We start from the raw sequence: 57,671 nt of genomic DNA, 5'->3' as shown, positions 1-57,671 counted from the left end.
AGTCGAACTAATTATAGGCTCTGACATTTCCGAAATAGGCGAGACTGACTTGGGACGTATTGGAGTAGTATTACTCAATACGGCGATAAGTTGCAATAAAAATGTAATAAAGGCTGCTTGTATAAGTTTTTCTAGCATAATACCCCTCTCTTTATTTATATGGATGGGACTTCCATAGGAACTTGTTATTCTAAATACACTTTGCGTTATTGGTTTATCGGATTCGGTGAATATAATTTGAGAATATCCCAGAAATCTGTTAAAGAATGTGATCTAGCTCTCTCTTTATATGTACCTAATAACTGAGACGGTTGTTTTTCTAAAAAGTGTCCTGGTAATACAAATTTATTTTTAAATTTACGGAAATAGATAATTCTATCCCACATTCCGCACCCACAACTGTCACACCCCAAGGAAAGGGATGTATTTAGTACATAAGAACTAATTGCCGAGAGAATTTTTTGAAGCCAAATAGAAATTATTCTTATTAAGGTACAAGTACAGTTAAATATTCACGACTAAGTATAAAATTATTGGTTCTAAGGTTATTTTGATAGAAAACGTAGTTCAAAATCATTGAAAGGTTTGTACTCAATTACGATGAAAAACCTCAAAAGATGTCCTGATTCACTCCAAAAATGAGAAAATACAAAACAGATGCTTTCGTGGAGTTTCTGTTGTTATGTTTAATGTAAAAGACATTGAATTGAAGAAGATTGACCATTTGGGGATAGTAGCAGGAATAGTAGATTCAATTGGGATAGTAGAAATAATTAATAATTTACTAGGGTCAGAACCAGAAGAAAAAGTCAGTGCGGGTCAGGTAGTAAAGGCGATGATTTTAAATGGCTTAAGCATGATGTCACAGCCTTTATATATGTTCCCAACATTCTTTGAATTAATCGCTTGTGAACACTTAATTGGTGTAGGAGTAAAACCAGAATATCTGAATGATGATAAGCTGGGGAGAGTATTAGATAAATTATTTATAAAAGGACTAGATACAGTATTTTTAGCAGTCAGTTTAAATACGGTTGAAATATATCAAATATCACTGTCATCATCACACTTGGATTCAACATCATTTCATGTAGATGGAGAATATGAAAATAGTTTACCATCTGTGATATTTAAAAATAAAAAAGAATCAGGTTCATTAGAAAAAGAAAATGAAGAGAGTCAATCACCCCAAGCGATAAAACTAACTTACGGTTATTCGCGTGACCATCGTCCAGATCTAAAACAATTTATTACACAATTAATATGTTCAGGAGATGGAGATATACCAATATATATAAAAGCAGTGTCAGGAAATGAAGTTGATTCTAAAAAGTTTGGAGAAATTGCAGTCGAATATCAAAAAAGAATACAAGTTGATAGTTTAATAGTAGCAGATAGCGCATTATACACAGAATCAAATATTCAGCTAATGAGGAATATCAAATGGTTGACTAGAGTACCACTGAGGATAAAATCAGCAAAAAACTTAGTGGTGAGTTTAACAGAATCAGAATTTGTGAAAAGTGAAAAACCAGGATATTCATATGCACAAAAGAAAATAAATTATGGAGACATAGAACAAAGATGGTTAATTGTACAAAGTCAAGATAGAAAAAAATCTGACTTGAAGAAATTATCAAAGAAAATAGAAAAAGCTTTGATAAATACTCAAACTAAGTTAAAAAAAATAGCACAAGAAAAATTTGCTTGCGCTGCTGATGCTAGAAAAGAATTAATCAGAAAAAGTAAAGAATTTAAATATCATCAGATAGCAAATATCGAAATTACGGAAAAAACTCCCAACATCAAAGAAGAAAATAAATCAAAATACTATCAATTTTAATTGAACTATTTGGCTCATTAATCAAATAAATTAATGTTCTGAAATTTTCATGGCGTTTTTAACTTTATTTTTAGATAAGCATAAGTTACAATGATGTATTGAGAACATCAACATAAAATTATATTATTAAAAATCTCTACCAAACCACTCTTATATTTATTGCTCCTTATTGAGAAGATAGCTAATAAATTTTCCTATCCAAAATCTATTTTTTTTTGAGCCAAAGGTAATTTTTTACTCCTTTCTCATGAAGTAAATTCCGTAATAACCGATTGTGACAGTTAAGGGTGCGGAATGTGGGTTCTATTACTCCAGTTACTCAATTATTAAAAACCGTATAAATACTGATATTTACGTAAAATATATTTCTTCACTAAAAATTCTATCTGTTCTCTTTACCCAGTCTCTTTGAATGTTAATTGGCAATTTCAACACAATAAGCCTTTGTCACCGATAGAATAAATGAAAAATAGCTAAAAACACGCTAAATGATTCCTATCGTTATTGAACAATCGGGTCGAGGCGAACGTGCCTTTGATATCTATTCACGGCTGTTGCGTGAGCGGATTATTTTTTTGGGAGAACAGGTTGATAGCAATCTGGCTAACTTGATTGTTGCCCAACTGCTGTTTTTAGATTCTGAGGATGCGGAGAAGGACATATATATGTACATTAATTCTCCTGGTGGTTCAGTAACAGCGGGCATGGGCATTTTTGATACAATGAAGCATATCCGCCCTGATATTTGTACAATTTGTACTGGATTAGCCGCAAGTATGGGAGCTTTTCTCCTCAGCGCGGGTACAAAGGGTAAGCGGATGAGTTTACCTCATTCACGGATTATGATTCACCAACCTCTCGGTGGCGCACAAGGACAGGCGACTGATATTGCGATTCAAGCCCGCGAAATTTTGTATCACAAGCAGCGGCTGAATGAATATCTTGCTGAACATACTGGACAACCTTTTGAGCGGATTTCTGAAGATACAGAACGTGATTTCTTTATGTCTCCAGCCGAAGCTAGGGACTATGGTTTGATTGACCAAGTAATTGACCGTCATGCTGCAGGTAGTCGTCCTGTGGCTTTAGTTTAGTTATTGGTCATTAGTTATTGGTCATTGGTCATTGGTCTTTGGTCTTTGGTCTTTGGTCTTTGGTCATTGGTCTTTGGTCATTGGTCATTGGTCTTTGGTCTTTGGTCTTTGGTCTTTGGTCTTTGGTCATTGGTCATTGGTCATTGGTCTTTGGTCTTTGGTCTTTGATCCTTGGATAACTTCCTCCTAACTCCTGACTCCTAACTCCTGACTCCTGACTCCTGACTCCTAACTCCTGACTCCTGACTCCTGACTCCTGACTCTAAAATCCCGCAATGGGGTCTGGTTGGGATTTGAGGTAAGTGAGAAAATTTCGTAGTTCTTCTTCACTCAGCAGAGAACGTCCTCGTTTACTGTAGGTTTTGACTAGATAATCTTTTCCTTGTTCTGGTGTCCAGCCTAATCGCTCGATTTCTACGTCTGTTTGGGCAATAACATCAGATAAGTTGACTGGTTCGTTGCGTCTTTTGTTTTTACCAATAGCTGACTGGACACCAGCTTCTTCGGAAGGTGTGTAACTCCGAGGGGTGAACGGTGTAACATTACTCGGAGGGACTTCTGCTAAGGGTGGATATTCCGGTTCTTGATGCAGGAATATTTCTGGTTTTGTAATTTGAGTATCAATTTGCTCTTCTAAAAAGGGTGGTGTATATGTTGGTGTGTTGGTGTGGCTGACTGGAGGGAGAGGTTTTGATTCCTGTAAAGTAGGTTTGATTGGTGGTGGAGTCACTGATGGTGAAGCTGATTTTGTGGCTTCTACTGGGAGGTTTTTGATGCCTAGAACTGTGAATGCTCTATCTCTGGCTTGGTCTTCTGCTGCTTCTACTGTTTCTGCTCCTGCCATACCCGTTGCCTTGGTGATGCCTTCGAGTTGTATACTGACACGGACGATATATTTCCCTTGAAAAATTTCTATTAGTTCTGAGATAATACTGCCGTTGGGGTACAAGTTCTGGAATTGTTCCAACATAATACTTTCAACCATTTTGATCTAAATTTTCCTAATAAAGTCAGTTCTTAATTAGGGAACAGGGAACAGGGAATGAGTCAATAATTTTTCTCCATTACCAATTACCAATTACCAATTACCAATTACCAATCCCCTAGACAAAACCATATATTTCAATATAAAGTTTTACTGAGAACTAAGCACTCACGATTTTAAATATGTTCTGATACTAGCAGTTGTTCAGCACAAATTGTTGTCTATCTTTAAATGCTATACTAATTACCCAATTAGATATCTAGAAGTATTTTTAAAGAAGTGCGCTCTAAATCTACAATGATAAAGATAAGGTTTGCCCTCGTTGCCTGTGTTTTACTGCTTACCTGATTGTTACCGATTCTACATAAGGGGGAATTGGGTTTTTCAGCGGTTTCTGCTGGTGAAGAAATGGCTAACGCTACGCTATGTTATCAGATGCTGATGGCGTGAGATTACCTTATATCTAAACTATCGAACACCTGTGGTTAAGCCAGTTTATAGCTTGTGGGTGGTATAGAGAGTTCTCCAAATCAAGTCTCTCGCTTATCCATTATCTAATTACTGAGTGTTTAATTATTGAGTATCAGGAGTGCATGGTTAAGATTGTTTAGATCAAATGATATTTTGACCAAAGGTCGGTTCACTGCATGGAATTTTCAATCGCTACACTTCTTGCCAATTTTACAGATGATAAATTGGTGGCTCGTAAAGTCCTAGAAAAGAAATTGGGTTGTGAGGATGAAGAAAGTCTAGAAAAACTCCAAATTACTTTGGATGTGTTGGAAAAAATTGGGCTTTTGGTGAAGGAACGAGGGAAATATCGCCGCGTTACGGAAGAGGGCTTGATTGAGGCGAAACTACGTTGCTCTAGTAAGGGCTTTTGTTTTGCGATTCAAGATAGCGAAGGCTCGGAGGATATTTACATCCGCGAAAGTCATTTGAGTAATGCCTGGAATGGCGATCGCGTTTTAGTGAGAGTCCTCAAGGAAGGTAGCCGGCGGCGATCGCCTGAAGGTGAGGTGAAGTTGATTATGGAGCGGTCTAATCATACTTTACTCGCCAGAATTAAGCAGGTGGAGGAAGGGTTTCGGGCTGTTCCTTTGGATGACAGATTGCTGTTTGAACTGAAACTACAACTCAACAACATGAAGTTGGAAGAAGCTATTGACCATTTGGCTCATGTAGAAATCCTCCGCTATCCGTTGGCACAATATCCCCCCTTGGGTCGAGTGGTGCAAATTCTGGGTAGTGATGCTGAAGCTGCAGCAGATATAGATTTGGTCACTTGTAAACATGATTTATCCCGAACTTTTCCCGATTCTATCCTCGATGCGGCGGCGAAGTTACCCAAGAGACTCCTGAAGGCTGACCTGAAAAATCGTCTAGATTTACGTGATGTTTTTACCTTCACGATTAAGAGTGTCAACGGTGATGAGTCTGTGGTGGAAAATGCCTTTAGTGTGGAAAAAATTAGTGCTGACAATTGGCGATTAATTTTTCATATTACGGATGTTTCCCACTATATTCAAGCGGATGAAGCTTTGGACAGGGAAGCGCTCAAACGTGGTAAGTCAGTTTATCTGGGAGAATTGTTATTGCCGATGTTACCAGCATCGGTAACAGAACGGTGTTCTTTAGTGCCTGGAAGCGATCGCTTGGCTCTTTCCTTGATCATCACCATTAACCCTCAATCAGGAGAAGTGGAGGAGTGGGAAATTCAACCTAGTGTGATTAATGTAGATGTAGCCGTTAGTCAAGGGGAGACAGAAAGCATTCTCGCTGGTGAAAGCACCAAAGTGGCAGCCGCAGTCCAGGAGAAATTGCCAGATTTGCAGACTTTAGCTAATGCTATTAAACAGGTACGTCTACAGCGCGGTAGTTTACAGTTGAATCTCCCACCTAGTCATAACCCCTATTATGATGAGGGATCAATGGGATCTGTCGTCTTGAATGACTTACCTGGGCGATCGCTCATCACCGAGTTGGTAATATTAGTGAATCAACTCATGGCTGATCACCTCAGCGCCTTGGGGATTCCTAGTTTATGGCGAGTTCAAGGCACACCTGATCCCGAAGATGTTCAGGAAATGCTCAAACTAGCTGTTAATTTAGGTGTGGAATTGGGACTAGATCCAGAATTGGAAATCCAACCCCTAGATTATCAACACTTGACCGGCGCTTTTGCCGATTCCCCATCGGAACAAGTTCTCACCTATTTATTACAAGACACCCTCAAGCCTTCCGTCTACAGCACCACCAAAGGTTCTCATTTTGGACTGGCTTTATCCCAATATGTCCACATCACCGCCCCCTTACGTCGTTATCCAGACATTCTCTTACAACGGGTATATCATAACTTAATAGAACATGGGCGCGATCGCCGGAATACCCGCGTCAAAGATCGGATTAACCTGCGCCATTCCAATTGTCACGAAGAAATTAATTGGAACGTTCTTCCCCCAGAACTCCACCAAGAAATCCAAAGTGACTTAACCAGAGTCATTGTGCAAATTAATGACCGGGAAAAAGAAGTCCAAGAGGCTGAAGCCGATTTAGCCGGACTCCAAAAAGCTTCCTTAATGAAACAACGCATTGGCGAAGTCTTTCCTGGCGTAATTACCGGAGTTCAATCCTACGGTTTCTTTGTTGAAATTGAAGTCCCAGTAGAATCGCCCACAGAAACCAATCTCGCTAATACCTTACGTGTAGAAGGACTGGTTCACGTCAGTTCCCTCAAAGACGATTGGTACGAATATCGAGCCAGACAACAAGCTTTATTTGGGCGGAAAAATCGAGCTTCCTACCGATTAGGCGATAGCTGTATGGTACAAGTCAAAAGTGTTGATTACTACCGTCAACAAATTGATCTTGTCACCGTTGGCGCTGATGGTTTACCCAAAAGTATGGGCGCAAATATTAACAATGAAGATACAGGAGACATTTATTCACCCAATAAAACCGACTCTTTTGATCAAGAACCCTATGATGAGGAATAGTCAGTTGTTCTTTGTCAGTTGTCAGTTGTCCATTGCTCTTAAATACTAACTACTAACTACTGACCACTGACCACTGACCACTGACCACTGACCACTGACCACTGACCACTAACTAATGACCAATAACACAAAACCTTTAATCCTGGGCATAACAGGTGCATCCGGTCTGATTTACGCTGTTCGCGCCCTTAAATTTCTCTTAGCAGCAGAATATCAGATTGAACTGGTAGCCTCTAAATCAACTTACATGGTTTGGCAAGCAGAACAGGAAATCCGAATGCCAGCAGAACCAGATAAACAAGAGCAATTTTGGCGACAACAAGCCGGAGTTCCCGAACAAGGTAAACTCCGTTGTCATCCTTGGAGTGATGTTGGTGCTGGTATTGCCAGTGGTTCTTTCCGAACTTTAGGGATGATCATTATGCCTTGTAGTATGAGTACAGTTGCCAAACTGGCTGGGGGACTCAGTTCGGATTTACTAGAACGAGCCGCAGATGTCCAAATTAAAGAAGGACGTAAACTGGTAATTGTCCCCAGAGAAACCCCTTTCAGCTTAATTCACCTGCGAAACTTAACGACCTTAGCGGAAACAGGCGTGAGGATTGTCCCCGCTATTCCTGCTTGGTATCACAACCCTCAAACCATTGAGGATCTAGTTGATTTTGTTGTTGCTCGCGCCCTAGATCAACTAGATATTGACTGTATACCAATTCAGCGTTGGCAAGGTCATTTATAGCAGGAGTCAGGAGTCAGGAGGTAAGAATCTCTTACCGTATGGCTTTTACTGTAGATTCTGTATCTCATTCAAGTGCATACCGCTATATAGCAATTAAAAATTGACAATTAAAAATTAAAAACGGAATCACTAAATTTTTAATTTTTAATTCTATTTAAGTAGATGAACCGAAAAATTTAAAGGTATGTGAAGAAAAGTAAAATCGCCCAAAACTCTCTTCCTGTTCCCAGTTAAGAGTTCCCTGTTCTCTTGCCCCAACGACAATTTTTAACGCCAACCTACTTAACTCGTATGTGGCAATAGCTATTTTCATCTGTTTTTCCCTGGTGTATTCTCAAATTTTGCTGTAATTTTAAATTCGTTATGGCTGCAATTCGCTTAATTATCTTGGTGACAGCAATGCTAGGACTAATAATAATATTAGTCCAAAATTTGTCGCCCTCACTTCCACTAGTATTTTTGGGAATGCGAAGTCAGGCATTACCATTAGCATTGTGGATTTTATTGAGCATAACTGCTGGTATTTTAACATCTTTAATAATTACTAAATTATTAAAAGTTGCAACTGATTTAAATTTACAAGCACAACAACCTATCCCCAAATCAATTCCGACTTCACCCCGTGTCAGACAAAATACACCTCCTCCTACAAGTCCGTCACCCCCAGTTAGTCAAGCTGATGATGAATTTGACGATTGGGACACAAATCGGAATCAAGATGATTGGGATGATGGAGAAGATTCACCACCAGAACAAAAAACTTCTGCTAGTCCACAAAGTTCTAATTCCCGTCCTAGTTCTGTTTATTCCTATAGTTCTCAATCACCGAAAAATACTGCTGTAGGTAAAACTGAATCAGTTTATGATGCTGATTATCGGGTGATTATTCCTCCTTATCAAGAATCAGGGAAAAATCAGGTAACGGATGATGATGACTGGGATTTTTTTGAAGATGATGATTTTGAAGATGATGAAGAAAATAAACCACAAAAACGCTAACAGAACTTACGCAACCGGCACATTGGGAAGGTGCGTCAGAGGGCATAGATCCTGCAAATAAACAGATTATTTATATCTGACGCACCCTACAAAAGATTTTTAGTGTGAAACTTGCCTAAGTCATAGCTAATTTAAGCTTAAATAATAAATAATAATTTGACAGGAGAAAAATAATTGTGATTGATATCTTAAAAGGAGTTAACCTCTACTTAATTGGGATGATGGGAGTTGGTAAAACAACGGTGGGAAAATTAATAGCAGAGGAAATTGGTTATAGATTTGTAGATACAGACGAAGTTATAGTTAAAGCCGCAGGTAAATCTATTAACGAAATATTTGCCGAGAATGGTGAAGCAGAGTTTCGTAAGTTGGAAGGTGATGTCTTAGCTCAAGTTTGTGCCTATACTAAATTGGTTGTGGCTACTGGTGGGGGTATTGTCATGCAGCAACAGAATTGGAGTTACCTCCATCATGGTTTGATAATTTGGTTAGATTCACCAATACAAATCATCTTACAGCGATTGGCGGCAGATGATACAAGACCACTTTTACAAGATGCTGATATGGAAAGTAAATTGCGATCGCTTTTGGAACAACGTCAACCCATGTACTCCCAAGCTGATTTACATCTTATTATTAGCGCGACCGAAACACCAGAAGACATTGCCACACGCATCCTAGCCACAATTCCCAGTATTCTCAAACAGCAATAATTCTTTTTTGGCGTTGGTGAATTGGGGTATGAAAGGTGAAAATTCCATCTCTCAAACTCTTACTCTCTGTGCCTGGAGCGTCTCTGCGTGAAATAAAATCATACTTTCACTCAGCAACACCTCTTTTTTTTAGGGAAAGGGAAATTAAAAATTCTGATAACGTCCAAATTTATCTGCGTTTATCTGCGCCCATTTTCTTCCATCTGCAAGTTTGGGGATGACAGATAGCTGAAACTGTCACCGGTCACCTCCCTTCATTAGAAGACTTATTCAGCAAGCCCTATATATCTATAAAAAGGAGTAGAAAGCGGGTAATTTTTTGTCACAAGAAAGATGCACAATTCTCACATCAGGAGTTGAATTGAATCTAGATTCTATCATTATCCTCAACGGGGATGAAATCTATGGCTATATTTTCTCTTGATGAACTCAAAAATCTAGTCCAAAATCCTCAGTATCCATGCGTTTCTCTATATTTACCTATGGAAAAACTAGGCGGAGAGACGCGACAAAATCCAATTCGGTTTAAAAATTTAATTCGAGAAGCTGAAAATCGCTTAGATGACATAGGGTTACGCCATGCTGAGACTGTAAATTTGCTCAAACCAGCAATGGAATTAGACAATACTGATTTTTGGGAAATTCAAAATCAGGGATTAGTAATTTTTATTTCCCCAAATCTATTTCGTTACTATTGTTTACCTATTTCCTTTCCCAAATTAGTGGTTGTGGGCAAAAATTTCCACATTAAATCCTTGCTAAATTTGATTAATAATGATGGACAATTCTACATTTTGGCTTTAAGCCAAAAGAATGTTCAGTTTTACTCAGGAACGCGCTACCAAGTCCATGAGGTAGAAGTAGAAAATATGCCTCGTAATTTGGCTGAAACTCTTCTAGAAGATGAATTTCAAAAAGGTGTACAGCATAGAGTTGGTATAGCTAGAGGTGCAACTTCTGCCGCTCAACAGCCTGGTTCTGTACATGGACAAGGTAGTCCAGATCGGGAGAAACATGAAGAAGATATTTTACAATTTTGTTATGCTGTTGATAGTGCATTGCATGAAAAATTACGAGGTGAAAAAGCACCTTTAATATTGGCGGGTGTGGAGTATTTATTACCAATTTACCGACAGGCTAATACTTATCAATATTTAGTAGAAACAGGTATTACTGGCAATGTAGAACTTCTCAAAACTCCAGAATTAAATCAGGCAGCTTGGGAAATTGTTGCCCCTTTATTTCAACAGGAATATGAAGATATAATGGCTGTTTATCTGCAACTAGCTGGGGAAGAAAGTAACAAAATTGCCAATGATATCAAAGCAATTGTTCCGGCTGCATATTATCAAAGAGTTGATACTTTATTTGTGCCTGAAAAAGAATATATATGGGGTAAATTTGATTTACCAACTGCTACAGTTGAGTTACATCCAGAACCGGCACCAGATGATGAAGATATGTTAGATTTTGCCGTGATTCACACCATGTTAAATGGTGGTAGAGTATATAGTCTAGAGCCAGAAGCAATGCCTCGTGGAGTCAAAGTGGCGGCTATTTGCCGATATTAATTTTTTGAGTCGTTAAGTTGTCGCCGTGCTGCTGCTAAAATTAATCTTTGTTCAGCACGTGCGATCGCTTGATAAGTCCTTTCCACTGCTTCCGGTTCTACAGAAATAGAACTAATCCCCCATTCTATTAATTTATCAATCATTTCTGGATAAAGTACCGGCGCTTGACCACAAATAGAACAAGGAATACCCCCAGCTTGAGACATTTTAATTAATTGAGATATTGCACCCATCACCGCTGGATTACTGCCATCAAGATATTTTAAACCTATTCCGGGTTTGGCCTGTTCTCGATCTATTCCTAACAATAATTGCGTTAAATCATTTGTGCCAATGGAAATACCCATCACACCAGCTTTAATATATTCAGGTAAGAGAAATAATACACTAGGAACTTCTGCCATCATCCATAATTGAAACTGGGATATTTGTGTTAACCCAGCTTGTTCAACCTTATGACGACAAAATACAAATTCTTCAACACTGCGGACAAAAGGTAATAGCAAATTAATATTTCTATAGCCAGATGCTTGAACTATCGCTAAAGCTTGCAATTCTAATTCAAAAACAGCCGGATTTTGTATATAGCTGAAAATACCCCTATCACTGATAATTGATGACTTTGATAATGGGGGATCTGTACTCAAGGATCGCAAATCATGAGGTAGCCAATCTAAAGACCGATAAAAAATCGGTCTGGGTGAAAAAGCACGAGCAAACTGCATAATTTGCTTAGATAATAACTCTAATAGTTCAGCTTTTTTTCCTGCATTCAACCATTCTTGAGGATGTTTTTTCTCCAGAATATTTAACATCATTAATTCTGAACGCAATAATCCCACCCCATCCACAGGTAAACTTTTTACTTGTTTAATTAATCGTTCTTGACTCAGATTTATGAGTAACTTAGTCGCAATTATGGGTAAATTTATTGGCTGGTAACTGACAATTTTTTCCTCTTTAATTAATCCTTCTATCTCCTCACTAGGAAAATTTTCCTCATCTCCGGTGAGCCGATATACTTCTCCCTTATCACCATCTATTAATAATTTTTCACCTGCTTGTAAAATAGTTGTTGCACCAGTGGCACTCACCACCGCAGGAATACCCAACTCTCTGGCTAAAATCGCCCCATGACTAGTTAATCCCCCTTGTTCTGTAATAATCCCCGCAACGCCTTGTAGTAAGGGCAAACAATCAGGAGTAATCATTGGGGCGATGAGAATTACGCCTTTAGGAATTGGTATGGCTTTTTGTGATGAACTAAAAATATGGGCATTAGCAATAATTTTACCTCTGGCTGCCCCAACGCCTTGAATAAATTGCACACTCTTATGTACAGGTTGGGGAACGGTGACTTCTGTAATATAGAGTTTAGTAGCTAAAGATTCTTTGGCAACTGTCCATTTCATAGTTAAAGTTGCACCTAATTCACTAACTATTTGATTGCCTACAGTAATTAATTCTTGCAAAAATTCTTCTGGTAAAGCATATTCTTGCTGTTGAGATTCTTCTAAAATATAAGCTAATAAAAAATCAGTATCTAATGTTGGTTGCAGTTGTTCATCTGTAAAAGCATTGCCATGATTAAGACGGTAAGCCAACATTTTATTACCCAATTGTCGTTCTATGACTGCGCCAGTTTTTGGTTCTATGTAATAAACATCTGGTAATACTTCACCGTTGGTAATTGCTAGTCCTAAACCCCAAGTAGCTTCAATATCCCATCCCGATGATTTAGTATTTATAACACCAGAGGCGATCGCATTGTCAACTGGTTGCACCAACACCCCTAAATTAATGCTGGGCAAACTAATCCCCGCACTATGCCAATATAGTAAACTTCTCGCCCGGAATAACTGACTCCAAAGCAGCTTTAAAGCTTCACCTATTTCCTCTTCTTCACAAGGACAAAATACTGGTTCTAATAACCCAGATACATTTTTCATTTCTTGGTTATTTGATATTGCCAAACTGGGACGCAAAATTAAACTACTTCTTTGCCATTGTCTGGCTGCTTGAAAAATTGTCCTCACCCAATGAGGTGGCACAGTCGCTGAGATAATTTCCTGACGTAAGCGCCCGGCTACCTGTTGTAGTTGTCGCCAATTATGTACATCTAAATGTAGGGAAGAATAGGGTAAATCAGCAATTAACGACTCTGAACTGTTGAGAGTTTCTAGAAATTGCCGTAAAACATCCGCTTCTACCACAAAACCCGGCAAAACAGGATAGCCCTGTTGTTTAATTTTGCTTAAATAAAACGCCTGAACGCCAACATTGGCGCGGTCTTGTAGTTTAATTTGGTCAAGCCAATAGAGTTTATCCACACAATTTATGAGATTTCAGAGGGAATAGGGAACGGGAGACGGGGAACGGGGAACAGTAAAAACTCATGTTTAGAAACATGAGATTTAAATAATGACACTGTTTTTTTTCGGGCTATACATCTTTTAAAAACATCTTTCTTTTGATTGAGATTTAAACTCAGTAACTTTTGTTTTGGAGAACAGGACACTTTCTGTTCCCTGTTCCCTGTTCCCTGTTCCCTTTTTTTCGTGAAATTGGATTACTTCCAGTATTTATTCTGACCTAATTATTAAATAATATTTATTACATAGTTTTTGTTACTATATTACCAATTAGTATGGACAATACACCCAACTTTATAACTAATTTCATAAATTTCCCTATCAAACTACTTAGCACGAACAGAACGTGATAAATCCTTACTATATTGCCAGCAGTGATTGGTTAAACACCGGGCTGCGTCTGTGTTTCGCTTTGTTTATTGGAGCTATAATTGGCTTAGAACGACAATTAAAAAACAAGCCGGCTGGTTTGAGAACCCATATGTTAGTAAGTTTGGGTTCAGCCGTGTTTACTCTCATCACTATCCAAACAGGTGGTACACAACTTAGTGCCGATTCTCTCAGTCGCGTAGTTCAAGGTATTGCTGCTGGAGTCGGGTTTTTGGGGGCTGGGGAAATTTTACGTGAATCTTCCCAAACATCAAAATCACCGGAAATTCATGGTTTGACTTCTGCCGCCGCAATTTGGGTAGCTGCTGCTTTGGGAATTGCTGCTGGGTGTGGTTTATGGCAATTAGGATTAATGGGTGCGGTTTTAACTGTAATTATTCTACACATCTTTAAAAGATTAGAAAAATGTTATTAGTCATTAGTTATTAGTCAGTGGTCAGTGGTCAGTGGTCATTAGTTATTAGTTATTAGTCAGTGGTCTTATGAATAAACTTTAAAATAAAGTTAGGGCTTTGACAAAAATTTCTTCTTCTGGTCTGGTTTGGAGAATTGATTTTACTAAATTAATGAATTCTTCATCTGAGTCATGATCATTTTTAAGAGTTTTACTAGCTGCATAAAAACTAACATCATCAATACTTAATTCATTGGTAATGCCAGTTTTAAAGAGAGGTTTATTGCTAGACCAGGATAATGATTTTCCTCGTAATGTAAATTGAAACCAAGTTATTTCATGATTATTTAATTCAAAGAAGATATCAAAATAAGGTTCTCCTCCTTGAAACCAGATTCTAATTGTACCTTTTTGTGGGTTTTGTTTCAGTATTTTTGGTTCTATAGCTCTTAATGATGCACCTAAAGATATAATTTCATTTTCGGTGAGAATGTAATTCATAGTTGAGGATTTAGGAGTCAGAAGTCAGGATAAATAAGAAATAAGAAAGAATGAAGAAGGAAGAACAAAAATTACCAATTACCAATTACCATTTTCTGATATTTTCCCAGCATTTACATATAAAATCTGGGAGGATTTCAACCATTGAGAGTCAAAAACGCTCAAATGAGTGGTAGTAATCAAGGTTTGAAATCGGTCTTGAATAGCATCAAGTAATTGATTTTGGCGAGATGGATCTAATTCAGCTAAGACATCATCTAATAATAGTAAAGGTGGTTCATTAATAACTTCTTCAATTAATTGTAATTCTGCTAACTTTAAAGCTAAAACTAATGTTCTTTGTTGACCTTGAGAACCATATTGACGGGCAGGAGTTTGATTAATAATTAGTTCTATTTCATCACGGTGTGGTCCGACTAACGTTATCCCTCGATGTGATTCTGCAACTGCTCTTTGTTGAAGTTTAGCAAAAAAGGCTGCTTGTAATTCTTGAGGAGAGTTTTTTTCTAGGGGAATATTGGCAGCATAATTGATTTGCAGAATTTCGGATGCTCCACTAATACTAGCGTGCCATGCAGAAGCTATAGGAGCTAGTCGTTGAATAGCTCTATTTCTTCTCATAATTACCCTTGTACCAGCAGTTACTAATTGTGCATCCCAGATAGCTAATTCTGATTGTAGAGATTTTTCTGATGTATTTACATAAAGTTTTAAAAAAGCATTGCGTTGGCGTAAAACTTGGTGATATTGGTGCAAAATGTGAGCATAAACTGGTTCTAATTGAATCAAGAGTGTATCTAACCAGTTACGACGACCTTCTGGACTACCACGCACCAATTCTAAATCTAAACTAGAAAACTCTACTGCATTGAGAACACCGAGAAAGTCCATTTGTCTGGGGACTATTTGCCCGTTTATGGCGACGGTGCGACGGGCTTGACGACGGAAGGTGAGAGTTAAATCGCTATGGCTATGAATCCGGTCTAGGGTGGCATGAATTTGGGCGGTAGATTCACCTTCCTTAATTAAATCACGATCGCGTGTCATCCGGTGCGATCGCAATGTTGCCAATAACTCTACAGCCTCTAACAAGTTCGATTTTCCTTGAGCATTATTACCTACTAAAATTGTTTTAGCTGCATTAAACTCAACTTTTTGGTTTTGGTAATTCCGAAATTGTTTGAGGTGTAAAGTTTTTAAGTACATAATGGCTAAGGATTCAAAATCCCCGATTTCTATAATAAGTTATTCTTAAGATGAGAAAATTATTTTCAGAAGTCGGGGATTTTTTGGGGATTTTTTGGGAGATGAGAAAATTATTTTAAGATCCTGTTACCAAACTTACTTGGTACTTTTCAGAATCGCTTTTAAGACATATAAAGTCATTTAATGGGTTATATGTATCAAAATTTCTGAGATTTTCCTCTTTATTCATATCATTCTCCAAATAAGCTAAGGCTAATGTTGAAGTAACATAAATATTTCCATGTTGTTTGAAAGCTTGGACTAATTCAGATTCAGGAGGATAGTCTTTTAATAAATGTTCAGCGAGATATCCTTTGACAATTATTCCTTTCAAACCCGTTTCTTTGTACCCCTGTTTAGCTATCATCAACGATATACTGTCAGCATCGAGATGAGATAAATTATCGTAATCTTCAAAGAATGGGCAAAAAACTTTCATGAGATTTTTGACAGGATTTTTAACTTTCCCGTAGTTGGGATCTTGATGTTTTCTCCGTTTGGATTCACCCATGATAGCTATCTCCTAATTAATGCTAGAATTGTACCCACACCCAAAGGGTTTTCTGATCTCGTCTAAGTTGATTTTTAGATACATAATGTCAGAATCAGGATATTTAAGATTAAGGGATAAACAGGATGAAAAATACAAAGATCATGAAATTAAATCCTGTTAATATTCAAATCCTGTAAATCCTGATTCTGACAATTTACCAATTAAACGCTTTTTTTACCCATAAAGCGGAAGAATATCTTTTCCCCTTCAATCCAGACAAACATTAAAGCACTGAAACCAATACAAATTGCTAATTCTTGTAAACTGAGTGCATGAGTACCAAAGAAACTTTGCAGGGGTGGAACATAAATTAACATCAATTGCAAAATCGTGGTGACAATGACTGACCCCAAGACAAAGGGATTAGAAAAAGGATTCATTTCGATGGTAAGTCTATTATTAGAGCGAATGGCGATCGCATGACCCATTTGCGCTAGACATAATGAAGTAAATACCATTGTCTTCCAAGTATCTTCATGTCCTTGATACCCGGCTGCATGAGAATGATGGTAGGCCCATTCCATGAGGATAATTGTAATCACAGCGAAAACAATCCCAATGCGAATCATGTAAGAACCCAAACCCCTAGCAAAAATACTTTCACGAGGACTAAAGGGGGGACGCTGCATTACATCAGGTTCTGGTGGTTCTACAGCTAATGCTAAAGCCGGTAAACCGTCTGTCACCAAATTCATCCAGAGAATTTGCAAAGGACTCAAGGGAACGCCACCCAATCCTAATAATGGCGCAGCCGCAATGGTGAGAACTTCCCCAATATTACTACCCAAAATGTATTTAATAAAGCGGCGAATATTGGTATAAACAACTCTACCTTCCTTCGTGGCAGCAACTATGGTGGCGAAGTTATCATCAAGGAGGATCATGTCGCTGGCTTCTTTGCTCACATCTGTACCTGTGATGCCCATGGCAATGCCTATATCAGCTTGTTTGAGGGCAGGAGCATCATTCACACCATCGCCTGTCATAGCCACAAATCGCCCGCGACGTTGCAAAGCTTGGACAATTCTTAATTTATGTTCAGGGGAGACTCTAGCGTAAATACTCACTAAGTCAACCTGTGTTTCTAATTCTTGGTCACTGAGGAGTTGTAATTCCTTACCAGTGAGGACTCTATCACCTTCTTGGGCAATTCCTAAATCAATAGCGATCGCTTGAGCAGTTAATTGATGGTCGCCAGTAATCATAATGGGACGGATTCCCGCGTGGCGACATTCTTGCACAGCCGCCCTCACCTCTGGACGAGGCGCGTCTAGCATTCCCACCAACCCCAACCAAACCAAATCTACTTCAGATGTATCCTCTGAACCATCTGGGGGAACTTCAGCCAAAGGTTTATAAGCAAAACCTAAGACCCGTAAACCTTTACCCGCCATTTGGTCATTAGCTACCAAAATTTGGCTGCGGTGTTCGTCACTGATAGGAATCGAGTGATTACCTAAATGGATTTTTGTACACCTTTCCAAAGTTAATTCTGGTGAACCCTTGGTGAACATCAGGTATTGTTCCGATTCCACAAAACCAGCAATGGCTGGGTCAATGGCGGTTAAAGAAGTATCACCAGTCGCTACAGCTTCTAGTTGACAAATCACACTCATGCGCTTCCGTTCTGAAGAAAAGGGAAATTCTGCGACACGAGGTAATTTACTACTCCATTGGTCTTGTTCAATTCCGGCTTTTCCTGCCAAGGTAACTAAAGCCCCTTCTGTGGGGTCGCCTAAAATCGCCCATACTCCTTGTTGTTGTTGCAAAACAGCATCATTACAAACCGCACAGGAAACAAGCAAAGCAGAAATTTCTGGACACTCATCTAAACTGGCTTTTTCACCATTTAACTGAAAATCGCCAATGGGAGTATAACCCTCTCCAGTGACGCGAAAGGTAGAATTATTGGTGTACACCGACTGTACCACCATTTTATTTTGAGTTAGAGTTCCGGTTTTATCAGAACAAATAGTAGTTACAGAACCAAGAGTTTCTACGGCTGGGAGTTTGCGAATTAAAGCGTGATGCTTGACCATACGCTGAGTTCCCAAAGCCAGAGTCACGGTGATTACCGCAGGTAAACCTTCAGGAACTACCGCCACCGCCATACTTAAAGAAACTTCTACCAGTTCTTGTAAATTCTTCCAACCTATTCCTTTAGTTAGATCATGAATTAGTCCACCACCAACTACTATGGCTACAAGAATTAAAGAACCACTGACTAGAACATTACCCAATTGGGTCATGCGTTGCTGTAAAGGCGTAGGTTCACCGTCCACAGATTGCAACATGGCGGCAATTTTGCCTAGTTCTGTTCGCATTCCGGTGTCAGTTACCAGTACCTTCGCCCGACCTTGGAGGACTTCCGTACCTTGAAAAACTGAATTGAGGCGATCGCCTAATGGTGCATCTTCTGGTAGTGTAAGTATGGCTTGCTTATTGACAGCTTCGGCTTCACCGGTGAGAGCCGACTCTCGTACTTGTAAATTAGACTGTTCTATTAAGCGACCATCAGCAGCTATTTGTACACCCGCTTCCAGCAGCATCACATCCCCCGGTACTAGCTCCTTAGCCGCCACATCCCCCAGTTTACCGTCACGAAGGACTCGCACTGAGGGAGAAGACAGTTTTTTCAAGGCTGCTAGAGCTTTTTCGGCCCGGCTTTCTTGCACATAGCCCAAAATACCATTGAGGATAACTATAGCCATAATGGCAATTGTGTCTTTAAATGGCACTTCACCGGGTTTTAATGTCCCCCCAGTCAAAGCCAGTAAATCCAAAAAGCCAGAAATAAGGGCAACGGCAATCAGCATCAATAACATGATATTGGTAAACTGATCTAGCAGAATTTGCCAAGGGCTACGACCGCCATTTTCTTCGAGTTCATTGAGTCCATACTTCTGACGACGCTGTTCAACTTCTTGGGAGGTTAAGCCGCTGTTTGCGTCACTATCAAGCATTTCTAAAGCTTTTTCAACTTCCAAACCATGCCAGAGGTGGGTAGATTCAGGTAAAGAATGAGCAGACATCGTGTAGGTTACAGGAAATGGTTACAAAATTCGATCATAATTTAGTGATGTCCGAAAATGTGGAATTAGTCAGTTGTCAGTTGTCAGTTGTCATTTTCTTCTTCCTGACTCTTGGACTCCTGATAGCGCAGCGTGGCGTTAACCATACTCCTGACTCCTTTCTCTATAGCAACTGTTGTTAATAAATAATAATTTATGAGTGTTCCACTACCTAGTTTGACGGTGAGCCAGATGTTTGGGCAAAAAATAATCAGACCAGTTACTGCTGCTACCCTCTACGGTATTGCTTCCATTAAAGATAGACTTATTGCTATTGATACGGTTAAAGGTCATTTATTAGAAATTGACCCCCTTACCGATAACAGCAAAATTATCAATCCCCACCAAGTCCGCGAATTTCAAGAAGTTACCGGTTTAGCCCTGTGGGAAGATGATCTTTGGGTGACTCGTGGGAACAGTGTCTATTTATGTAAATTGGCATCTTTAGGGTTAGAGCATTTTGTGACTTTACCCTATCCTGCTGATGGTGTGGCCGTTTGGGAATCTGCCGTTTATGTTAGTTGCCAAAGACTTGGCTATATTTTGATTTTTAATCGAGACACCCGCAAGGAAATCACCAGATTTTATGCCCCTGGTGTCGGTATACAAAATTTAGCAGTTAGTAAAGAAACTTTGTGGGTATGCGATCGCACGGAACAAACAGTTTACTCTATGGATAGGGCAACTGGAGAAGTCCGTTTTAGTGTTCTCACGCCTTTTGATTCTCCTACAGGTATCGCGGTTTACGGACAGGATGATACAGGCAAAGATCGTATTTATGTGGCATACTCCAGCGAAGAACCTTATATTCGGGATAATCCCAACGCTGACCCTTGTTTTGAATTAACCTACCGCGATCGCACATTCATTCATTCCCTACAATATCATTACCAGGAGGATAAACGCTACGCCCTTTCCAATGGCTATCTCATAGAAATGTCATATCTTGAGGAGATTTCCCCCCTTGATGAAGTTTACTTAGCCGATATAGAATGGCGCATTGCCCTCCCCTCAGAAACAGAAAGGCAAAAAGTCCAACAAGTTGAACATATTGGTTTACCTTTCACTGAAGAAATCATTGACGGACAAAGAGTAGCCGTATTTCAATTTGATAGCCTTGCCCCCGGTGAACGTCATATATTTGGCTGGAAGGCATTAGTAGAAGTACGTGGCATTAAACATCGCATCACTCCTAAAGATGTCGAAGATGTTCCAGAACTGTCACCAGAATTAAAAACCCGCTATCTGGTAGATGATGACGATTTAGCAATGGATACCGATATTGTCATCCGTGCAGCCCGGACAGCAGTTGGTTCGGAAACTAACATATTACGGAAAATGTACAGTATCCGTAACTATGTCTATGATCAATTGTCCTATGCCATTAAACCCCATATTGACTCACCTGATATTGCTCTAGATCGGGGTACAGGTTCTTGTGGAGAATATGTAGGTGTACTACTAGCACTTTGTCGTCTCAATGGTATTCCTTGTCGCACCGTTGGTAGATATAAATGTCCCGTCTATGCTGAACATCAAGGCGTTCCTCTCCAACCGGATTTTAATCATGTTTGGTTAGAGTTTTATATTCCCGGAATTGGTTGGTTGCCAATGGAATCTAATCCTGATGATCTTGAAGAAGGTGGTCCATACCCGACACGGTTCTTCATGGGCTTATGTTGGTATCACATCGAAATTGGTAAAGGTATCACCTTTGAAACCTTAAGCAGAAATGGTATCCGCTTAACAAAAGAAGAGATTTCACTAGGTGACTTAGCTATTAACCATATTCGGTTTACGATTCTGAAGGAATTACCACCTTTTTAATTTTTGATTGAGGAACAAAACCCAACGGAAAATGTATGTATAAATGTTGGGTTTCCTTGCGTCCGAGTCCGCCTCAGAATGAATTCTGATAGCCTTTGACAATGCTATATAAACGTTTACCTGAATCAGGATTTACAGGATTTAATGATTTACAGGATGTTTATTTTTAATCTTAGAAATGGGAATTTATTTAATCACGTCGAATAACCAGTTTGAGTTATGATAAAAAGAAAGGAGGTATATTATGATTTATTTATCTGCCACAGAAGCAAAACAAAATTTTACAGAATTTTTAGATAAAGCTCAAAAAGAACCAATAACCATTCAGCGTCAGGAACAAGATTTAGTTGTAGTGCTATCTGTCTTAGAGTATCAAAGATTAACTAAATTGCTAAAAAATGAGTTTCATGGATTTTGTGATCAAGTTGGTAAAAATGCCGAAGTAAAAGGTATGACAGAAGAAAAGCTCAAGGAAATGCTTGAAAGTGATGATTGAGCAAAGAATTGTTATTGACACTAATTGTTTTGTGAGTCGGTTACTAACTCCCAAATCTATCAATTCTCAAGCAGTTCGTTATGCTTTTGATTTCCATCACATTCTTGTTTCTGCGGAAACACTTACAGAATTAGAAATGGTTCTTTCCAGGAAAAAATTTAATAATTATGTCAGTTTTGAAGAGCGGCAAAAATTTATTGTATATCTAAAAAATCTGGCTGAGATAGTTGATATTGTCAATCATGTGCAAGTTTGTCGAGATCCCAAAGACGATAAATTTCTCTCACTTGCTATTGCTGGTAATGCTAATATGATTATTACCGGAGATGAAGATTTATTGGCTCTTAAATGCTATCAAAACATTCCTATTTTATCACCAAAGGATTTTTTAGTACAAGCGGATCAAAGTTAAAAATAACGGTTCTATCGCTCCTATTATGGAAGAGAATATTAATTTAATTTTTGTAGGTTTGGTTGACGCAAGGAAACCCAACATTGTTCAAAATCGTTAAGAGAACTCCACAGAATATTTGATCCTGTTTAGACATCTCCAAAAAAGATGTAGGGACAATTCATGAATTGTCCCTACAAAGGTTTCGGGCTACGCATATTGAATTTCTGGAGATGTCTAAAATTGTTTTTGGGTTGCGCTGTTGCTTAACCCAACCTACGATTTTCTATTCTACATTTACCCAAAAATCTGCGGTTTTGATTTGTCCGTTGCGATTAAATTGCATCCACATTTTATATGTTCCTGGTTTGGGAAACTGAGTATGAAATTCAACTTTTCCGTCAGCAGAATCTTTCATTGCGTGTGCATGAATATAATCAGATGTAGTTAAAGGAGACGAACTTTTAATAATTACTAAATGTCCCTTTTCCCCCAAATATGGTTGTAAATCTTTAATAGATTGATTTTTTTGATCCTTTAAATCGAAACTTAAAGTTACTGCTTGACCAGCTTTAATATTTTTTTCAGAAATATTCAGATTGACTTTAGTATCTGAGATAGTTTTAGTTTTACTGAACTTTTCTAAATTTTTTGGTAAAGGAACTGTCCCAGGAATTGTCATATTCATTAACGAGATATTTTCCTTATCTCCAGCAGGTTTATAATCACTGAAAAATGTATAATTACCTGATTCTGGTAAATTTGCAGTCACTTCAAAGCGACCATTTTCTTTATATTCGGGATGAATATGAGCAAAAGATCGTAAATCATCACTAACAACAATTAAGTGCATGATTTTTTCTTGGAAAATGTCAAACTTATTCACAGGTTTTCCAGTAGTATCTTGAATATCAATAACTAAATTAATCGGTTGATTTGGTGATAAACTTTTCGGAGCAGTTAATTTAACCTTAGTAGTTATTTGTGAATTATCTCCATGATTCATATTTCCCATAGAATGTCCATCATGATGCGTCATCATACTAGGTGAAACCTGTGTTTCAGTAGACTTAGTATTTGATGAACAACCAGGACTTAGCAATAAGGTTGTCACTACAAAAATACCTGAAAAAAGTCGCTTCATTTTAGGAGGGTTGTAATTTTAAATTTATTATTTGCGGAACATTTCTGAAAGTCAGAATTAACTCCTAACTCTATTTCTGACCACATCTTTTTTTTCTGGATTAGGTAATAAAGCAAGATCAATCAAAGGTAATTTGATAATTACTGTTGTTCCTTGATTTAACCCTAAGCTCTCTAAGGTGATTTTACCACCCATGAGTTCAATTAAATTCCGAGAAATTGCTAAACCCAATCCAGTTCCCTCAAACTTGCGCGTAGTTGTACCGTCAACCATGACAAAAGGACGAAATAGTTTACCTTGTTCTCCTGGGTCAATACCAATTCCTGTATCTTTGATGGAAACTAAAACATGATGCCGATGCTGATTAATATTTGTGGTAATTTGAATACTACCTTCATCAGTGAATTTAGTGGCATTACCAATAATATTAATTAACACTTGTTTAAGTTTAATGGCATCAGATTTTATGGGAATAGGTTTATCACCTATATCACAAATTAATTGCAGTCCTTTATATTGGACATTAACTGATTGTAAGTTAATTACCTCTAATAATAATTGTCGTAAATCCAGCGGTACTGTAGTTACGGAAAGTTTACCAGCTTCTATTTTAGAAATATCTAGCAAATCATTAATTATCTTTAATAAATGAATTGCTGTATCATCAGCTTTTTTGAGAAATTCTAATTCTTCTTCTCTACTGTCGCATAAATCATCACGGACTAACCGTACACAGTTAATAATAATATTCAAGGGATTTCTTAACTCATGGGAAGTTGTAGCGAGAAATTGGCTTTTGATTTGGTTAGCTGATTTAGCTTCTTTCCAAGCAATTTCTAATTCTTCTGCCCAATCTTTGAGTCTTTCTACCATTTGATCTAATGCTTGTGCTAATTGGTTAAATTCCCGAATCTTGAAGTTGCGCGGAATGGGTTGTGCTGCATGATGACTATGAAGATTAACAGCATAGTCGCGGAGTTCTTCCACAGGACCTGCTAAATAAGGAACTAAATAAAATGATGCTAATAAACTTGCACCAATTAAACCAACTGTTAAAACAATCAGAATTAGTTTAATTTCTTCTAAACCAAATAGGGCATTTTCTACACTGGTAACTGCTAGAACAATCCATCTTTGTGAGGGTTTTGTGGTGATAGGTTTAGTAGTAGCTGTAAAACCTGTAACTAATTCCTGTCCTTCAACAAAGGATAAATTACTAGAATTATTACTGCCACCTAACGCATTTTTAACTATGGCTTGTATTCTTTCCACATCGGCATAATTTTTAATATTAGTACCGATTCTTTCTGGGAATGGATGGGCTAAAACTCTACCATCTTCAGCAATGACTACTAAAAAACCTGTCAATGAGCCTGGATGATTGGGATTTTGTTGATACAATGTAGTTTTAATGCTTAATCGGTAAGCTAAATTACCACGTTGATTAGCGATAGGAATTGATAAAAATAATTGTAGTTGATTTTGTTTGTCTCTTTTACCAGTTTTTCCAGATTGAGATGGTAATATGAATTGAATATCAACATCATCACCAGTGGGAGATAAACCGGATGGGGTAATTTCTTGAATGCCACAACTACTGGCAATTATTTCACCTTTTTTAATGTGGGTGAATTGCAGACAATCTATTTGAGTTGGTAGTTGTTTTTGTAGCTGTTTAAGAAATTGTTCAATTTGGAAAGGTGAACCGGATTTAATTACTTTTGTCTGACTGGCTGTAATTAAATTGGAGCGCAAGGCGGCAATATCATCACTAATTTTTTCTCCTTTGTTAACCGCACTTTCTGTTAGATTTTGTCGAGCAGTATTTAATAGACTAGAACGGGCTTTATTGAGGGCAACCATTTCTCCTACTAATAAAACTGGGACAAATACCAGCAGTATTCTTGTTACTAAAATTTGTCGAAATGACGATTGCCGAGATTTAGCCATTGTTTGTCTCACTTCGCATCTTTAAACGACAATTACAAAGATATAAAATTACACTAACCAAAGGAGACATTTTATTAGTTGATGATAAGTTTACGATCAATTTCAATTTCTCAGTAAAACAAGAGATAACAGGTAAGAATTAAAAATTTCAAAAAATCAAACTAATTAGGGTTTGCTTAATAAACCGAAGATCTTGATGAATCAATAAATTAAGAGCGATAAAATGTAAATAATGTGCAAGGAATAAGCTTTGAAACTATTCATTTAGCTATCACTTTCCTAAATTGGAGACTATTCTTATCTCCTTCTAATTCTTCTTCCTTCTTCTTCCTTCTTCTTCCTCCTGACTCCTGATAATGGTATAAAAGTTCTCAACTTTGTCTGATTGTGATAGATTGTGAGAAAATATATCCACAACGAAGAAATATCAGAGCAATGCAATGATGCAACATCGTCCTCATACCACAGTAGTTTTAGCCATGAGTGCTGATGGCAAAATAGCAGATTTTAGGCGATCGCCTGCTCGATTTGGCTCAGTGGCTGATAAAATACACATGGGGAAACAAATTGCTGCATCTGATGCCGTTTTATTTGGTGCTGGTACTCTTCGTGCCTACGGTACAACAATGACCATCACAGATACAATACTCTTGCAACAAAGAAAAATAGCAAATCAGCACCCCCAGCCAGTTCATATAGTGATTTCCCGTTCAGGCAACCTGAATCCGGATATTAAATTTTTTCAACAACCAGTAAGACGATGGTTACTCACAACCTCTCTGGGAGCTTATTTTTGGCAAGAAAGATCAGAGTTTGAAGAAGTTTTAGTCTTTGAAACTCCTAGCCAAGAAATTGACATTTTGGCTGCTTTAAAATATTTAACCAGGTTACAAATTAGCCGGTTAGCTATTTTGGGAGGAGGACAATTAGTAGCATCTTTTCTAGAATCTAATTTAATTGATGAAATCTGGTTAACTATTTGTCCACTGATTTTAGGTGGTAGTATTGCGCCTTCACCTGTCGAGGGAACAGGATTTTTAGCTGATCTTGCTCCTAAGTTACAATTATTAGAAGTATCCACAATAGAGCAAGAAGTATTTTTATACTATAGAATAATCCAGTAGGGGCGCAGGGCCTGCGCCCAGAAATGTAGTGCGCCCAAGCATGAGTAAGAAGTAAATCTTAAATTACTGGACAAATACACAATGATCAAAGAACACAAACCCCATTATTCTCTTGTGTGGACGCACACAATCGCTGATGTTCCCCAAGCTGAATGGGATGCTTTAGCGATGCCGTTAAAAACCCCTTTTTTAGAATGGGATTGGTTGCACAATTTGGAAATATCTCAAAGTGTTACAGCCAATACTGGTTGGTTGCCAAATCACTTGATTTTGTGGCGAGACAGAACTTTAATTGCGGCTGCTCCTTTATATTTAAAAGGACATAGCCAAGGGGAGTTTGTTTTTGATCATCAATGGGCAGAATTAGCTTCTCGGTTAGGAATAGAGTATTATCCAAAGTTGCTCGGCATGACTCCATTTACCCCGGCTGAAGGCTATCGCTTTTTAATTACTCCCGGAGAAGATGAGGAAGAAATTACAGCTTTAATGCTTCATGAAATTGATAGTTTTTGTGTGAAAAATCGGATTTCCGGTTGTCATTTTCTCTATGTTGATCCACAATGGCGACCGATTTTAGAAAGTCAGGGTTTTACAACTTGGCTACATCATAGTTATATTTGGGAAAATGCTAATTTTCAAACTTTTGATGATTATTTAACTGGATTTAATGCTAATCAAAGACGGAATATTAAACGGGAACGTAAAGCTGTAGAAAAGGCCGGTTTAAGATTGCAAGCGTTAACCGGTGAGGAAATTCCTAACTCTATGTTTCCGTTAATGTATGACTTTTATGCTGACACCTGTGATAAATTTGGTTGGTGGGGAAGCAAGTATTTGACAAAGCAGTTTTTTCAACAGTTACAACATAATTATCGGCATCGGGTGGTATTTTTTGCGGCTTATAATCAAGAAGATCCAGGTCAACCAGTGGGGATGTCCTTTTGTTTATTTAAAGAAGACAAACTATATGGACGTTATTGGGGGAGTTTTCAAGACATAGATTGCTTACATTTTGATGCTTGTTATTATGCACCAATTGAATGGGCGATCGCTCATAGTATCCAAAATTTTGATCCCGGCGCTGGTGGTAAACATAAAAAACGCCGGGGGTTCCCTGCTACCCCGAATTACAGCCTGCATCGCTTTTATAACCACCGTTTAGGGCAAATTATCCTGCCTTGGGTGCGGGAAGTCAATCAACTAGAACAAAAAGAAATGGATGCCATTAATGCAGAGTTACCTTTCAAATAAGGAGATAGATTCCCGACTTCTCAAAGAACTTGGGGATCTAAATATTGCATATTGATGTAATCTAAAAATACTCTTTCAATAAATTTGCTTTTAACAAGGCGTATGGATTTACTACTCGAAGATTTGACAGCAATTGATAATAAACTTTCTCACCGTCATATTGATCTTGACCCCAACGGCTATTTTATTATCTACATAGACCAAAAGGAAAGATTAATTTATGCCAAACATTTTACTAATGTGATTAACGAACGTGGTTTAGCCGTAAATCCCGAAACAGGTGAGGTGATTCCTGTTCGCGGTAAAGTGGAAAGAAGCCACACAACTGTATTTAGTGGACGTACAGCCAAAGAACTCTGTATCAAGATTTTTGAAGAAACTCCAAATTGTCCTGTGGCTTTATTAGATCATGCAGCTTATTTAGGTAGAGAATTTGTTCGCGCTGAAATGGCTTTAGTGTCAGGCAAAGAGTACATTCAAGATTAAATAGAGTAAGCTGCGTGAATCAAAGTAAATAAGGGTTGAAGCATTTTCCTCCGGCTTCTCTACCTTCAATGACTATTTTTAACATCAACCTACTTTATGGTGATTGGGAATTGTTAGCTAATTCCCATTTACCTACGTTTTTTGTTACAAAATAAGACACTCTCACATCTTTTTTCAGAAAAATTATTAAAACTAGAAAACAGTTTTAATTAATGAAGTAATAAAATTACAATATGAAAAAAATATCACTTAATGATGAAGCCGCAAGAATCGAGGCACTTCTACAGTATAAAGTCCTTGATACTGCACCGGAATCAGCCTTTGATGACTTAACTCGTTTAGCAGCTTATATTTGTGGAACTCCCATAGCTTTGGTAAGTTTAATTGACACAAACCGTCAATGGTTTAAGTCTAAATTCGGTTTGGAGGCATTAGAAACACCTCGTGATATTGCCTTTTGTACTCATGCAATTTGTCAGAAAGATGTTTTTACCGTTGCTGAATTTATGTAAATAGCTCTTATATAAATATATTTGGTTATAGTGATGCCTCTGAATTTATCGGAAAAACATGGAAGCAGTTTAGAACCGAAGAGGAGATGTCCATTGGTAAGCAGGTAGGTCAATTTATTAAGCGCAAACAGGCAGAAGAAAAACTAAACTTGCAAAATTTGCGATCGCAACTATTAGCCGATATCAGCCTCAAAATCCGCGAATCATTACAAATTGACGACATCCTGAATACCAGCGTTGCCGAGAACACTAAATACCCTATGATATTGCAGTAATTGATATGCAAATGCCAGATGTAGATGGGTTGACTTTAGGAATACAAATCAAAAAACACCCCCCATTCCCCAGTCCCCAGTCCCCTATTCTTTAGATTCCTGAGAGGGTGGTTTTTGAAACACCAGATAAATGTAGTATGTAGCCATGGGGATGACAGTAGCGGCAATTAATAGCCCGACAACCCAAGCAGTAGCATTACCTTGATCTGTTTCTTCAGCTTTGGTGAAAGTTCCTTCTACCTGGACTGTTTCCTTGATTTCTGGTGGACCGGGGTCTGGTTTACCGGATAAAACAGCAACCAGGCGATCGCTCACATCCAAAAATCCTTGGTTATATTTATTGCCCTCACGCAGTACCGTACCTAATGTTTCTTCAGCCACACTCTTAGCAATAGAATCAGTTAATAATGACTTGACATTATCCCCACTCAGCAAAGTCGTTCCATTAGTAACAGTATCAACAAGTAATAATACTTGATTGGCTTGCTCTGCCGCTGTTGGAAACCATTTACTAAATAATCCCTTGGCAAAACTTTCTGATGTTTCTCCATAGTCGAGGCGGTGAATAGTGACAATTCTGGCTTCATTGCCAGTTTTTTGAGCCAAATCCTGGAAAGCCTTGCTAATCTGACCTTCATTCAATCGGCTGATCACATCACCTTGATCTAAAATCCAAGTATCTGCCGTCAAATTGGGTATTTCGTATACACCAGTAGCCGCAGCAGGTAAAATAAACAGTGAAGTCGCCATCATCACCACCAATACAGGGAGAATGAGACGAATAACGTATTTTTGGTTACTAAATAATTGCTTGAGTAACTGTTGCATGGGATGAATTCTTAAACAGACTTGCAATCAAAATACTACATAATTAGGGAAATTGGTCATTGGTCATTGGGAAGAAAAAGAAAAATATTCTCCCCCGCGCCCCTGCGCCCCTCCCTGCGCCCCTGCTTCATCTCCTCAATCATCGGCGGGGATATGTGCCTTAATACGATAATATTAAATTTAATAAAAGTAAAAAATCTTGGTTTTAGAGAAAGATCATGACAACTTCTATCGCCTTTGACTTAGCATCACTAAATCAGCAATTTGAAACTGCAACCCCTACAGAAATCCTAGCCTGGTCTGTACAGAACATCCCCACAGGATTAGTCCAAACTAGTGCCTTCAACGTTGATGACATCATCTTGACACACATTTTTTATAGCGAACTTCAGCATCCCGTTCCCGTTATTTTCCTAGATACCCTTTATCATTTCCCCCAAACTCTAGAATTGGTAGCTAAAGCCAAAGAAATCTACAACCTAGATTTAAAAACCTATAAAACCCCAGACGTAGATAGCCGTGAAGCCTTTGCTGCTAAATTTGGGGAAGCCCTTTGGGATACAGATATTACTAAATTCCACGACATTACCAAAATTGAACCACTTCAACGCGGTCTAGACGAGCTTAATACTGTAGGCTGGATAACTGGTCGGCGTCGGGATCAAGCCGTTACTCGTGCTACCATGCCCGTATTTGAACTAGATGGTAAGGGAAGATTAAAAATTAACCCTCTAGCTACCTGGACTCGTAAGCAAAGCTGGGCGTATGTAGCTGAACATAAAGTAATTTACAACCCCCTTCATGATCAAGGTTATCCCAGTATTGGTGACGAACCTATTACCACTAAAGTCGGCGAAGGTGAAGACGAACGAGCTGGACGTTGGCGCGGAAGCGAAAAAACTGAGTGTGGAATTCACATTTAATCACACCACTAGATCCCCGACTTCTTGAAGAAGTCGGGGATCTTAACCCTTACAACCAATAAACTATGAAAATTCTCCATCTTTCAGATATCCATATTGGTAGCGGTTTTTGCCACGGGCGCGTTAATCCAGCCACAGGTTTAAACACACGACTGGAGGATTTTGTGAAAACATTATCTTTGTGTATTGACCGAGCGATCGCTGATCATGTAGATTTAGTTCTATTTGGTGGTGATGCCTTCCCTAATGCCACACCTGCACCCTATGTTCAAGAAGCCTTTGCTAATCAATTTCGCCGTTTAGTTGATGCAGATATCCCCACAGTCTTATTAGTAGGAAATCATGACCAACATTCCCAAGGTTTGGGAGGTGCAAGTTTAAATATTTATCGGACTTTGGGAGTACCAGGGTTTGTAGTTGGTGATACTTTAACTACTCATCGCATTTCTACACAAAAAGGAGATGTGCAAATAATTACTCTCCCCTGGTTAACTCGTTCCACTTTAATGACTCGTCAAGAAACTCAGCGTTCTTCTCTAGCAGAAGTTAATCAACTCCTCACAGACCGTTTAGAGGTGGTTATCGAAGGAGAAATCCGCCGTCTTGACCCGAATTTACCCACTGTGCTTTTAGCCCATTTAATGGCTGATAATGCCACTTTAGGTGCAGAACGTTTATTAGCAGTCGGGAAAGGTTTTACTTTACCCTTATCTTTATTAACTCGACCATGTTTTGATTATGTGGCTTTAGGTCATGTTCACAAACATCAGAATTTAAATAAATCTAATGACCCACCAGTAATTTATCCTGGCAGTATTGAACGGGTAGATTTTAGTGAAGAAAAGGAAGACAAAGGTTATGTAATGATAGATTTGGAAAAAGGGAAAGTAAATTGGGAATTTTGTCCTTTACCCGTGCGAACGTTTCGGACTATTGAGATAGATTTATCTAAACAAGATGATCCACAAAAAGTATTATTAAAAGGAATTACTAAATATGATATTCAAGATAATGTAGTCCGACTCATTTATAAATTGCGGTCAGAACAATTAGATTTAATTGATAACTCTTCTCTACATCAAGCTTTAAGCATAGCACACACTTACACCATTCAAGCCGAATTAGTGAGTCAGCTAGCAAAACCTCGTATTCCTGAATTAACTGCGAGTAGCAGTATTGACCCAATGTCAGCTTTAAAAACTTACTTAAATAATCGGGAAGATTTGAAAGAAATAATGCCATCTATGTTAGAAGCAGCACAGAATTTATTAACAGATGATGAGGGAATTTGCTTAGTATCCCAAGGAGGGAAGTAGGGGCAAACCCCCTGTGGTTGCCCCAAATGCCGGGGTATGCACGGGGGTGCTACCCCTACATTAATATGCCTATTTCTGTTTAAAATGTCTTTCTTAGATGAGTTTATCTATATTTTTTAGTCTAAACTCCAGTTAAAATTCATCTTCTTCAATCACGGCATTCCGATCTAATATTAATAAGTTACGAAGTTGGTCTGTATCCATTTCTGTTAACCAATCTTCTCCTGCACCCACAACTTGTTCTGCTAGTTGTTTTTTGCTTTCAATCATATCATTTATTTTCTCTTCTAATGTTCCAGTGCAGACGAATTTATGGACTTGAACATTGCGGGTTTGACCAATTCTAAATACTCTATCTGTGGCTTGATTTTCAACTGCGGGATTCCACCATCTATCAAAGTGAAAAACATGATTTGCCCTAGTTAAATTCAATCCCACACCACCGGCTTTTAACGATAAAATCATAATTGGTGGTCCTTGGGGGTCATATTGGAATCTATCAATCATTTCCTCTCTTTGTTTTTTACTGGTACTACCATATAAAAAGAATATTTCTCGTTCTAATTTCTTTTCTAAATAGGATTTTAATAACTTACCCCATTCAGCAAATTGTGTGAAAATTAAAGCCCTGTCTCCTTCTGCTATCACCTCATCTAACATTTCCTCTAGTCGTTGTAATTTAGCAGAATGATGTTTCTCTAAATTTGCTAATTTCAAATATTGGGAAGGATGATTACAAATTTGTTTTAGCTTCACTAATAACCCTAAAATCATGCCGCGACGTTGTAAACCTTCCGCAGATTCAATTTCTACTAAAGATTCATCTACTAATTTTTGATATAGTGTAGCTTGTTCAGAAGTTAATCCACAAAAAACTGTCATTTCTTGCTTGTTTGGCAAGTCTTGAATAATGTCTTTATCACTTTTTAACCGACGCAAAATAAAAGGTTGCACTAAAGAACGTAATTGATTTAAAGAAGCAGTATCACCATACTTTTCAATGGGCATAGCAAACCGTCTTTGGAAAAATTGTTTATTTCCTAAATAACCGGGATTCAGGAAATCTAAAATAGACCATAATTCTTGCAATCTATTTTCTACAGGTGTTCCTGTTAAAGCAATGCGAAATGTAGTTTCTAATTGTCGAACTGCTTGTGATTGTTTCGCATCTGAATTCTTGACATTTTGGGCTTCGTCTAAAACAATTATCTGCCATTTAACTGCTTTTAATAATTTAATATCGCGGTGAATTAGTGAATAGCTAGTAATTACTATATCGTGTTTATTAACTGCTTCTGTAAATGCTTTACCTTTAGGACGTTTATCACCGTGATATTCTAAAACTTTGATTGTCGGGGCAAATTTTTTGACTTCTTTTTGCCAATTACCCATAACCGAAGTAGGACAAACTAATAAAGTTGGTTTTTCTAGGACATTTTCTTCTTTGAGGTGAAGTAAAAAAGCGATGAATTGGATGGTTTTTCCTAATCCCATATCGTCTGCAAGACAAGCACCTAAACCCCAACGTTCTAAAAATGCTAACCAACCTGCACCTCTTTCTTGATACGGACGTAATTCTCCCCGAAAACTTTGAGGTGTAGTTAAAGGTTGAATTTCCTGATTATTAGTTAATGCCCCAATTAATTCTTCCAATGCACCAGAAGCTTCAAAACTTACAACAGGTAATTTTTCAATTACTTGGGTGTCTCCTTTACTAATGCGTAAAGCATCTTCTAAAGAAAGAGACATTTGTTCTTTTCGAGAACTAAAAAAGGTTTGGGCATTTTTAATATCTTGGGGACGGAGTTCTACCCATTCACCATTGATTTCGACTAAGGGACTATTTAATTTTACCAGTTTATCAAACTGAACTTTAGTAATTGTTTGTCCACCAATTGCCAAATGCCATTGAAAATTCAATAAACTTTGTAACCCCAAACGTCCCGATTTTTCTTGAGGAGTTTCGGCACTAATTTTTAACCCTAAACGATTTGCCCACCCTTCCCGATTTGCTAAACTAGGAGGTAAAATTACACCTAAACCGCTATCTTCAAATCTCCAAATTACAGCTTTGATAAATTCATAAGCTTGCATGGGGGTGAGGTGACAAAATTCGGGAGATGCAGTTTCTAAACTGGAGGTAATTATCGGATACAATCGAGAAGCTAAACCCAAACCTCTCAAAAATGTTTCTTGAGGTTGTTCGATTGTGCGATTTTGATAAACTAATTTTTCTACTGGTTGATGCCAAATTATCGCTGCGTCTATTAAAAAATCCGGGTTATCTGCTGCTTGGAGAAAATATTTTAAAGTCCAATTTGGTTCTTCATTTTCTGGAGGAAGCAATTGAAAGCAAGTTCTAAATAAAGCTTTCCCTGTAAGTTGATATTGCAAGGGTAAAGTCCAAGCTTTTAAAGTAGTTTGTAACCGGTCTCCTCCGGCTGCATCAATTGTATTATTTGCATTAATTAATCCTTGTAACCATTGCTGTAATGTAGCAGGTAAAGACATCATCATTCTCGGTTCAAGGGGAGATTGAGAACCAATCATTAACCGCAATTGATTATCTGTCATGTGATTGAGGAATGATAATATTAATTCTTGAGGTAATAATGGTAAATTAATTGCTAGATTTTCGGTAATCTGTTGATATGTTCGACAAGCTAAAGGCATTTGTGAAGAGAATTTCTCTAACCTTGTGACATCTATGGCACTATCTAAAATAGTCTGCCATTTGGCAATTAAATTACTATCCTGTTTCTCAACAGTTGGTAAAAATTTACAACGAGAAATTAGATCTAAATGCCATCTGTAAATATGTACCCAAAAATTAATATCTGCTCCTAATAAAGCCGCTTTACTATCATTTGCACTCAAAGGCAAAGATGTGAGAAATTTAATTGCTAATGCTGGAGTTAAACAAAAACCATCAATTTTCCAAGGTTGTAAATATTGTGAAAAGGGGGAATCTATATCCACACTAACAGAGTGAACTGTTGAAATTGTTGTTAATTCAGAGTTATTGCCTTCTAAAAAATAAGTTGGTAAAGAAATTATTTGTGAGTGAATAGGTAATTTTATTTCTGTCGGTGGTTTACTTTTAATTCTTTGTTTAGTATTAGGAGAAGTCTGAATGAAATTAGGAATTAATAAATTAGATGCTTCTAACCATTCATTTAATTCCCCTGATGTCATAGCCAATGGATATGAAAGAATTTCAGAAGATGCTTCAGTCTGTACCTGCGAAGCACGCCAAGTTTCTCCCCAAATAAAGAAATAAGTATTTTGACGATTTATTACCCAAGTTCCGTGTAAAGTTGCCATGTTTAAATATACTAATTATTGTTTCAATTGTTATGTCATATCTTCAGCTAAGGCAGAAGATACCGAATCACACCTTTAATAAACTAACGATAAAAATGTCTGATACCAATAAAAATCCTGTAAATTATTAAATCCTGGATATCCTGATTCTGACAGAAAATAACGACCCCATTTCTGGAGTCGTAACTTATTATTCCCTTGACTAATTTCTACCTAGCCATTTTTGTCCATTCAAGCGATACACTAACCGAGATACCAATAAATCTAGGGTAATTTTACGCTCATCAATTAAAAATGATTCCAAGGTACTTGGTTTTTTACCTTCATTACAGGAAAATCCCTTTTTACCTTGAATATTGGCTTCAGGGAAATATACGTTAAACTGGCGCTGTCCCCCTTGCCAATAACCGATAACTTGCCAACATTCTTCTGCTGAATTAAAACCAATAATAGAATACTTCTGCTTGGCAAAAGTCAGCTTCACATCTGGTACACCTTCTCTAGTAATTGCCTCTTGTAACGCTGGTAGGTAATGTTGCTGCATAAACTCTTCAAAAGGCTTATCTTCCAACGCCGGGGGCTTTTCCTTTTTGGCGGCTTTTGCCTCTGCGGCGGGCTTTTCTGGGGCGGTTGTAGCAGGATTAGAACCCACATCACCCGCTTGATTTTGATTAGTTTCTTCTGCCATTGCTCATTTTGGGGTAGTCAGTTATTTCCATTTTGACATACCAGAGCATAGCCACAACTATTTATATATAACGATTATCTGATACTTTCTATCTATTTTAGATTGGTAATGGTTAATGCTATGGTAATTGACGATCGCCCGCAAATCGCATTTTCCTTAACAGAACCATAAGATTGGGTAATGGGTAATTTGGGACTTTCAAAACCCCATACCCTAAACCCTCCAGAGATATTCAACCACCTGCAACAGCGGGGACAATGCTCACTTCATCTCCATCCTTGAGGACTGTTTTTGCTCCGTCCAAAAAGCGGATATCTTCGCTATTGACATAGAAATTCACAAACCGTCTGAGTTTGCCTTCATCATCATACAAACGCGCTTTGATACCAGGACAGCTTACTTCTAAGGAATCTAATAATTCAGAAATACTACTAGCATTACATTCTAAAGCAGCTTGTTCGTTTGTAAACTTTTGCAAGGCGGTGGGAATTAAAACTTTTACAGCCATTGTTTAAACGTTAATTTTTAGTGCGTGGGTTGGTAGGTAGGGGTTTAGCGCTGCTAAAGCCCTAGAATCGGTGGTGAAACAATTAAACCAGAACTTGTTGCCATTCTAAGCGGTCAAGTGTGCGGGATCTTTCTAAAGCCCGTTCAAAACTGTCTAGTTTGGCATCAATTGTCAAAGGTTCGCCAATATAGCCTTGAATTGCTTCCTGGGTTTTCAAACCATTACCAGTGATATAAACCACTGTAGTTTCATCTGGATCAATTTTGCCAGCTTCAACTAATTTTTTGAGAACAGCAACGGTTGTACCACCTGCGGTTTCGGTAAAGATGCCTTCAGTTTCTGCTAAGAGTTTAATACCTTCGATAATTTCGGCATCATTAACTGATTCAATATTACCGTTGGTTTTATTGGCTATTTCTACAGCATATACGCCGTCTGCAGGGTTGCCGATCGCAATTGATTTGGCAATTGTGTTAGGTTTAACTGGTTGAATGAAGTCTCTACCTTCTTTAAATGCTGTGGCAATGGGGGAACAACCTTCTGCTTGAGCGCCACTGAAACGGACATCTTTGGCATCTACTAAACCAACTTCTACAAACTCTTGGAAACCTTTATAGATTTTGGTGAACAGAGAACCAGAAGCTAAAGGTGCAACTATATGATCTGGTAATTCCCAACCTAGTTGTTCTGCAACTTCAAAGCCTAATGTTTTAGAACCTTCGGAATAGTAAGGACGCAAGTTAATATTGACAAAACCCCAACCATGTGTATTCGCAACTTCTGAGCAAAGACGATTCACTTGATCATAGTTGCCTTTAACAGCCATCAGGGTAGGACTATAAATCAAGCTACCGATGACTTTACCAGCTTCTAAGTCAGAAGGAATGAATACACAGCAATCTAAACCGGCATGAGCGGCGATCGCTGCGGTAGAATTTGCTAAATTACCTGTACTAGCACAAGATACGGTAGTAAAACCTAATTCTCTCGCTCTACTGAGAGCAACCGACACCACCCGATCCTTAAAGCTCAGGGTCGGCATATTGACGGCATCATTTTTAATATAAAGTTTATTTAGACCCAGGCGACGGGCAAGACGGTGGGAACGCACCAAGGGAGTCATCCCTGTACCGACATCTATATAATTATCTGTAGCAACTGGCAAAAAGTGACGGTAACGCCAAATGGAATTGGGACCAGCTTCTATAGTTTCTCTACTAACTAAGCTTTTCAGTACATTGTAATCATATTTGACTTCCAATGGTCCAAAACACTCTTCACATACATGAGTAGCTTTGAGTTCGTATTCCGCTCCACATTCTTTACACTTCAAAGCTTTGAGGATAGAAGTGTTCGCTTGGTTGAGGTTTGTAATCGCCTGAGTCATAATTTTGCTTTCCCTGGGTATCCGTCAACTTTGGAATGATACTAACACGATGCAAAATCCACGTCAAACATACCCGACTATTTTTGTCGGGTTTAGTAAACCGGGAGCAACGGCTAAAACCACCTGACCATTAATTGCCATTCCTTCAGCCAATGTTGAATCATAAATGCTAGGTTCAACAAATAGAATATCAAAGCCGATAGTTGCTGGGGGAGAGGCTTATAGGGTTTACAATAGTTGAGCATAGCGATCGCGCGACAGGGGAAACTGTCAGTATTCATGCAATGTAGCATCGTCAATGCCAATTACCGCTACTCTTGCATCCCAACGCGGATGAGCCAGAGAGTTACGAGCAAAAAATAATACATTAAATCCTAGTAATTATAAGGTAGCCTAAGACCCTAATTGTCATAATCCAATTGATAACAGCGCACTCAAAGCTCCCAGAAGCAGTAAATTATTTTCTAAAATTGGGCGTTGTAAAGATTTCCGAATTGTTTGCCAAGATTGTCCCCAGGCTTTAAAAGTCATTTTCGGACTGCCAGAAAAAGATACCTTAATTAAGAGTTACATAAACAGATTTTTCAGTCAAGGATGAAAGTCTGTTGTAAATTAACTCCAACCATCCTCCACCTGTTTGAATTATCCTTATACTTGAAACCAAAATCTAAAATTTACAATGCTAAGAGCCGGAATTGTCGGACTTCCCAACGTCGGAAAATCAACCCTATTTAACGCTGTAGTCGCTAATGCTAAAGCTGAAGCCGCTAACTTCCCATTTTGCACCATTGAACCGAATGTTGGCATGGTATCCGTCCCCGATGACCGGTTAGACGTTCTTGCCAAAATTGCCACCTCAGTACAAACTATACCTGCCCGTGTTGAATTTGTTGACATTGCTGGTTTAGTTAAAGGTGCAAGTCAAGGAGAAGGACTAGGTAATCAATTTTTATCCCACATTCGGGAAGTTGATGCGATCGTTCATGTTGTGCGTTGTTTTGAAAACGATGATATCATTCACGTAGCCGGTTCTGTTGACCCAGCCAGAGATATTGAAATCATTAATTTAGAACTTGGTTTATCGGACTTATTCCAAATTGAAAAACGGATTGAGAGAACTCGTAAACTTGCCCGTACCAGCAAGGATGCCCAATCGGAAGTAGAAATTCTGGAAAAATTAGCTGCCGCTTTAAATGAGGGTAAATCTGTGCGTCAAGTTGGTTTAAATGCGGAAGAATCGGAAATTATTAAGGGCTTAGGATTACTTACTAATAAACCCATTATTTACGCTGCTAATGTTTCTGAAGAAGATTTAGCTACAGGTAATGATTTTGTCGAAAAAGTGCGAGCCGTTGCGGCACTCGAAAATGCCCAAGTTGTCATAGTTTCTGCCCAAGTAGAGGCGGAATTGGTAGAACTACCCGAAGCAGATAAAGCTGATTTTCTGGAATCTTTAGGAGTCAAAGAAGGTGGGCTAAAATCCTTAATTCGGGCAACTTACACTCTTCTAGGATTACGGACTTATTTCACCTGTGGACCGAAAGAAACCAGGGCTTGGACAATCAATGCCGGAATGTCTGCACCTCAAGCCGCAGGAGTCATTCACTCTGATTTTGAACGGGGATTTATTCGGGCGGAAACTGTCGCTTATAATGATTTAGTCACTCATGGTTCAATGAGTGCAGCCAAAGAAAAAGGTTTGGTCAGAAGTGAAGGCAAAGAGTACATTGTCCAAGAAGGGGATGTGTTATTATTCCGGTTTAATGTGTAGCAAGTAGGTTATGTGCGTTATGCTGTGGCTAACGCACCTTACATTTATCCTACTATTATGCTAGATGTTTTACAGGAATCTTTACTAGCTTTTCCAGTTCGTTAGCAACCTCTACTCGATGGCAGCGATGCCAGTCCATTTCAGCACATAGTAATAAAACAGTACCTTCAATAGCAATTTCTGCAACTTCTGCTAATGATTTATTAGCCTCCTGTTTATCTGGTGGAATCCAATTTGCATTTCCAGATGTATTACCTAAGTAGATTTTAGAAACGTAGTTAATACCTTTGGATAGACAAAGTTTTTCAATCTGATTACCATACCATTTACGACTCCACGCATGAGGAGTAAATCTGACATCAACAACACATGAAACCTCAAATTTATCAAGGTATTCTATGAAGCTTTCATAGTCTTTACGATTCCCATAGCCGAATGTCAGGATGTACTGATTTCCAAAATGCTCACAATCATATATAACATTAGCTTCTTAAAAAAGACTCAGTTGCTCAAAATTAACTTTTGGTGGATAAAATATCCCAATAATCATGAAACTGTTTGGATATATCTGTTGATTTCTTACTATAAAGTATAAATCTTTTTGGCTTATAAATTCATCTTCTAATTTTTGTCTGACTTTTTCTAATGCTTCTCTTTCTGGCTCTTGTTGAGTCATTTTTTGTAGAGGCATTTCGTGATTTTCTATATAATTGCTGAATTTCCCAATCAATTATGGAAAAATTATGATTAGTACCATTTTCAGAAACAAAATTGTAATAAAATTTATATAGAATAATCAGATTGATAACCAGTATTGAGAATTTCCGTACATGAATTCAGTGTAGCTAGATATTATATTATACCAATTTTAAGATCGTTATTAAATTTTTGCAGTTAAATGATGAGGTGCGTTACATTATTGATAACGCACCAGTGATCTATTCCACAAAATCAGGACGCGCTTGTTGATTGAATTTAAACTTTTCTGCTAACAATTCCCACTTTTCCTGCTCAATTATATGAATAAATTCAGATAAATTTTCGCGGTATTGATAAAGAGAATGTAATAGTGCTTGGCGATTATATTGCGCCATCATTACCCCTAATTCGGGATTTCCTCCCCCGACCCTACTTGTATCTCGAAACCCTGAACTAGCAAAATTTTGGGCTAATGTAGCGATTTCTGGATCTTGTTCACTTAAACAAGCTGCTATCAAGGAGGCGCTCACCATTACAGGTAAATGGGAAATCCAACTCACAGCCCGGTCATGTTGTTCTGGTTGACAATGGTAGATAATAGAACCGAGCGATCGCACAATTTCTTCTACAATTATTACAGCATCACTTGGTGTTGTTTCCACCGGCGTTAATACATAAGGCCGATTGACAAACAAATCTCGCTGTGCTGCTTCTATACCGACATCAGTTTTGCCCGCCATGGGATGACCACCCACAAAATTTTCCCATAAAGGAGAAATCGTTTCTACTATGGGTGTTTTAACTGAACCAACATCAGTGATAATGGTAGTCTTTGGTAAATGAGTTATTAATTCTTTTACTTGGGGGACTATCAGTCCTATAGGGGTACAAATAAATACAACGTCTGCTGATGCCAACAAGCTCAAGTCTACCGATGCTTGATCCACACTACCAAGTTTAACTGCTTTCTCACAGGTTGATTCACGACGGCTGACACCTAAAATATAATGTCCTTGCGATCGTAAATCGAAACCTAAACAACCACCAATGAGTCCCAGTCCTACAATACCAATTTTCATCGTCATTTTGAAAATTTAATTTTTACTTATTCTCTCGATACTTTACCAACTCCAACTCTCAAAGTTGGCAACACCAGGGTAGATATCATACCTAATTTTTCCGTGATTGCAGATTTTATCAAAGAATTTTACTGCATTGGTTAATATGCAGTTGTCAATATTTACCGAAATTACAGGAGAAAACAAATGTTTAATCGCATGATGGGCAGAACTCGCTATATTGTCTGTCGCTTGTTTTTGCATTTAAAGGGAGATGAAGTAGCTCCAATCTTAGGTGTTCTCAATAGTGCCGCTAGAACAGCCATCAATGCTGATGGAGATATGGATATTTTAGGAGAAGAATTGGTGCAACTATGCCAAACTTTTCTCCAATATGACGAATATTGGTTCTCTGCTGCCAATGAAGGTGATGTCTTTTGGAACGAAGGGGAAACAGGAGATTATGTCAATGAATTATTCACAGACTCAGCCCAAAGATATGGAGCTAATCTGGATTTGAATTCCTCAAATCAGCCCTTATCCCTTCCCGCCACCCGGAATATCATTGTCATGATTACAGTCGCGGCTGAAGGGGAAATTCCAGAGTTAGAAACCGATTTGGCTAACATCTCCGCCTTGAAAGCAGCCTTTAAAGCCCTAATTAATCTACACTACAAACATAAACTCCGCGCTATTCAAGTGCATTTTTCACCAGCCCAATTAGGTGATGAACTTTCCAGCGATCAATTATTGGAATATTATCCAGAATTGATTCCCCTGTAAACCAGGATTTACGCAACTGGCACATTGGTAGGGTGCGTCAGACAGCATAAATTTTGCAAATAACCAAATTGTTGATATCTGAAGCACCCGACAACAGATTTTTAGTGTGACACTTGCGTAAGTCCCATAAATGATTCGTTAGTCTGTAATTAGTACCCGAAAACAAACATGAACACGACGATGATCAGCATAGTGCGTAAATTTACAGTTGTTTGTTTAGCCTTGACTTTGTGCTTAACAACTGTCGCTTGTGGGGGAGGAAACGACGCTAATTCCTCAAGTAAGAACGTTAGCCAAACTGCTACTCCCACCAAGTTAAATGATGGTCAGTATGAAGTACAACAGGGTACATACAACGATGCCAATGGTGAGTATACCTTGTTTTTACTCAATAACAATCCCCCCAGCTTTGCCACAGAAAAGCTACAAATGTCACGATTGACTGATGATGAAATCAAAGCAGGTAAGAAAACTTACTTAAAAGTGGAAAATAGTCAGCCAATCTTATACATGACTGAAGACTTTAAACTTGAGTATATCCACAATGTCACCGAAACCAGAAACAATCCCCAAACCGGACAACCGGAAACTGTAATTGTCCGTCAGCAAAGTAGTTTTTGGGCCCCTTTTGCCGGAGCTTTAGTTGGTAATGTTGCGGGTCAAGCTATTAGTAGTATGTTATTTAGACCTCAATATTATGTTCCCCCCGTGTATCAGCCCGGTGGGATCATGAATGGTTATGGTGGGTATGGTTCTAACTATGAATCGGCTGTTTCTAGTTACCGTTCTCGCTACAATGAACCACCCGCAGCAGTGAGAAATCGCACGGCCTTCCGCACCACAGGAAACATCAGAAATTCGTCTTCAGGAGGCGCAAACCGCACCACCAGAACTGGACGAGCTTCTGGTTCCGGTTTTGGTGGTAGTACCCTTCGTCCTTCTGGTAACTCTAGCTCTAGCCGACGCAGTTCTGGTAGCAGTTTTGGTAGTGGTGGACGTTCTTCCAGTCGTCGTTCTTCCGGTTTCGGTAGCAGAAGAAGATAGGGAATTTATTCATTTCATTAACTTTTGATTCGTAGATTGGGTGGTTGTTAGCGTATCGGAGGCATTAGCCATAAGCCAACAAATGCGTTGGTTTGCGCGATGCCTTCGACAAGCGCAGCTATCGCTTAACCCAACCTACAATAAGTTCTAGAACTTCAAGTCTTTAGCATTGACACTAATAGACTGAGGATTTTCATTTGTCACTGATTGTGCTAATTTGCCATTAGAAAGAACAGCAATGGCACGGGTATATTGGGGATCGCTATTTGTACCGATTAAATTCGGATTAGAAGCTAATTGGCGTTCTTGAGTTTGGGTTAAGTCCAGCTTGATATCGGGAGCAATTCCTTTATGATTGATATCTGTACCATTTGGTGTATAGTAATGGGCAATAGTCACAGCTAAACCTGAACCATCGCCTAGTTCATGGACTGACTGCACCAGCGCCTTACCGAAGGTTTGACTACCAACAACTACAGCCCGTTTATTGTCTTTGAGTGCGCCAGTGAGGATTTCACTCGCACTAGCGGAATTACCATCAACCAGAATTGCTAAAGGTAGTTTGGTAATAGCTGTCTGATTTGCTTTTGTTTGAGAGCTTGATCCTTTGCGGTCTACGGTTTTGACGATATGACCGTCATCTAACCACATCCGGGCAATTTCTATACTCGCATTTAACAAACCACCGGGATTACCTCGCAAATCTAAAACGTAGGAATCAACTTTTTGGTTCTTTAAGGTGCGAATAGCTACCCGCATTTGGTCTGCCGCATGGGAGCTAAATTCTTGTAACCGAATATACCCTACTCGGCGACCAGATTCTTGTTTGAGAGTATACCGGACGGTGGGAACTTCTATGGTTGCCCTTGTTAATTTAACGTTAAATTTGTTATTTGGTCTTTCTATATCTAAGCTGACAGAAGTACCTATTTGACCACGAATTAATTTTGAGGCATCTTCCACTGTCATTTTTAGGGTAGATTTACCATTTATTGCCAAAATTTCATCGCCTGATTTCAGTCCGGCTCTGAGGGCTGGAGAGTTTTCTATGGCTTCTATAACCGTGAGGCGTTTGGTTTTTTCGTTGATTTGCATCCGAATCCCAATACCGGAAACTTCCCCAGATGTTTGTTTTGTCAGGGATTCGTATTGTTTGGGGTTCATAAACCGGGTATAGGGATCACCTAGTTTTTGCAAGGCTTCGCGGATTGCTACATAAGCTTCGTCTTTAGATGTATAATCTTTACTTAATAGACTTTGCCTAACTGCTTGCCAATCTTGTTGGTTAAATTTCTCATCAACATATTCACGATTTACCAACTGCCAAACTTGGTCAACTAATGCTTTGGGACTATCTTGTAAAGCAGCCCGAACGCAATGTGTCCAGGCTTGACCAAATACAGATACAGTAGCAGTTGTGGCGATCGCTCCACCAATCAGGGCAGCTTGGAGCGGTGAGTAACGTTTCGCAGATTGGTTCATGTATATTAGCTGAAATAGTTGTGTTTTTGACAGTTTATCAATCAGAATTTTCTGATGTTTGCTAGTTTTTTTATCCTAATAACCTTGATACTTCATCTATCTTTTGGTTTTTTGTTAATGATGAGTTAGATATTTTATTTGTCGGTTAACAAATACGGTTCGAGTTGCTCAGTTTTTTTACAGAACAACCCAAGTATGTAACACTTAGGTGAGTGTTACATACTTGTAAATGCCCAATTATTTCCCTTCACCATAGCATTTTCTTCGCTGAATAGCTGTGATTTACATCAATAGATAGTTAAATTTTTATTAATTATAGTTGATAAATGTACTATCAACTTGATTAATTCATTTTCAGGGTAGATTTAATAAATTGTGGCAATTGTTACAAAAATTTTGAATTTAATTTGTCCTTCCTATACTTTCTATGTAACCCCTCAATAATCCGGGGTAAATTCTTTAATGACAAGCCTCAAATGGCATAAAATCGTTCCTGAATAGGTACTTTGCCCCCATTTATTGGGCGAATACCTTTCTATGATAGGCGATCGCTCTCAATTCAGCTTCCCAATAATTAATTTAACCCACGTAGGTCGGTTTTGTTTGTGTAGACGCGGTTTCTAACCGCCCTGATGCTATTTTATGTCTATTTTCAGTAAATTAAGGTAAAATATCGGATAAATGTGCTACTTACCAAGATTATGAGCCTGTGCATCAACCCTAGCTGCTCAAAGCCGCAAAATCCAGACAATATCACCTTTTGTGAAACCTGTAGTTCAGAAGTGCTGCTACAACAACGCTATCGGGTTATATGTAGATTAGGACGGGGTGGCTTTGGTGTGACATTTGAGATTAATGAAGTTAGAACCAACAAAGCCAAAGTTCTCAAAGTCTTGATTAACAACGACCCGAAAGCCATAGAATTATTTAAACAAGAAGCCGCTGTTTTAAGTCAACTCCATCATTCTGGTATTCCTCAAGTAGAATTAGATGCTTATTTTGAATATTATCCCCACAATAGCCAAAGTCCAATTCATTGTTTGGTTATGGAAAAAGTTGTGGGAGAAGATTTAGAGAAATATATGCAAAAACGCAATTTGCGTCCTATTGATCAAACTTCTGCAATCGCTTGGTTGAAAGATTTACTTATTATTTTAGAACAAGTCCATAATAAAAATTTTTTTCATCGAGATATCAAACCATCTAACATTATGCTGCGGGCTGAAAATGCTCAATTAGTATTAATTTATTTTGGCACAGTCCGCAAAGTGACAACTACAGTATTTAATCAGCAAGGTGGTGTAACAGGAATTATTTCCGCAGGTTTCACACCGTCAGAACAAATTAACAATAACGCTGTACCTCAATCTGATTTCTTTGCTTTGGGACGAACATTTGTTTATTTACTCACGGGTAAAGAACCACTTGATCAAGAAATGTATGATTCTTATACTGCGACATTAAATTGGCGTAATCATGCACCACAAATATCAAAAATGTTGGCAGATTTGCTAGATGAGATGATGCAAACTTTATATAAAGATCGTCATCAAAATACCCAAGAGATTTTACAAAGGATAGCAGAAATAGAGAAAGCCTTACAACCACCACCTCCAAAACTTCAACCAAAACCCAAACCTCAACCTATTAAATATCAACTAAAACCAATTTCTCAGCAGCAGAAAAATACAACCCGTCGAGATTTTATCCAAACAGTGAGTTTAGTAGTTGGTAGGATTTTCAAGATTTAATTGGTGGGTGTTGAGGAATTTAAGGTAAGTTAATGTGAAATTCTAAATTCTTTCATGATCAAAATACTCAACTCCTGATTCAAACAATAAACAATAACCAACATCCTGTACATCCTGAAATCCTGGAAATCCTGATTCAGACAATGAACCAAAACCAAGTTAAAATAAAAGAAATAGCAAAAACCTCACCAGTATATGGTTACATCAACACAACCAACAACCCAAACCTTATACGATCAAGATTATTACCTGTGGATAAGAACAACTATTAACCAACTTCGCGCAGGACAATTTTCTGTTGTTGATTTAGAGAATTTATTAGAAGAATTAGAAACTATGGGTAGACGTGAAAAAAGAGCAATTAAAAGTTTATTAATTAAACTGCTGGAACATCTACTCAAGCTAAAATATTGGGATAAAGAAAGAGAAAAAAATCAAGGACATTGGAAGGGGGAAATTAGGACATTTCGTACACAAATAAAAGATGAACTCAAAGATAGTCCTAGTTTAAAACCTTACATTTTAGAAATATTTGATCAATGTTATCAAGATGCTAGAAAATTAGTTAGTGACAGATCAGAACTTCCTCTTGACATATTCCTCCTTACCCCCATTGCTTCTTTAGAACAAGTCCTAGATGAAAACTGGTTTCCTGAATATAGCCATCATATTTGAATTTAGATCCCCGACTTCTCAAAGAAGTCGGGGATCTTGTAGATCAACTAAAATAGATACTTAACTCACCCTTTCTCAAGGAGTATCTAGCGGTGCAGCCAGATTTAGTAGGTTTAGAAATTAGCAAAGGGGAACTAAAACGCTTAACTGGGTTTGATCCAGAAGACGTTTTCCGTCCCTCAATTATGGCAGACAAAGAAAAGCGACTGGGTTTTTTTCTGAATGAAGGTTTGGTAGCTTTGGCGCTGACACCGATTATAGTTGGTGGTATTTATGCTTTTATTATTTTACCCACTTTGGGGTCTTCCAATAAATTGGGAGTGATTCTACTGATTATAGTACCTGTAGCGGTGGTTGTGGGGCGTTGGCGTAGCCCTTCCTAGACATCGGCTCTGGCGGAAAAAAACTGTCCCCACGCACTCACAATCCTGCTAGACGAAGTTGAAAAATATCACCAAGTCGTCCAAGCTATAGATATTCATGATCAACTGACTAACTCCGGTAACACCCAAAGTAACATTAGCGACAGAGGACAGGTAATATCTGCACTACAACTAATTCGAGAAGATTTAGTCCGCGCTTTAAAAAGTGAACGGATTTTGCGCGATAATAAAAAACTGCTTGCTAATAACCAAGATTTAGTGGTAAATAATTTAGCTAATATGCAAACCTTACAAGTTAGTAGTCAAGCTAGTGAATATGCTCAACTTCTTAATCAATCATTGCAGATTGCCTTAGATGTACAAGCAGAACTCAGAAAACTCGCAAAAGTGTAATCATAAATTTATTCCCCAAAATTAATGCTTAAACCCTACCAAACTGGAGAACCCTAAATGATATCTAAATTATTGAGTAAAACTCTTTATGAACAAGATTATCCCCAGTGGTTAGCAACAACCTTGCAACAATTAGAGAAATGTCCTTACACAATTGATCAACTTTTAGATGTCGAATATCTACCACCATTTACATATTTATGAATAACCAACCTAAAATAATTGTCCTTGATGATGATCCCACTGGTTCACAAACCGTCCACAGTTGTTTACTATTGATGCGTTGGGATGTAGAAACTTTACGTTTAGGACTAAAAGATGATGCTCCTATTTTCTTTATTTTAACAAATACTCGTTCTCTGACTCCAGAAGCAGCCGCATCTGTAACTAGAGAAGTTTGTCATAACCTGAAACTTGCCTTAGCAGCGGAAAAAATCGCCGATTTTCTCGTAGTTAGTCGTTCTGACTCTACCTTACGGGGACATTATCCCATAGAAACCGATGTGATTGCCGAAGAACTCGGTCCCTTTGATGCTCATTTTCTTGTTCCCGCGTTTTTTGAAGGGGGAAGAATTACCCGCGATAGTATTCATTATCTAATTATTGATGGTGTTCCCACTCCTGTACATGAAACAGAATTTGCTCGTGATTCTGTCTTTGGGTACAATTACAGCTATCTGTCTAAATACGTAGAAGAAAAAACCAAGGGACGGATTAAAGAAGATAATGTTACTAGATTTTTACTCGCAGATATCCGTGCTGGTAGTTTAGAAAGTTTGTTACAACTTGAGAATAATCAGTGTGGTGTCGTAGACGGGGAAAATCAGCAAGATCTGAATACCTTTGCGGTAGATGTATTAACAGCCGCAAGTCGGGGGAAACGATTTTTATTCCGTTCTGCTGCTAGTATTTTAACAGCTTTGGCTGCCTTACCACCCCAACCCATTGCTGCTGAAAATATGGCAAAATATGTGCGTGGTGGTAAACCTGGTGCAATCATTGTAGGTTCTCACGTTAAAAAGACAACTCAACAGTTAGAATCATTATTAAAAGTTGAGGGGACGGTCGGCATAGAAGTTAATGTGGGCAGATTACTTGATAATGGGGTGAATGAATCTGCTAAACTGCTAACGGAGATTCTGGAAAATGTCAAAGTAGTACATAATGCTGGTAAAACTCCAGTAGTATACACTAGTCGGCAGGAATTGGCGTTTAAAGATGTCAAAACTAGGTTAGATTTTGGTAGCACGGTTTCCGCTTTACTTATGGATATTGTCCAGGGTTTACCATCTGATCTAGGATTCCTAATCAGTAAGGGGGGTATTACTTCTAACGATGTCTTGAGTACGGGACTGGCTTTAACTTCAGCCCGATTACTTGGTCAAATTTTAGCAGGTTGTTCAATGGTAATTACCCCATCTGATCATCCCCTGTTTCCTGATTTGCCACTGGTCTTGTTTCCCGGTAATGTCGGTAATACTGATGCTTTGGGGATTGTTTATCAAAGATTAATCGGTAAGAGGTGAAAGAAAGGTAATAGGCAAAAGTTTGATATAGCGTTTTTTAATTTAGTGAGGTACAAGAACCCCACCCCCAACCGCCTCCCCGCTTGCGAGGAGGAGGCTATAATATACTCGATATGATTAGGAAATGCTATAAATTACCAATTACCAATTCTCAATCTTTTATGAATATCTCAAATGTTACTGTATTTTGGCTAGTGCTGCATGAATTCTGATTCTGCTAAACCTGATGAAATAAATTCTGAATTTCCTAAGTCAGAATCAACTTTTGATCAGGTTGATCAAAAGGTAAATAATTCTCATTCTATCCCAGACAATGTAGATGTTGCTGATTCTACTAAACCTGATGAAATAAAGTCTGAATTTCTTAAATCAGAATCGGTTTTTTATCAAGTTGATCAAGAGGTAAATAATTCTAACTCTGGCAAGATAAATACAGATTTTGCTGATCATAAAGTAGAATCTAGTCCCATTATCTCTAATTCAGAGTTGAATTCCGTAATTGCTTTTTTAAATGGTAATTCTGCTGCTGAAAATCCAGAATTTAATATTCCTAATGGGGGGGAATCTGGTTCTATTTTAGCTGATTTACCAAGTGCTGATTTAGAGTTAATAGAACAAAAGGTAGATCATAATATTCAAGTTCAGTTAAAAACTGAAGGAGAGCGACTATTATTAATTTTGCCCACCGAGTTGCAAGTACCGGCATCAGAATTTAATTGGGGGGAAATTTGGCACCAAATGAAACAGCGTCTCAATGCGGGCGATCGCTTACGGAAACCAAATACATTCCTGCATCTAGTAGCCAAAGATAGATTGTTAGATAACAGACAATTGCAAGATTTGGCAGAAACTTTAAATACATACCAAATTCAACTAAAATCTGTAGCTACCAGTCGAAGACAAACTGCGATCGCCGCTTGTACCCTGGGTTATTCCGTAGAACAAATCCAACTCCAAACATCCCTCACCTCCGATATTCAACCGACTCCCAGCGCCCTAGCAGATGCCCTCTATCTGCAAATGACAGTCAGATCAGGTGTAGAAATTCGTCATCCCGGTACGGTAATCATCTTGGGAGATATCAATCCTAGTGGTATCGTCATTGCCGATGGGGATATTTTGATTTGGGGACGATTGCGGGGAGTTGCCCATGCTGGTGCCGGTGGGAATCGGGAATCTCTGATTATGGCCTTGCAAATGGAACCAACCCAATTGCGAATAGCTGATGCTGTTGCTAGATCACCAGAAAAAACCCTCACCAGCTTCTTTCCTGAAGTTGCACATATTACACCTGAAGGAATTCGCATTGTTAAAGCCGATGATTTTTCCCGCAGTCAATTAAGTAGTCGAATGCAATTAATTACACAAAATATGGTCTAAAATTCTTGCTTAGTTAAGAATCTACAGCAGCTTTCAACAGTCAGCAGTAAAACCCTTTTGGTGCAAGGACTAATAATTAATATTTGTACCTCATTTACCTGCAATATACTGGATATGTAATTAATTTCTGTTAGGTTACTAAATTAGAATCAATAGCAATAAAAATATTTTATTGTTGTTCCCTGAACTTTCATAAAGCATTATCATGACTCGCATTATTGTCATTACCTCCGGTAAAGGGGGAGTTGGTAAAACCACAGTTTCAGCTAATTTAGGGATGGCTTTAGCCAAAATAGGCAAACAAGTAGCCTTAATTGATGCAGATTTTGGGCTGAGAAATTTAGATTTACTTCTAGGACTAGAAAATCGTATTGTTTATACAGCAGTAGAGGTCTTGGCAAGAGAGTGTCGTTTAGAACAAGCTTTAGTTAAAGACAAACGCCAACCTAATTTGGTACTTCTCCCAGCTACCCAACATCGCAATAAAGAATCAGTCACACCCGACCAAATGAAGTTACTGGTAAATGCTCTAGCACAAAAATACCAGTATGTGATGATTGACTGCCCCGCAGGAATTGAAATGGGGTTTAAAAATGCGACTGCACCCGCTAAAGAAGCCCTAATTGTCACCACCCCCGAAATTTCCGCCGTCCGTGATGCTGACCGGGTAGTGGGATTACTCGAAGCCCAAGGTGTCAAAAAAATTAACTTAATAGTTAACAGGATTAGACCAGCAATGGTACAGGCAAATGATATGATGTCTGTACAAGACGTTCAGGAACTTCTCGCCATCCCCATAATTGGAATCATCCCCGACGATGAGCGGGTGATTGTTTCTACCAATCGCGGCGAACCTTTAGTATTATCAGACACTCCCTCTTTAGCTGCCACCGCTTTTGAGAATATTGCTCGGAGATTGGAAGGGGAAACTGTCGAATTTCTGGAGCTTGACTCATCTAATAACAACATCTTCTCTCGGTTGAGAAAGATGTTGTGGTCAAAGATTGTTTAATTTACTTGCCAGTGTTTCTGCCTTACACATACCCGCAATGATTCTTGAAATTTTAGAAAAATTTTTCGCTCGTAGTCCCGATAATAGCCGCGATGACGTTAAACGTCGTTTGCAAGTGGTAATATCCCATGACCGTGCGGACTTAGACCCCCAAACTTTAGAAAAAATGCGTCAGGAAATCCTGGAAATTGTTTGTCGCTATGTCGAAATAGAAACAGACGGTTTGGAGTTTTCCCTAGAAAGCAGCCAACGGACAACAGCTTTAATTGCTAATTTACCAATCCGTAGGGTTAAAGAAAGCCTAGATGAAACGGTTCTAGAAAGTAGTGATATCTTACTGTAGGGGCGCAGGTCTTGCGCCCTGAATTGTCTTGAATTGGATATTAAAAGGCGAATGGGGGCATTAATTTGACCACCTGGACATGACTTGACCAATCACCGCCAATTCCGACATTAATTTATCAAACAGGTCTGGGGTTAAAGATTGGAGTCCATCCGATAAGGCTTTAGCTGGGTTGGGATGTACTTCTATCATTAACGAATCCGTACCCGCTGCGATCGCTGCCATAGCCATAGAAGGGACAAACTCGGACCAACCCACACCATGACTAGGATCAATCATAATCGGTAAATGCGTTAGTTTCCGCAACACTGGCACAACCGATAAATCTAGAGTATTGCGGGTATACTGACGGTCAAAAGTTCTAATTCCCCGTTCACACAAAATCACATTGGCATTACCCGCCGCTAAAATATATTCAGCCGCCATTAACCAATCTTCAATAGTCGCGGCCATACCGCGTTTTAACAGCACTGGTTTCGGTTGCGCTCCCACTTTCTTCAGCATGGAGAAATTCTGCATATTTCTCGCCCCCACCTGAATCACATCAGCAACCTCGCCAATTTTCTCCAAGTCTTCCGTATCCATAACTTCGGTGATAATCCCCAACCCGCTGACTTTCCGCGCGGTTGCTAACAATTCCAAAGCGCTTTCACCATGACCTTGAAAAGCATAGGGTGACGTGCGGGGTTTATAGGCGCCACCTCGCAGAAACTTAGCTCCTGCCGCCTTTACCCGCAGCGCCGTTTCTACAATCATCTCTTCATTTTCCACCGAACAAGGGCCAGCCACAACTACCAAAGGATGATGTTCACCAAACACCACATCCCCTTGAGGAGTATTCACCACCACTTCAGAAGCTTCTCCATGACGGAATTGGCGACTAGCTCGTTTGTAGGGTACTTCCACTCGTAATACTTGCTCAATCCATTGACTCAATTCTTGAATGCGGGGCGGGTCTAAATCCGCAGTTTCCCCAACCAAAGCAATGACTACTTTATGTTGACCAATAATTTTTTCTGGTGTTAGTCCCCAGCTAGATAATTCTGTGGTAATCCGATTTATTTCTTCCTGAGGGGAACCAACCTTCATGACGATAATCATTTACGAGTTCCTTGTTTAAGTAAATTTTTGATTAACTAACTTTAGATTAACAACAAATTGTAATACACCAAGATTACCATTATAGGGCTAATAATAGTCAGATAGGGATTCCTACGGAGCGCTTCGCGATCGCATTACCACCAGGAAAAATCAGGATTAATACTTAATAAAACTATCCTAATTTGGTAACATTTTTTGAAGTATAAATATGTGACATTTTGAAGTGCGGAATGCCGGATTAAAAACACAAAAAGCTACTGTTAAAAATCAACTCAAGAAACCCACAGAATCTCCCACATTAAGGTGGATATTTCAATGTTTTCAGGGGATTCATATTCTAATTACACAAGAAGTTGATAGGATTCTTAACTTAACGGATGAACATTGTAGGATATTGCAATTCCTACCTAATCCTTGTCAAAATATGTTAGTTGCCGAATCTATAATTCCCTATTGAATAATCTTGTAGAGAGCATCTCTGTACAGGACAAAAAATAGAGAAAAAGCTTGCAAAGGAAACAGAGAAAGGGTTTCATAGAAAGTTACCACACAATCAAAGAAACCCCTATGAACCAGATTAACCTATTACGAGACACACTAAAACCACATTTGGAATGGCATGGAGCGCGTCTAAGCTTTTTAGCGTTATTTTTAATATCTTTATTAAGAGTAAAGACAGTGAACTTGGTAGAATTAGCAACTGGTTTTCGCAACTGTGCTAAAAACGAATCCAATTACAAACGGTTGCAAAGATTTTTCCGAGATTTTGATATAGATTATGCAGTCATAGCGAAAATGATTGTAAAAATCATGAACATTCCCCAGCCTTGGGTGTTAAGTATTGACCGGACTGAATGGCGTTTTGGTCAAATATGGTTAAATATCCTCATGTTGGGAGTAGTACATAATGGTGTCGCTTACCCCCTAGTTTGGCAGATATTGGAGAAGAAAGGTAACTCCAACACGGATGAACGAATGGATTTACTTGACCGATTTGGACAACTGTTCCCAGATGCACAAGTTGACTATATCAGTGCTGACAGAGAATTCGTGGGGGCAGAATGGTTAAGTTATTTACTGCTTGAACCAAATATTCCATTCCGAATCAGGATTCGTCACACTGATTTAATTAGTGATACAGAAAAGACTCTTCCAGGTAGCGTCATTTTTGCTCATCTGGCTGCGGGTGAATCTCAGGTTTTATCTACTCGTCGTTGGGTCTGGGGTCGTTCAGTTTATGTAGCTGGTTTACGTCTTGATGATGGCAAGTTATTAATCGTGATTTCTGATACTTCTCCCCAAACCATAATTGCTGACTATGGCCGTCGTTGGGGGATTGAAACTTTGTTCGGTATGTTTAAAACTCGTGGTTTTTGCTTGGAATCTACACATTTTATTGATTCTAACCGATTGAGTAAGCTCTTAGCTTTACTGTCATTAGCTATGTGTTGGGCTGTCAAGACTGGAGAATGGTTGCATCAACACCAACCTATCAAAATCAAGAAACATGGACGTTTTGCTAAAAGTGTTTTTCGTTACGGTTTAGATTATCTGCGTTCTCTTGTTACTGATTTAGATTTGAAATATGACGACTTTCTTCTCTCTCTCAATTTTTTGTCCTGTACTTAGAGAGAGCATAACTGATTGAAAAATTCAAATTAAACTGTCTTACTAGCTTTTTAAACACAATAAAAAAGCTAGAATTTTGGCGGGCATAATTTATTTCTTGATGGTTACTTAATTTTAAAAAACTATAGTTTTTAATTAATGGTGAATGTAGTTTGTGTATACTACTTGTTGAAGTGCGGAATATGGGTTGGAAAATTAAATATTAATAATATCTTCATATATATCTGCCGTTTCTAGAATCAAGCCAACGGAACCTAAATGTAATTTATCATCACGATTCATTAAAGTTTGTATAGTCCAATTTCGTTTTTCATCTTGACGATAAACCTCTACCTTAACTTCATTTTGAGAAATTAAAACATATTCTTTCAAACTTGCTAAACCTCGGTAATTAACAAGTTTCTCCCGTCTATCTATAGTTTCTGTACTTGGTGATAGCACCTCGATAATTAAACAAGGATAATTCAAAAAATAACTATCTTGATCTTCAGTATCGCAACTGACTACCACATCAGGATAATAAAATATAGTTTTATTGTCATTGGCTAGATTTATTCTCACTTTCATATCAGACATGAAAACATTACAGGAACTACCCCGTAACCGAGAACGTAAACGCGAGTAAACATTGCCAGAGATTATATTATGTTCCTTACTACCTCCAGCCATAGCAAAGACTTCACCTGCAAAATATTCATGACGAATATCGCTAGATTGTTCTAATTCCAAATATTCTGCAATAGTGAACAGGTAAAGAGGAGATTGCATAATTTTTCCTTTTTTGATAATTTGAAAATTATCGTCAAATCTTTTACCAATTTGTTGATGAATCAATTCCTGTGTTGATTGTTGAACAATTCCAATAGATCAAAAATATCTGGAGTTAAACATATAACTACAAATGTAGCGCCAGGTATTTTTTGCTGAATATTGGGTATAAACCAGAAAAATATAGTCTTTCCAACTTACCCCATATACAGTTATTACCTGGACGCTGTTTGTTAGACGTTCTTTTTCTGGGTCTCACGCCAAACTTCGGTCATCCTTCCCCAGTTAGTGCTAAATTCATCCAAACCCAGGAGAGTTCCCGGTTTTTCTTCATCCCAAGAAGCGGAAAGAACACCATAGGTAATTCCTAACACCCCTAAACCAAATAATCCCATATTCACCAACAAAACCGCGATAGGAGGAAGTTGGATATCAGCCAAGGTAACTAGCAAATAGCTAACTATCAAACTAGAAATTCCTAAAGCTGTGGGGACACCGCAAAAACCAGCTACTCGGCGAATCATCCGCTGGCTAACTACTTCAGGAATCGCCATTTCTTGTTTAGAATAACGGCGTTGCTGTTGCGATTTTTCTTGAGGTTCTTTGATTTTGATAACGGGTTGACTAATAGCCTTAGCAGGTTTTGGACGCTTTTTGTTTGGCTCAAAAGGTAAGGCACTACGTTCCGATTCTTCAGCAGCCATAAGAATTAGTTCCTAACCGCGAATACCGAGACGACCAATGATAGCTTTATATTTTTCCTGACTACCTGCTTGGATATAAGCTAGAAGACGCTTTCTTTGACCAATCATCTTCAATAGCCCTCTGCGGGAGGAATGGTCTTTTTTATTAGCTTGCAAATGTTGACTAAGGCGGTTAATGCGGTCAGTTAGCATTGCAATTTGGACATCAGCCGAACCAGTATCGGTTTCATGAACTTGGTATCCAGAAATGAGTTCTTGTTTGCGCTGTTGCGTCAGAGCCATGATTGGTTAAATTCTTATTTTTCTTAGTTTGTGTAGCAGTCTCTTATAATATCACACCCATCCATTCCTGTGGCAAATTCTTGAGCAGGGAGCAGGGGGCAGGGGAAAAGAATTTTCCCATTACCAATTACCAATTACTCAGGTGACTTGAGCGCTTGATCTAAAATCTGTCTCGCTTGTTCTGCTTTTGATCTTGCTTCCTGGTAACGCAGATTCGCTTGAGCAAAATTTTTGAGAACCTTAAAACCTTCTTTGAGATGGGTTATTTCTTCTTCAGTGACGGATTTATCGGAAAATAGGACATCAATGGCTTTACGAATTTCTAAGGCTTCGGTGCGTGATTCTTGGACTTTTAACTTCAGGGAAGCTAAATTACTCAGAATTTGCACTGCTTGGGTAATTTCATCTTCACGACTGGAAGTATCTGTAGTTGGTTCTTTGACCTCAATTAACTGTTGCGGACCAAATCCTTCTTCTAGTTCTGTGGGTAATTCACCCGCGTCCATGAGTTCCATTAACTGATCCATTGCTTTGTCACGGGCTTTAGCGGAATCTTTACCAGGAACGGTGAGGATAATTTCTGGGCTTTGGGCGAGACTATACTGAACCATAGCTGTATATATATTAATCCTAATCTAATGTGTGAAAAGTATGATTGCGGTTATGCACCGCAAAAAGAATAAAAAGCCTGAAAATTCTGTAAATTTAATTTAGTCAGGCTTAAGAATTGTAGTATTAATCTACCAAATAAATACTATTTAGGAGTGAGAGCGATCGCTCCGTTCTGTTCTACTACTTTATCCACAGAGTGAGACTTAAGAGTGTATAGTTTATAAGGGAAATGCCGAAAACCCTTGAAGATGTAGCTGACTTAGGAAGCTACATCTGTGCTTTAGACAAGGGATGAAGGCTAGGTGCAGGATAAATCCTGCATTGACACCGGATCTGGCAGACTGTCTATCCAATCTTCTATTAGTCTTGTTACAGAATATTC

52 protein-coding genes and 4 pseudogenes are annotated in these 57,671 nt (G+C 38.5%); 31 read left to right on the top strand and 25 right to left on the bottom strand.

What is annotated here, in order from left to right:
- Positions 1-682: 682 nt before the first annotated feature.
- A pseudogene (locus CA730_RS12145) lies at positions 683-1,837 on the top strand (IS1634 family transposase); the annotation flags it as partial.
- Positions 1,838-2,331: 494 nt separating this feature from the next.
- Positions 2,332-2,937, top strand: a complete 606-nt coding sequence (gene clpP, locus CA730_RS12140; protein ID WP_096667553.1) for an ATP-dependent Clp endopeptidase proteolytic subunit ClpP — start codon at positions 2,332-2,334, stop codon at positions 2,935-2,937.
- A gap of 262 nt (positions 2,938-3,199) precedes the next feature.
- Here the strand turns inward: clpP and CA730_RS12135 are convergent, their stop codons facing one another.
- The gene (locus CA730_RS12135) at positions 3,200-3,907 is read right to left on the bottom strand and encodes a hypothetical protein (protein WP_096671485.1); all 708 of its coding nucleotides are present in this window, start codon (positions 3,905-3,907) and stop codon (positions 3,200-3,202) included.
- A gap of 662 nt (positions 3,908-4,569) precedes the next feature.
- On the opposite strand from CA730_RS12135, the gene CA730_RS12130 reads away from it, so the two are divergent.
- Together CA730_RS12130 and CA730_RS12125 are read left to right on the top strand one after the other, a co-directional pair.
- The gene (locus CA730_RS12130) at positions 4,570-6,918 is read left to right on the top strand and encodes a ribonuclease R family protein (protein ID WP_096667551.1); all 2,349 of its coding nucleotides are present in this window, start codon (positions 4,570-4,572) and stop codon (positions 6,916-6,918) included.
- Positions 6,919-7,033: 115 nt separating this feature from the next.
- On the top strand, positions 7,034-7,654 hold the full coding sequence (locus CA730_RS12125; RefSeq protein ID WP_096667549.1) for a flavin prenyltransferase UbiX: 621 nt from the start codon (positions 7,034-7,036) through the stop codon (positions 7,652-7,654).
- Between the two features lie 154 nt (positions 7,655-7,808).
- Here the strand turns inward: CA730_RS12125 and CA730_RS24350 are convergent, their stop codons facing one another.
- Complete coding sequence (locus CA730_RS24350) at positions 7,809-7,967, bottom strand: hypothetical protein (RefSeq protein WP_157749962.1); 159 nt, start codon at positions 7,965-7,967, stop codon at positions 7,809-7,811.
- Positions 7,968-8,017: 50 nt separating this feature from the next.
- On the opposite strand from CA730_RS24350, the gene CA730_RS12120 reads away from it, so the two are divergent.
- From CA730_RS12120 to CA730_RS12110, 3 genes are all read left to right on the top strand, one after another.
- Positions 8,018-8,653: a LapA family protein gene (locus CA730_RS12120; RefSeq protein ID WP_096667547.1), complete on the top strand. Its 636-nt coding sequence runs from the start codon at positions 8,018-8,020 to the stop codon at positions 8,651-8,653.
- Positions 8,654-8,829: 176 nt separating this feature from the next.
- Positions 8,830-9,366 carry a shikimate kinase gene (locus CA730_RS12115; RefSeq protein WP_096667545.1) on the top strand — a complete coding sequence of 179 codons (537 nt, stop codon included), beginning with the start codon at positions 8,830-8,832 and terminating at the stop codon, positions 9,364-9,366.
- Between the two features lie 404 nt (positions 9,367-9,770).
- On the top strand, positions 9,771-10,937 hold the full coding sequence (locus CA730_RS12110) for a baeRF7 domain-containing protein (protein WP_096671483.1): 1,167 nt from the start codon (positions 9,771-9,773) through the stop codon (positions 10,935-10,937).
- Here CA730_RS12110 and CA730_RS12105 read toward each other — a convergent pair.
- Positions 10,934-13,267 (bottom strand): putative PEP-binding protein, encoded by a 2,334-nt coding sequence (locus CA730_RS12105; RefSeq protein ID WP_096667543.1) that lies wholly within the window; start codon positions 13,265-13,267, stop codon positions 10,934-10,936. The genes CA730_RS12110 and CA730_RS12105 overlap by 4 nt on opposite strands.
- A gap of 388 nt (positions 13,268-13,655) precedes the next feature.
- Between CA730_RS12105 and CA730_RS12095 the strand changes: the two genes are divergently transcribed.
- Positions 13,656-14,114 carry an MgtC/SapB family protein gene (locus CA730_RS12095; protein ID WP_096667541.1) on the top strand — a complete coding sequence of 153 codons (459 nt, stop codon included), beginning with the start codon at positions 13,656-13,658 and terminating at the stop codon, positions 14,112-14,114.
- A 78-nt stretch (positions 14,115-14,192) separates the two neighbouring features.
- Here CA730_RS12095 and CA730_RS12090 read toward each other — a convergent pair whose 3' ends face one another.
- The 4 genes from CA730_RS12090 to CA730_RS12075 all read right to left on the bottom strand — a co-directional run bounded on the left by CA730_RS12090 (position 14,193) and on the right by CA730_RS12075 (position 19,424).
- The gene (locus CA730_RS12090) at positions 14,193-14,594 is read right to left on the bottom strand and encodes a hypothetical protein (protein WP_096667539.1); all 402 of its coding nucleotides are present in this window, start codon (positions 14,592-14,594) and stop codon (positions 14,193-14,195) included.
- Positions 14,595-14,672: 78 nt separating this feature from the next.
- Positions 14,673-15,800 carry a DNA replication/repair protein RecF gene (gene recF / locus CA730_RS12085; RefSeq protein WP_096667537.1) on the bottom strand — a complete coding sequence of 376 codons (1,128 nt, stop codon included), beginning with the start codon at positions 15,798-15,800 and terminating at the stop codon, positions 14,673-14,675.
- A 115-nt stretch (positions 15,801-15,915) separates the two neighbouring features.
- Complete coding sequence (locus CA730_RS12080) at positions 15,916-16,350, bottom strand: hypothetical protein (RefSeq protein ID WP_096667535.1); 435 nt, start codon at positions 16,348-16,350, stop codon at positions 15,916-15,918.
- 203 nt (positions 16,351-16,553) lie between these two features.
- Positions 16,554-19,424 carry a cation-translocating P-type ATPase gene (locus CA730_RS12075; RefSeq protein ID WP_096667533.1) on the bottom strand — a complete coding sequence of 957 codons (2,871 nt, stop codon included), beginning with the start codon at positions 19,422-19,424 and terminating at the stop codon, positions 16,554-16,556.
- Between the two features lie 195 nt (positions 19,425-19,619).
- On the opposite strand from CA730_RS12075, the gene CA730_RS12070 reads away from it, so the two are divergent.
- From CA730_RS12070 to CA730_RS12060, 3 genes are all read left to right on the top strand, one after another.
- Positions 19,620-21,290: a transglutaminase domain-containing protein gene (locus CA730_RS12070; RefSeq protein ID WP_096667531.1), complete on the top strand. Its 1,671-nt coding sequence runs from the start codon at positions 19,620-19,622 to the stop codon at positions 21,288-21,290.
- Between the two features lie 244 nt (positions 21,291-21,534).
- A complete protein-coding gene (locus CA730_RS12065; RefSeq protein ID WP_096667529.1) occupies positions 21,535-21,786 on the top strand; it encodes a type II toxin-antitoxin system Phd/YefM family antitoxin in 252 nt (83 codons plus the stop codon).
- On the top strand, positions 21,779-22,198 hold the full coding sequence (locus tag CA730_RS12060; RefSeq protein ID WP_096667528.1) for a putative toxin-antitoxin system toxin component, PIN family: 420 nt from the start codon (positions 21,779-21,781) through the stop codon (positions 22,196-22,198). Before CA730_RS12065 ends, CA730_RS12060 begins: the two co-directional genes overlap by 8 nt.
- 265 nt (positions 22,199-22,463) lie before the next feature.
- On the opposite strand, the gene CA730_RS12055 is transcribed toward CA730_RS12060, so the two are convergent.
- Positions 22,464-23,321 carry a hypothetical protein gene (locus CA730_RS12055; protein ID WP_096667526.1) on the bottom strand — a complete coding sequence of 286 codons (858 nt, stop codon included), beginning with the start codon at positions 23,319-23,321 and terminating at the stop codon, positions 22,464-22,466.
- Between the two features lie 57 nt (positions 23,322-23,378).
- Complete coding sequence (locus CA730_RS12050; protein WP_096667524.1) at positions 23,379-25,271, bottom strand: sensor histidine kinase; 1,893 nt, start codon at positions 25,269-25,271, stop codon at positions 23,379-23,381.
- A gap of 440 nt (positions 25,272-25,711) precedes the next feature.
- Between CA730_RS12050 and CA730_RS12045 the strand changes: the two genes are divergently transcribed.
- The 5 genes and pseudogenes from CA730_RS12045 (at position 25,712) to CA730_RS12025 (ending at position 28,919) form a co-directional block, all read left to right on the top strand.
- Complete coding sequence (locus CA730_RS12045; protein WP_096667522.1) at positions 25,712-26,395, top strand: RibD family protein; 684 nt, start codon at positions 25,712-25,714, stop codon at positions 26,393-26,395.
- Between the two features lie 81 nt (positions 26,396-26,476).
- On the top strand, positions 26,477-27,646 hold the full coding sequence (locus CA730_RS12040; RefSeq protein WP_096667520.1) for a GNAT family N-acetyltransferase: 1,170 nt from the start codon (positions 26,477-26,479) through the stop codon (positions 27,644-27,646).
- A 102-nt stretch (positions 27,647-27,748) separates the two neighbouring features.
- A complete protein-coding gene (locus tag CA730_RS12035) occupies positions 27,749-28,132 on the top strand; it encodes a DUF4346 domain-containing protein (protein WP_096667518.1) in 384 nt (127 codons plus the stop codon).
- 233 nt (positions 28,133-28,365) lie between these two features.
- Positions 28,366-28,635 (top strand): annotated as a pseudogene (locus CA730_RS12030) (hypothetical protein); the annotation flags it as partial.
- 95 nt (positions 28,636-28,730) lie between these two features.
- Positions 28,731-28,919 carry a hypothetical protein gene (locus tag CA730_RS12025; protein WP_096667516.1) on the top strand — a complete coding sequence of 63 codons (189 nt, stop codon included), beginning with the start codon at positions 28,731-28,733 and terminating at the stop codon, positions 28,917-28,919.
- A gap of 84 nt (positions 28,920-29,003) precedes the next feature.
- On the opposite strand, the gene psb32 is transcribed toward CA730_RS12025, so the two are convergent.
- Entirely contained in the window at positions 29,004-29,747 is a 744-nt protein-coding gene (gene psb32, locus CA730_RS12015; RefSeq protein ID WP_096667512.1) for a photosystem II repair protein Psb32, read from the bottom strand.
- A gap of 218 nt (positions 29,748-29,965) precedes the next feature.
- On the opposite strand from psb32, the gene cysH reads away from it, so the two are divergent.
- The gene (gene cysH / locus CA730_RS12010) at positions 29,966-30,670 is read left to right on the top strand and encodes a phosphoadenosine phosphosulfate reductase (RefSeq protein ID WP_096667510.1); all 705 of its coding nucleotides are present in this window, start codon (positions 29,966-29,968) and stop codon (positions 30,668-30,670) included.
- Between the two features lie 65 nt (positions 30,671-30,735).
- Positions 30,736-31,986: an exonuclease subunit SbcD gene (gene sbcD / locus CA730_RS12005; protein ID WP_096667508.1), complete on the top strand. Its 1,251-nt coding sequence runs from the start codon at positions 30,736-30,738 to the stop codon at positions 31,984-31,986.
- Positions 31,987-32,118: 132 nt separating this feature from the next.
- Here sbcD and CA730_RS12000 read toward each other — a convergent pair whose 3' ends face one another.
- The 6 genes from CA730_RS12000 to CA730_RS26045 all read right to left on the bottom strand — a co-directional run bounded on the left by CA730_RS12000 (position 32,119) and on the right by CA730_RS26045 (position 38,424).
- Positions 32,119-35,310, bottom strand: a complete 3,192-nt coding sequence (locus CA730_RS12000) for a DEAD/DEAH box helicase (protein ID WP_096667506.1) — start codon at positions 35,308-35,310, stop codon at positions 32,119-32,121.
- A 202-nt stretch (positions 35,311-35,512) separates the two neighbouring features.
- A complete protein-coding gene (locus CA730_RS11995; protein ID WP_096667504.1) occupies positions 35,513-35,998 on the bottom strand; it encodes a DUF2996 domain-containing protein in 486 nt (161 codons plus the stop codon).
- Positions 35,999-36,230: 232 nt separating this feature from the next.
- Positions 36,231-36,506 (bottom strand): MoaD/ThiS family protein, encoded by a 276-nt coding sequence (locus CA730_RS11990; RefSeq protein WP_096667502.1) that lies wholly within the window; start codon positions 36,504-36,506, stop codon positions 36,231-36,233.
- A gap of 82 nt (positions 36,507-36,588) precedes the next feature.
- Positions 36,589-37,893 (bottom strand): threonine synthase, encoded by a 1,305-nt coding sequence (thrC, locus tag CA730_RS11985; protein WP_096667500.1) that lies wholly within the window; start codon positions 37,891-37,893, stop codon positions 36,589-36,591.
- Between the two features lie 113 nt (positions 37,894-38,006).
- On the bottom strand, positions 38,007-38,174 hold the full coding sequence (locus CA730_RS25160) for a hypothetical protein (RefSeq protein ID WP_197705525.1): 168 nt from the start codon (positions 38,172-38,174) through the stop codon (positions 38,007-38,009).
- 127 nt (positions 38,175-38,301) lie between these two features.
- The gene (locus CA730_RS26045; protein ID WP_269076512.1) at positions 38,302-38,424 is read right to left on the bottom strand and encodes a hypothetical protein; all 123 of its coding nucleotides are present in this window, start codon (positions 38,422-38,424) and stop codon (positions 38,302-38,304) included.
- Between the two features lie 148 nt (positions 38,425-38,572).
- Between CA730_RS26045 and ychF the strand changes: the two genes are divergently transcribed.
- Positions 38,573-39,664 carry a redox-regulated ATPase YchF gene (gene ychF, locus CA730_RS11975; protein WP_096667498.1) on the top strand — a complete coding sequence of 364 codons (1,092 nt, stop codon included), beginning with the start codon at positions 38,573-38,575 and terminating at the stop codon, positions 39,662-39,664.
- Between the two features lie 55 nt (positions 39,665-39,719).
- Here ychF and CA730_RS11970 read toward each other — a convergent pair whose 3' ends face one another.
- From CA730_RS11970 to CA730_RS11960, 3 genes are all read right to left on the bottom strand, one after another.
- Positions 39,720-40,064, bottom strand: coding sequence for a DUF488 domain-containing protein (locus tag CA730_RS11970; protein ID WP_231940130.1), 345 nt, complete (start codon positions 40,062-40,064; stop codon positions 39,720-39,722).
- 90 nt (positions 40,065-40,154) lie between these two features.
- Positions 40,155-40,340 carry a hypothetical protein gene (locus tag CA730_RS11965; protein WP_231940095.1) on the bottom strand — a complete coding sequence of 62 codons (186 nt, stop codon included), beginning with the start codon at positions 40,338-40,340 and terminating at the stop codon, positions 40,155-40,157.
- 262 nt (positions 40,341-40,602) lie between these two features.
- Positions 40,603-41,442, bottom strand: a complete 840-nt coding sequence (locus CA730_RS11960) for a prephenate/arogenate dehydrogenase (RefSeq protein ID WP_096667492.1) — start codon at positions 41,440-41,442, stop codon at positions 40,603-40,605.
- A gap of 186 nt (positions 41,443-41,628) precedes the next feature.
- Between CA730_RS11960 and CA730_RS11955 the strand changes: the two genes are divergently transcribed.
- A complete protein-coding gene (locus CA730_RS11955; protein WP_096667490.1) occupies positions 41,629-42,204 on the top strand; it encodes a DUF1517 domain-containing protein in 576 nt (191 codons plus the stop codon).
- A 168-nt stretch (positions 42,205-42,372) separates the two neighbouring features.
- Complete coding sequence (locus tag CA730_RS11950) at positions 42,373-43,248, top strand: hypothetical protein (RefSeq protein ID WP_096667488.1); 876 nt, start codon at positions 42,373-42,375, stop codon at positions 43,246-43,248.
- Positions 43,249-43,395: 147 nt separating this feature from the next.
- Here CA730_RS11950 and ctpB read toward each other — a convergent pair whose 3' ends face one another.
- A complete protein-coding gene (ctpB, locus tag CA730_RS11945) occupies positions 43,396-44,730 on the bottom strand; it encodes a carboxyl-terminal processing protease CtpB (RefSeq protein WP_096667486.1) in 1,335 nt (444 codons plus the stop codon).
- Between the two features lie 701 nt (positions 44,731-45,431).
- Here ctpB and CA730_RS11940 point away from each other — a divergent pair.
- The 8 genes and pseudogenes from CA730_RS11940 to minE all read left to right on the top strand — a co-directional run bounded on the left by CA730_RS11940 (position 45,432) and on the right by minE (position 52,193).
- Positions 45,432-46,481 carry a serine/threonine-protein kinase gene (locus CA730_RS11940; protein ID WP_096667484.1) on the top strand — a complete coding sequence of 350 codons (1,050 nt, stop codon included), beginning with the start codon at positions 45,432-45,434 and terminating at the stop codon, positions 46,479-46,481.
- 195 nt (positions 46,482-46,676) lie between these two features.
- Positions 46,677-47,156 (top strand): DUF29 domain-containing protein, encoded by a 480-nt coding sequence (locus CA730_RS11935; RefSeq protein ID WP_096667482.1) that lies wholly within the window; start codon positions 46,677-46,679, stop codon positions 47,154-47,156.
- A 92-nt stretch (positions 47,157-47,248) separates the two neighbouring features.
- Positions 47,249-47,932: pseudogene (locus CA730_RS11930) on the top strand (hypothetical protein).
- Between the two features lie 57 nt (positions 47,933-47,989).
- Positions 47,990-48,136 carry a hypothetical protein gene (locus tag CA730_RS24885; RefSeq protein ID WP_172891182.1) on the top strand — a complete coding sequence of 49 codons (147 nt, stop codon included), beginning with the start codon at positions 47,990-47,992 and terminating at the stop codon, positions 48,134-48,136.
- On the top strand, positions 48,133-49,458 hold the full coding sequence (locus CA730_RS11925; protein WP_096667480.1) for a four-carbon acid sugar kinase family protein: 1,326 nt from the start codon (positions 48,133-48,135) through the stop codon (positions 49,456-49,458). The genes CA730_RS24885 and CA730_RS11925 overlap by 4 nt, the downstream gene beginning before the upstream one ends.
- Positions 49,459-49,659: 201 nt before the next feature.
- Positions 49,660-50,838, top strand: coding sequence for a septum site-determining protein MinC (gene minC / locus CA730_RS11920; protein ID WP_172891181.1), 1,179 nt, complete (start codon positions 49,660-49,662; stop codon positions 50,836-50,838).
- Positions 50,839-51,043: 205 nt separating this feature from the next.
- Positions 51,044-51,850, top strand: coding sequence for a septum site-determining protein MinD (minD, locus tag CA730_RS11915; RefSeq protein WP_096667478.1), 807 nt, complete (start codon positions 51,044-51,046; stop codon positions 51,848-51,850).
- A gap of 37 nt (positions 51,851-51,887) precedes the next feature.
- A complete protein-coding gene (minE, locus tag CA730_RS11910; protein ID WP_096671479.1) occupies positions 51,888-52,193 on the top strand; it encodes a cell division topological specificity factor MinE in 306 nt (101 codons plus the stop codon).
- 60 nt (positions 52,194-52,253) lie between these two features.
- On the opposite strand, the gene aroF is transcribed toward minE, so the two are convergent.
- Positions 52,254-53,294, bottom strand: a complete 1,041-nt coding sequence (aroF, locus tag CA730_RS11905) for a 3-deoxy-7-phosphoheptulonate synthase (RefSeq protein ID WP_096667477.1) — start codon at positions 53,292-53,294, stop codon at positions 52,254-52,256.
- Positions 53,295-53,532: 238 nt separating this feature from the next.
- On the opposite strand from aroF, the pseudogene CA730_RS26435 reads away from it, so the two are divergent.
- A pseudogene (locus tag CA730_RS26435) lies at positions 53,533-53,751 on the top strand (IS1634-like element ISAtsp2 family transposase); the annotation flags it as partial.
- A gap of 110 nt (positions 53,752-53,861) precedes the next feature.
- A complete protein-coding gene (locus CA730_RS11895; RefSeq protein ID WP_096663248.1) occupies positions 53,862-54,923 on the top strand; it encodes an IS4 family transposase in 1,062 nt (353 codons plus the stop codon).
- Positions 54,924-55,118: 195 nt separating this feature from the next.
- Here CA730_RS11895 and CA730_RS11890 read toward each other — a convergent pair whose 3' ends face one another.
- The 4 genes from CA730_RS11890 to CA730_RS11875 form a co-directional block, all read right to left on the bottom strand.
- Positions 55,119-55,691 carry a Uma2 family endonuclease gene (locus CA730_RS11890; protein ID WP_096671476.1) on the bottom strand — a complete coding sequence of 191 codons (573 nt, stop codon included), beginning with the start codon at positions 55,689-55,691 and terminating at the stop codon, positions 55,119-55,121.
- A gap of 233 nt (positions 55,692-55,924) precedes the next feature.
- Positions 55,925-56,395, bottom strand: coding sequence for a PAM68 family protein (locus CA730_RS11885; protein ID WP_096667475.1), 471 nt, complete (start codon positions 56,393-56,395; stop codon positions 55,925-55,927).
- Positions 56,396-56,407: 12 nt separating this feature from the next.
- Positions 56,408-56,677, bottom strand: coding sequence for a 30S ribosomal protein S15 (rpsO, locus tag CA730_RS11880; protein ID WP_096667473.1), 270 nt, complete (start codon positions 56,675-56,677; stop codon positions 56,408-56,410).
- 134 nt (positions 56,678-56,811) lie between these two features.
- Positions 56,812-57,288, bottom strand: a complete 477-nt coding sequence (locus CA730_RS11875; RefSeq protein ID WP_096667471.1) for a hypothetical protein — start codon at positions 57,286-57,288, stop codon at positions 56,812-56,814.
- Between the last annotated feature and the right edge of the window lie 383 nt (positions 57,289-57,671).

This window comes from Dolichospermum compactum NIES-806 (assembly GCF_002368115.1).
Lineage (GTDB): Bacteria > Cyanobacteriota > Cyanobacteriia > Cyanobacteriales > Nostocaceae > Dolichospermum > Dolichospermum compactum.
Note: the sequence above shows the minus strand (reverse complement) of the source record. Positions and strands in the feature narration are given on the sequence as shown.

What these genes read in the sequence shown, in the direction of transcription:
- ychF (WP_096667498.1), top strand. Translation starts at nt 38,573, where the DNA reads ATGCTAAGAGCCGGAATTGTCGGACTTCCCAACGTCGGAAAATCAACC.
- CA730_RS24885 (WP_172891182.1), top strand. Translation starts at nt 47,990, where the DNA reads ATGATATCTAAATTATTGAGTAAAACTCTTTATGAACAAGATTATCCC.
- CA730_RS11885 (WP_096667475.1), bottom strand. Translation starts at nt 56,395, where the DNA reads ATGGCTGCTGAAGAATCGGAACGTAGTGCCTTACCTTTTGAGCCAAAC.
- CA730_RS12025 (WP_096667516.1), top strand. Translation starts at nt 28,731, where the DNA reads ATGTCCATTGGTAAGCAGGTAGGTCAATTTATTAAGCGCAAACAGGCA.
- CA730_RS12080 (WP_096667535.1), bottom strand. Translation starts at nt 16,350, where the DNA reads ATGGGTGAATCCAAACGGAGAAAACATCAAGATCCCAACTACGGGAAA.
- CA730_RS12050 (WP_096667524.1), bottom strand. Translation starts at nt 25,271, where the DNA reads ATGGCTAAATCTCGGCAATCGTCATTTCGACAAATTTTAGTAACAAGA.
- aroF (WP_096667477.1), bottom strand. Translation starts at nt 53,294, where the DNA reads ATGATTATCGTCATGAAGGTTGGTTCCCCTCAGGAAGAAATAAATCGG.
- CA730_RS11990 (WP_096667502.1), bottom strand. Translation starts at nt 36,506, where the DNA reads ATGGCTGTAAAAGTTTTAATTCCCACCGCCTTGCAAAAGTTTACAAAC.
- thrC (WP_096667500.1), bottom strand. Translation starts at nt 37,893, where the DNA reads ATGACTCAGGCGATTACAAACCTCAACCAAGCGAACACTTCTATCCTC.
- CA730_RS12130 (WP_096667551.1), top strand. Translation starts at nt 4,570, where the DNA reads ATGGAATTTTCAATCGCTACACTTCTTGCCAATTTTACAGATGATAAA.
- psb32 (WP_096667512.1), bottom strand. Translation starts at nt 29,747, where the DNA reads ATGCAACAGTTACTCAAGCAATTATTTAGTAACCAAAAATACGTTATT.
- CA730_RS11895 (WP_096663248.1), top strand. Translation starts at nt 53,862, where the DNA reads ATGAACCAGATTAACCTATTACGAGACACACTAAAACCACATTTGGAA.
- CA730_RS11955 (WP_096667490.1), top strand. Translation starts at nt 41,629, where the DNA reads ATGTTTAATCGCATGATGGGCAGAACTCGCTATATTGTCTGTCGCTTG.
- minE (WP_096671479.1), top strand. Translation starts at nt 51,888, where the DNA reads ATGATTCTTGAAATTTTAGAAAAATTTTTCGCTCGTAGTCCCGATAAT.
- CA730_RS12120 (WP_096667547.1), top strand. Translation starts at nt 8,018, where the DNA reads ATGGCTGCAATTCGCTTAATTATCTTGGTGACAGCAATGCTAGGACTA.
- CA730_RS12110 (WP_096671483.1), top strand. Translation starts at nt 9,771, where the DNA reads ATGGCTATATTTTCTCTTGATGAACTCAAAAATCTAGTCCAAAATCCT.
- CA730_RS12070 (WP_096667531.1), top strand. Translation starts at nt 19,620, where the DNA reads ATGAGTGTTCCACTACCTAGTTTGACGGTGAGCCAGATGTTTGGGCAA.
- CA730_RS11890 (WP_096671476.1), bottom strand. Translation starts at nt 55,691, where the DNA reads ATGCAATCTCCTCTTTACCTGTTCACTATTGCAGAATATTTGGAATTA.
- CA730_RS25160 (WP_197705525.1), bottom strand. Translation starts at nt 38,174, where the DNA reads ATGAATACTGACAGTTTCCCCTGTCGCGCGATCGCTATGCTCAACTAT.
- rpsO (WP_096667473.1), bottom strand. Translation starts at nt 56,677, where the DNA reads ATGGCTCTGACGCAACAGCGCAAACAAGAACTCATTTCTGGATACCAA.
- CA730_RS11935 (WP_096667482.1), top strand. Translation starts at nt 46,677, where the DNA reads ATGGTTACATCAACACAACCAACAACCCAAACCTTATACGATCAAGAT.
- CA730_RS11995 (WP_096667504.1), bottom strand. Translation starts at nt 35,998, where the DNA reads ATGGCAGAAGAAACTAATCAAAATCAAGCGGGTGATGTGGGTTCTAAT.
- CA730_RS12060 (WP_096667528.1), top strand. Translation starts at nt 21,779, where the DNA reads ATGATTGAGCAAAGAATTGTTATTGACACTAATTGTTTTGTGAGTCGG.
- CA730_RS11950 (WP_096667488.1), top strand. Translation starts at nt 42,373, where the DNA reads ATGAACACGACGATGATCAGCATAGTGCGTAAATTTACAGTTGTTTGT.
- CA730_RS11960 (WP_096667492.1), bottom strand. Translation starts at nt 41,442, where the DNA reads ATGAAAATTGGTATTGTAGGACTGGGACTCATTGGTGGTTGTTTAGGT.
- CA730_RS24350 (WP_157749962.1), bottom strand. Translation starts at nt 7,967, where the DNA reads ATGAAAATAGCTATTGCCACATACGAGTTAAGTAGGTTGGCGTTAAAA.
- CA730_RS12055 (WP_096667526.1), bottom strand. Translation starts at nt 23,321, where the DNA reads ATGAAGCGACTTTTTTCAGGTATTTTTGTAGTGACAACCTTATTGCTA.
- CA730_RS12090 (WP_096667539.1), bottom strand. Translation starts at nt 14,594, where the DNA reads ATGAATTACATTCTCACCGAAAATGAAATTATATCTTTAGGTGCATCA.
- cysH (WP_096667510.1), top strand. Translation starts at nt 29,966, where the DNA reads ATGACAACTTCTATCGCCTTTGACTTAGCATCACTAAATCAGCAATTT.
- CA730_RS12000 (WP_096667506.1), bottom strand. Translation starts at nt 35,310, where the DNA reads ATGGCAACTTTACACGGAACTTGGGTAATAAATCGTCAAAATACTTAT.
- clpP (WP_096667553.1), top strand. Translation starts at nt 2,332, where the DNA reads ATGATTCCTATCGTTATTGAACAATCGGGTCGAGGCGAACGTGCCTTT.
- CA730_RS12045 (WP_096667522.1), top strand. Translation starts at nt 25,712, where the DNA reads ATGATGCAACATCGTCCTCATACCACAGTAGTTTTAGCCATGAGTGCT.
- CA730_RS12040 (WP_096667520.1), top strand. Translation starts at nt 26,477, where the DNA reads ATGATCAAAGAACACAAACCCCATTATTCTCTTGTGTGGACGCACACA.
- CA730_RS11965 (WP_231940095.1), bottom strand. Translation starts at nt 40,340, where the DNA reads ATGACTCAACAAGAGCCAGAAAGAGAAGCATTAGAAAAAGTCAGACAA.
- CA730_RS11940 (WP_096667484.1), top strand. Translation starts at nt 45,432, where the DNA reads ATGAGCCTGTGCATCAACCCTAGCTGCTCAAAGCCGCAAAATCCAGAC.
- CA730_RS12035 (WP_096667518.1), top strand. Translation starts at nt 27,749, where the DNA reads ATGGATTTACTACTCGAAGATTTGACAGCAATTGATAATAAACTTTCT.
- CA730_RS12065 (WP_096667529.1), top strand. Translation starts at nt 21,535, where the DNA reads ATGATTTATTTATCTGCCACAGAAGCAAAACAAAATTTTACAGAATTT.
- sbcD (WP_096667508.1), top strand. Translation starts at nt 30,736, where the DNA reads ATGAAAATTCTCCATCTTTCAGATATCCATATTGGTAGCGGTTTTTGC.
- recF (WP_096667537.1), bottom strand. Translation starts at nt 15,800, where the DNA reads ATGTACTTAAAAACTTTACACCTCAAACAATTTCGGAATTACCAAAAC.
- ctpB (WP_096667486.1), bottom strand. Translation starts at nt 44,730, where the DNA reads ATGAACCAATCTGCGAAACGTTACTCACCGCTCCAAGCTGCCCTGATT.
- CA730_RS12125 (WP_096667549.1), top strand. Translation starts at nt 7,034, where the DNA reads ATGACCAATAACACAAAACCTTTAATCCTGGGCATAACAGGTGCATCC.
- minC (WP_172891181.1), top strand. Translation starts at nt 49,660, where the DNA reads ATGAATTCTGATTCTGCTAAACCTGATGAAATAAATTCTGAATTTCCT.
- CA730_RS26045 (WP_269076512.1), bottom strand. Translation starts at nt 38,424, where the DNA reads ATGACTTTTAAAGCCTGGGGACAATCTTGGCAAACAATTCGGAAATCT.
- minD (WP_096667478.1), top strand. Translation starts at nt 51,044, where the DNA reads ATGACTCGCATTATTGTCATTACCTCCGGTAAAGGGGGAGTTGGTAAA.
- CA730_RS11875 (WP_096667471.1), bottom strand. Translation starts at nt 57,288, where the DNA reads ATGGTTCAGTATAGTCTCGCCCAAAGCCCAGAAATTATCCTCACCGTT.
- CA730_RS12075 (WP_096667533.1), bottom strand. Translation starts at nt 19,424, where the DNA reads ATGTCTGCTCATTCTTTACCTGAATCTACCCACCTCTGGCATGGTTTG.
- CA730_RS12135 (WP_096671485.1), bottom strand. Translation starts at nt 3,907, where the DNA reads ATGTTGGAACAATTCCAGAACTTGTACCCCAACGGCAGTATTATCTCA.
- CA730_RS11925 (WP_096667480.1), top strand. Translation starts at nt 48,133, where the DNA reads ATGAATAACCAACCTAAAATAATTGTCCTTGATGATGATCCCACTGGT.